The sequence below is a fragment of the Aliivibrio friggae genome (assembly GCF_057368515.1).
The window spans coordinates 57,672-115,342 of sequence record NZ_CM170648.1; the positions used below are offsets into that span (position 1 = coordinate 57,672).

The window sequence follows — 57,671 nt, forward strand, 5'->3', positions numbered from 1 at the left end:
TTGCATCAACGTTTGATGAGCCAGCGTCTCGTCACGTACAAGTTGCAGAGATGGTTATTGAGAAGGCAAAACGTCTTGTTGAACATAAGAAAGACGTGGTTATCCTATTGGATTCAATTACTCGTCTTGCTCGTGCATACAACACCGTGATCCCATCGTCTGGTAAAGTTCTTACTGGTGGTGTTGATGCTAACGCACTTCATCGTCCTAAGCGCTTCTTCGGTGCTGCACGTAACGTTGAAGAAGGTGGTAGCTTAACTATCATCGCAACAGCCTTAGTTGATACTGGCTCTAAAATGGATGAAGTAATCTACGAAGAGTTTAAAGGTACAGGTAACATGGAATTACACCTAAACCGTAAAATTGCGGAAAAACGTGTATTCCCAGCTATCGATTTCAACCGTTCTGGTACTCGTCGTGAAGAGCTTCTAACTAAGTCTGATGAGCTACAGAAAATGTGGATCTTGCGTAAGATTGTTCACCCAATGGGCGAGACTGATGCAATGGAATTCTTAATTGATAAACTATCAATGACGAAGACTAACGATGAATTTTTTGATGCAATGCGTCGTCAGTAATTGATAACTAACTCAATTATTGGTACCAAGCTCAATAAATAATGAAACGCTGCCTAATAAGGTGGCGTTTTTTGTTGATTGTTTGTTAATTTGACGGCATCATCATTTGTACTAAGCTTGGTATAAGGAATATCCACTTAGTCCATTGAAGGAATAACATATGCAACAAGGACTGTTAGCATCGATCCTCCTTTCTGCAAGTTTGCTGACTGGTCATGTATCAGCGTCTGAAGTTCAACCAAGCTTTGTGAATAGTTTATTGGTTGATCAGCAACTCAATAAGAAGGTCGATGAACTGCATCAATATTTGATTGATGGCGATATCATCACACTCAACTTTTCTCTTAATCGTCTATCTATGCCACAGCAAGAAGCCGTTCGCTTCATGTTGGTTCAGCAGATAGAGCAGCAGCAATTGATCCTCGATCCAAAAGGAACCATCTGGCTTAAAGAGCAATTGACTATCCACCCAACCTACACCATTAAAGAGCAAGGTAATGGGTATGTGGTGACGAAACTCGCTTTTGATTATTCAAGTATTGCTTCGCGTGTTTTAAGTCAAATGTCGAAAGATCAACAAGTATTGGATTTTATACTCGCAGCAGAAGAGCACCGCTTAGTGTTATCTGAATGGCTAGTGGGTGAACCTCATGAAGTGCGTGTTCGTCAATCGATAGTATTAGCTGAATTAGACAGCTTAACCCCTGAAGCGTTAGATTATCTTGTTGCTCAGATAACTGATGACCCTTTGTCAGTTTGGTTACCAACGACCGAAGTCATGGTGCGTTTAGCGCAGTTATCTCGAAACAGTGAAGTGTATAAAATCCTATGGAAAATGCGCACTGATCAGCACAGTATTGCAGAGCTTGAGCGCCTATCTAACGTCGCACCAGATCCATTCGCAACTCAACAATTAATGTTAGCCACTAATAATCCTTCACTAAAACAGAATGCTTTTGCTTCGTTAGCACAACTTCATCCTCTTCCTAAAGATGTTCAGCAATTCTTATTGGCTAAAATTGATCACATTCAAGATGGTGGTGCGGTTGCTATACATTTGGCTAATTATGGCCATACATCTTGGTTAGAAAGCTTACCGACAACGCGAAACAAAGTCCGCAAACAGCACGTAAGATTAGCGTTATCACAACGTTAACAGCTAGGACGGTAGGTAAAGATAAATAGAGAGTGTGAGTTTGAATTGGGTTGGGTATAATCTATTCAAACTTCACGACAGTAGATAGCGATGAAATATAAGGATTTACGTGATTTTCTCGATCACTTGGAACAGATCGGACAGTTAAAACGCATTTTACACCCCATTGACCCGCATTATGAAATGACAGAGATCAGCGATCGTACTTTACGAGCGGGTGGTCCTGCATTGCTATTTGAAAATCCTATCGGTTACGATATTCCTGTATTAACGAATCTATTTGGTACTGCTGAACGTGTTGCGATTGGTATGGGGCGTAAAGATGTTCTTGAACTGCGTGAAGTAGGTAAATTATTAGCGTATCTAAAAGAGCCAGAGCCACCAAAGGGCTTTAAAGATGCTTTAGATAAACTGCCAGTATTCAAACAAGTATTGAATATGCCAACCAAGAATATTCGGAAAGCAAATTGCCAACAGATTGTTTGGCAAGGTGATGAGGTTGATTTAGATAAAATTCCAGTAATGAGTTGTTGGGCTGATGATGTCGCACCGCTATTAACTTGGGGTTTAACAATCACTAAAGGCCCAAATAAGAAACGTCAGAATCTGGGTATTTATCGTCAACAGAAACTCAGTAAAAACAAAGTTATCATGCGTTGGCTTGCTCACCGTGGTGGTGCGCTTGATTTACGTGACTGGATGGAAACAAATCCAGGTGAACCTTTCCCTGTCTCTGTCGCATTTGGTGCCGATCCTGCTACTATTCTTGGAGCAGTAACGCCTGTTCCTGACACATTATCAGAATACGCATTTGCAGGTCTTCTGCGTGGTAGTCGAACTGAGATCACCAAATCTATTAGTAATGACTTAGAAGTCCCAGCCAGTGCTGAAATTGTACTTGAAGGCTATATAGATCCAACAGAATTTGCCGATGAAGGTCCTTATGGCGATCACACCGGTTACTATAACGAAGTTGAAAAGCATCACGTATTTACCGTAACGCATATCACCATGCGTAAAGATCCTATCTATCACAGTACGTACACAGGCCGTCCGCCAGATGAGCCAGCTGTGCTTGGTGTGGCTTTAAACGAAGTGTTTGTGCCGATTTTACAAAAGCAGTTTCCTGAAATTATTGATTTCTATTTACCGCCAGAAGGCTGCTCGTATCGCATGGCGGTAGTGACGATGAAGAAACAATACCCAGGACACGCAAAACGCGTGATGATGGGTGTGTGGTCATTCTTGCGTCAGTTTATGTACACCAAATTTGTATTAGTGTGTGATGAAGAGGTGAATGCACGAGATTGGTCACAAGTGACAGCAGCAATGTCTCAGCATATGGACCCATCACGTGATAGTTTGATGATAGAGAACACGCCTATAGATTCATTAGATTTTGCTTCGCCAGTTGTTGGTTTAGGCTCAAAAATGGGCTTAGATATCACTAAAAAATGGGACGCCGAATTAGCATTATCACCTAATGTAGAATATTCACTGACAGACAGTGAGCAGATTGAAGGCTGCCTAGCTGAAATAACCAAAGCGTGCCCTGAGATTCTCGATATTCATTTGCAAAACAACAATGCCAGTATGGTCGTCGTTTCTATCAATAAGCAAGCGGTCGGTAATGGTAAGAAAATCATGCAAGAGGTTTGGTCTCAATTTAGTGAGAACAAGTTTGTTATCGTGTGTGATGACGATGTCGATGTGAGTGATTGGAACGACATTATTTGGGCGGTAACCACTCGAATGGACCCTGCAAGAGATACGTTATTTTTGCAAGATGGTGACGGACACTCAAAAATGGGATTAGATGCGACCAATAAATTGGGCTCTGAATGTCTTCGTGAGTGGGGAACTCCAATCAAGAAAGACCCTGAAGTCGTCGCTAAAATTGATAGTATCTGGGATGAATTAGGGATTTTCAAATAAGTATTGGTTTACTACATATTTTAGTGAAGTGTAATGTCTTGTAGCAAAACAGCTGTTGTTATCGATAAGCTATCAACACCAATTAAATCCATTCTGCTTTTGCGGAAAGACATTTCATTTCACTGGATAAAGTAAACGAAAAGGTATTTCATTAAGCTCTGAAAAAGATAAAGAAAGGTGTGATGAAAAAAATAACCTTACTCCCACAACAAAAAGAATTCAGCATCGAAGAAGGGCAAACCATCTTAGATGCGGCATTGGAAGCGGGGATAAACTACCCAAATCGATGCCAAGTAGGTGCATGTGCCATGTGCTTATGTAAAAAGTTAGAAGGGGAAATTGAATACGATTTAGAACCACTTCTAACCGACAAAGAACAACAAGAAGGGTGGGTATTTGCGTGTCAGGCAACAGCAAAAAGTGATTTAGTGCTGTTGTTAGAATAAATCCTCCCCGTATAATTAGAGCTTAATGCTCAATACACATAATAATTACAGCGTATAAATACCATTTTAAATAGGTATCAGCTGAAAAAGGAAAGTCATGCCAATCAATTGCAAAGTAAAGTCTATCGAGCCATTGGCTTGTAATACTTTTCAAATATTACTTCACCCAGAACAGCCAGTAGAATTCAAAGCAGGCCAATACCTAATGGTTGTGATGGGAGAGAAAGACAAGCGTCCATTCTCAATCGCTAGCAGCCCTTGTCGTCATGAAGGCGAAATTGAACTACACATCGGTGCTGCAGAGCACAATGCCTATGCTGGCGAAGTGGTTGAGTCAATGAAAGCGGCACTAGAAAACGGCGGAGATATCCAAATTGATGCCCCTCATGGTGAAGCGTGGATCCGTGAAGACAGCGAGCGTTCAATGCTGTTAATCGCTGGTGGTACTGGTTTTAGCTACGTACGTTCAATTTTAGACCATACCATTAGTCAAAAAATTCAAAAGCCAATCTTCTTATACTGGGGTGGCCGTGATGAGTGTCAACTGTATGCAAAAGCAGAGATAGAAGCGATTGCAGCAGTACATGAACACATTACCTTTGTACCAGTAGTCGAGCAAACTGAAGGTTGGACAGGTAAAACGGGTAATGTACTTGAAGCGGTAAAAGCCGACTTTAACTCATTAGCAGAAGTGGATATTTACATTGCGGGTCGCTTTGAAATGGCAGGCGCGGCTCGTGAGCAATTCATCACTGAAAAACAAGCAAAGAAAGAGCAGTTATTTGGTGATGCATTCGCATTTATCTAATCTAGAGCTTTAGTTACACTAGAATTAATACCAATAAAAATGCCACTTCAAAAGAGTGGCATTTTTTATGATATTTAATAGCTCAGGGTTAAGCTTGGCTATCAACCATAGTCAACGCTTTACGAGACAGATCCGCCGCCGCTTGTTTACGGTTTTGTTTCTCTAAAACGCGCGCAAGATAAGCGTAATCAGACATATTCTCACGAATGGCTAAGGCCGCTTCAAAATGGTCACGTGCAGGCTGCCATTTCTCAGTTCGCATATACAGCTGAGCTAGCGTACTTTGAATAACAGGGTTGCGAACATCGTAATTTGCCATGCCTTCAAGCAGTACTGTTGCCGGGTGATAATCGGCCAGGTTTAAGGTGGGTAGTAGCTCTACCAAGCGATCATCGCTGCGCTTTTTCAAGTTATCACGTAGGATAATATAAGCTTCAGAATCCGCTTTACGTGCGTGTAGTTGCTTGATTAAACACACCAATACAGGAACGTGTTTTTGCAGCTTCTTAGGTAAAGAGTTCCAGTGATCTAATAACCCTGCAGTCCCCTTATTTGTCGCAATAAAGGCCATTAATCCACATTCTGCTTTCTCTTCTAATTCCAGCGCTTGTTGCTCTGAAATAAGATTCGCTTTAGTTAGAGGATGAATGATGTTCTTCAGAGCTTGCCATTCATTTAGCGCCAAATAACATTCTTTAAGTAACTCAAGCAAAACAGGATTACGTGGATAATCAACTTTTACCGACTGTAGCGTAGCAAGAGCAAGTTCATACTGTTGCTCACGCATTTGTAATTTCGCGCTCGTTAATGCAACCGCCAGTCTGCTGTCTGACTGTTCAGAAGCTAGCTTTAAGTAATGATCGCGTTGTTCAATTTGCTGACGACCTTGAGCTGCTTCTGCTGCTGCAAGATAGTTCAATAATGGGAAGTCATTATGGCGGCCACCTTTAGTGATAAGGCGCTCTGCATCTTTCCACTCACCCTCATGAAGCTTTATCATACCTTTGAACGTGTTATAGCGAGCTTTACGTAAGTGACGAGCACTGAACCAACCGCGAGTGAAGTTGCCCACTGATAGGATACGCTTTACCAAGATCTCTAATAGGAACAATCCAGCAATTAATGCCCCAATAAAGATAACCAGTGTGGTTAGGCTCATCTCAATCGTAGTATCAGCAACAGAAATGAGAACATAACCTTGTTGATCGGCAAACGTCGTTCCTACGATTAATCCGCCGACTAAAACAATGGCCAGAAGAAGTAATCGGATCATGAGTTACCTCCTTCTGTTGCTTCAGCTTGTTTTACTGGAGCCGTTTTTTCTTTCACAGGATCTGCTTTTGCAGGAGTCTCACCAATCGCTTGCACATTTCGACGTAAACGTTCAGAAATGAAATCAGACAGTAGGGCTTGCGTCTTCATTTTTTGAGGGTAACGAACATCAACTTTAAATTTCGCTAATGAATCTAATTGAGCCATAAAGCTCATCACCGCAGGATCATCTTGTTGGAAGTATTGAGAAGACCATAACTTCGCGCTCTCTAGTGATGAGGTATACACTTCACTTTGTTCACGATATAGCGCTTTAGAAGCCAATAGTAATTTACCTTTGATGTTCTCTTTTAGGTAAAAGTGCTGCTCAGGGCTAAGTAACGGGATCACATTACCTTCACGCACTCGGTACGTAATAAAGTGACCCGCAAAATCATTAACAGATTGCATTAGGTTTGATTGCCAATCATTAATATTGCTTGATACTTCTTTCTTTTCTATGGCTTCTGCTTCAGGAAGAATAGCACTCGCTAAAGGCAGAGTATTTACTTGTTGTTCAAGGCTATTTAGTTTGAGAACTAAGCCATCGCGGTCAATAAGAGGAATCGCTTTTAGGGTTGAAATGTCACTTGCCATTGCTCGACGTAGTGGCATTAGGCTTGGATCATTTAACGCTGAAATACGCTGATCGGCATTTTCCATTAGACGTGTAGCGCTAACCACGTCATGCTCGAGCCATAATTTACGCCCCGCCATTTTTACTAAGTAATCGGCTTCAGCAAGTAGCCAATCATTTGGACGGCGACCTTTAACATCTGCGATCGCCAATTGAAGGCTCGCAATGCTTTTATCTTGTTGTTGCATCAGAACCGTCGCTTTACGAACGATTTCATCTGCTTTACCCGTAATACGTTGCTCAGCGGTTACCAGTTTTGCATCAAAGGTACTGTCAGCGCTGATCAGCTTTTGTTCTAACTGAGCAATTTGTATTTGTTGTTGAGTTACTTGCTGCTGTGATGCTAAGAAAGCACCCCCGCTGAATAAAATTGAGATAATGATTGCAACGGTACCTAAACGGCGGCCTTTTTTATCAACCAATTCTTCTGATTTTTTAGTCGTTGAAGAACCTGTTGGTGTCATTGTCTGCTCTGGCTCTTTTTTATCTTTATTTGTTGTAGAAGAAGCCGAAACCAATGCTGCATTTTCTTCTGCAGGCTGTGGTTTATTGTTGTTTTCTGTCATTTGAAAGTCCCATCATTATGATGCTCACTGAAATAGTGCAGCAAGTCGGAATTAGAGGCTCCGCCAACCGTTTCAATATGTTGATAACCAAGTTGTTGGCCAAGTTGGTTAATTCGTTCGCTAGGTACTAATAATCGACAACCTAGTACCCAATCTAAATCGGTATTAGTAAATTGAGAGGTGAAAAAAGAGAGCTGTTCACCACTGGTTATTACTAGGGTGTTTACGTTGTTCTCTTGCCACTCTTTAGCTTTAGTGGCGCCATTAAACGTGGTGGATTGACGTTGATAGGTTTCACAATAGGTGACTTCTGCACCAAGCTCTTCAAGTGCTTGATAAATGAGATCGCGTCCACCGTTGCCACGTAAAATAAGTACTTTTTTCCCTGCCACATTATCTAAGACTGGAAGTGCCAATAAATGTTCACTGTCGCTTGGCGTTGGGAAGTGTACTGGATCTGAAATATAGGATCTGAGGTATTGAGCGCTCTTTTGACCAACGGCAATGTAATTTACCCCTTTTTTCCACTCTTTTTGCTGCAATTGCAAATAATCTTGCGCGTGTTGCACTGCATGTTGACTCACAGCAATAAGAAAATCCCCATCAGAAAGTGATGAGAAATAGTTAGGGAGTAGAGAAAGTTCTTTACCTGGGTGAATGGTTAAAAGAGGATGAGAAATAGCATGATGCCCTAATGCTTGCAGGGCATCACACAATGCTTGGCTCTCTTGCTCAGGGCGAGTCACCAATATGGTCATATTAAGCGTCTGCGTATAGGCGATCTAAAATATCTTTCGCGCCATCGTTAAGTAGTTGCTCAGCCAATTGGGTACCTAATGCTTCTGCATCTGATACTGGTCCAGTAATTTCGCCACGAACCATGATAGTGCCATCGGGTTCACCAACTAAAGCACGTAACCAGATTTGGTCACCATCAATTAATGAATAACTACCGATAGGAACCTGACAGCCACCTTCAAGGCGGTTGTTCATTGCTCGTTCACACAGAACTCGATGTGCGGTTTCTGGATGATTAAGTGGTTCAAGTAGAGCACGAATACGAGTGTCATCTAGACGAGTTTCTATACCAACAGCACCTTGGCCAACGGCAGGTAAAGATTGTTCTGGTTCAATTGAGCTTTTGATTCGATCTTCTAGACCAAGACGGATAAGACCTGCACAGGCAAGAATGATCGCGTCATAATTACCATCGTCTAATTTCTGTAGACGAGTACCCACATTGCCGCGAAGCTCTTTAATAATTAAATCTGGACGAGCTTCTTGTAATTGGCACTGGCGACGTAAGCTACAAGTACCCACAACCGAACCTAGTGGTAAGTCTTCAATACAAGTATAAGTATTAGATACAAATGCATCACGTGGGTCTTCACGCTCACAAATCGTCACTAAGCCTAACCCTTCAGGGAACTCAACAGGCACATCTTTCATTGAGTGAACCGCAAGATCAGCACGACCTTCTAACATAGCCACTTCAAGTTCTTTTACGAATAATCCTTTTCCGCCAACTTTTGCTAATGGTGTATCAAGAATGATGTCACCTTTAGTTACCATGGTAACTAGTTCTACTTCCAAACCTGGGTGAAGCGTTTGCAGTGCATCTTTAACAAAGTGAGCTTGCCATAGAGCCAGAGGGCTTTTTCGAGTGGCAATTCGAACTGGTAATTGCTGTGACATAGTAGTATCCGATCAAAATAATTGCCTTATCCTACCACTACTTGAGGGTGAGGTGAAAATACAGGATGACAACAGTGTGATTATAGGTTAAAAACGACACCGAAATAGTATGGACACCCATATTGTTGTAAGCGTGTAAACTTTACGAGCATTATTAAAAGTGTTATCTTGATCACGTTTTACCGTCGGTATTGAGTAAATGGTATTCAATATTAACCGTCATCACTGATGACAAAGATAAACTAGGCTTTCTATTTGCAAACCTATATTGAAACTTTAATTGCTCGACAACAACGCCTTACTGAACAACGTATAGAGCGTGCGTTAGCATTAATGAAACCACTTGGGCAGGAGATCTTCCATCAATTGCCGTTGCTATTGCATTTCAATCACTCGGAACTTCCGGGCTTTGTTGAAGGTGCACCTAGTGGTATTAAACAGTTTCATGCAAATAAGAAGCAGCGTGAGTGGATGGCTCAACTGACGCTTCGTTACCCTCTATCTACCTCTAACCAAGGCAATATTCTTGGTTTGTATTCTATGGGTAGTACCTCTTCTATTGGCCAAACCATTGGCAGTGATCTTGATATTTGGGTCTGCATTCCAGAAAATCTTCCCGCAGATAAAAAAGCGTTATTGCAGAAAAAGTGTGATGCTTTAACTGAGTGGGCAGAGCAGTTTTACATTGAAGCGAACTTTTTCTTAATGGAACAGAATCGTTTTCGTGAAGCTTATTCTGAAGAGATGACGGGCGATAACTGTGGTTCTTCGCAGCATTTATTATTATTAGATGAGTTCTACCGTACTGCTGTATGTCTTGGTGGGCAGCAACTGTTATGGCAAATTATTCCTCCAGAAATGGAAGAAAGCTATGATGAATATGTCGATCAGCTGTGCTCTCAAGGTGTAATAAAAAGAGATCAGTGGATTGATTTTGGACGCCTTAATCATATCCCAGCAGAAGAGTACTTTGGTTCTAGCCTATGGCAACTCTATAAGAGTATCGATTCACCGTTTAAGTCGGTGCTAAAAGCGATCTTGTTAGAAGCTTATTCGTGGGAATACCCACACACTCAATTATTAAGTATTGATAGTAAACGTCGATTCTTTGCCGATGAGCCTGATCTCTACGGTATGGATGCGTATTACCTGATGCTAGAAAAAGTCACGCGTTATCTTGAGCGTACCAATGACGCATCTCGTCTAGAATTAGTACGTCGCAGTTTCTATCTTAAAACACATGAGAAATTGTCACGTCGACAAGGACAAGGCTCTGTAGAGTGGCGTCGCAAAGCGCTAACTGAATTAACCTCACAATGGGGTTGGTCTCAAGCAACGATTGTTGAGCTTGATTCTCGTCGTACGTGGAAAGTGGAACAAGTTAAAAAATCGCATAACGATCTACTAGAAGCGTTAATGCAAAGTTATCGTAACTTGATCCGTTTTGCTCGTAATAATGACATAACGTCGTCGATAAGCCCTGAAGATATCAGTATTCTTGCTCGTAAACTTTACGCCGCATTTGAAGAGCTCCCAGGCAAAGTAACGTTACTCAATCCGCAAATTTCGCCAGACTTGCATGAAGCTGATTTAAGTTTTATAGAAGTACAAGATAACGGCATTAATAAAGCAGGTTGGTATGTATACAAACAACCATTAATTGCAAAAGAGTTGATGGGTGCAAAATATCTCGAGCACAATAGATATTTAAGTAAATTAGTTGCGTGGGCATTCTTTAATGGTTTGCTAACGGAATCTACACGATTAGATGCGGTTGTTCGTCAGGCTGATTTGAACATTGATAAGTTCTATCAAATGGTGAGTGATCTAAGAAATACCTTCTCAGTACATATGCCACAACCAACCAAAGAAGAGTTAGGTAGCCCATGTGAGGTTCGCCAACTTTCTATTTTTATTAATTTGGAAAATGACCCAACTGAAACATTGAAGATGAAGCCTGAGCGTATGAATCAGACGGATGCTGATATCTTTAGTTGTGGTAGCGACCAGAATAATTTGATCGGCAGTGTCGACTTGGTATATCGCAATTCATGGCATGAAGTAAGAACACTTAACTTCAGTGGTGAAACGGCAATTTTAGATGCGCTTAAAACCGTGCTATGTAAAATGCACCAAGATGCTACTCGCCCTGAGTCGGTAGATGTCTTCTGCTACAGTAAACAAATGCGCGGTATTATTCGTAATAATATCTATCAATTGTTGGCTGAGTGTATCGAACTTCGTCTAAAACCGGTTGAAAATAACGAAAAACGCCGTCGCTTTAAAGGCATTAAAATTGGCTCGACCATGTATGGTTTATTCTTTGAACGCCGTGGTGTATCGATTCAGAAATTGGAAGATTCAGTTCAATTCTATTCAAGTATTTCAACCAATAAAGCGATTGGTTCAACGACGATTCCTCTTGGCGATAGTAGTGGTGTTGCGATTCCTGAAGCGGTAGATTCGTTTGCCAGTGAAGGCTTAATTCAGTTCTTTTTTGATGACAGTCAGGATGAAGGTTTTAATATTTACGTCTTAGATGAAGAGAATAAGGTTGAGATTTACCACCAATGTTATGGCAGTAAAGATGACATGGTAAACAGCATTAATCATTATTACACCTCAAGTCGTAACAATGTGGACTTAGCGAATCCAGATAAAGTGAACTTCAATTTACCTCAGTTTTATGAGGTGGTTTCTAATGGTGAGCAAGAAGCTTGTATTCTTCCTTATCGTAGCGGACAGCAACAATGTAAGGCAAAACAAGCCTAAGCTTTCTTATAAACTAAAGCGAAGGCATATTAAGTATAAGCTAAGTCGAAGTCAGTCTTAGCTTTGCTCAATTAAAGGTAAATCCCCCCTCGGCGTTTGGGTCTCACTTCATTTCAGTATATACTTCACGCACATGTATAAATAACCAGTGTGATGTGATGGACGTTTCTTTTCTTCTTGATGGTCTTAATGACAAACAACGCGAAGCCGTAGCCGCTCCGTTAGAAAACATGCTTGTACTTGCGGGTGCCGGTAGTGGTAAAACTCGAGTACTTGTTCATCGTATCGCATGGTTAATGCAAATCGAACAAGCGTCTCCTTTCTCTATTATGTCAGTGACATTTACCAATAAAGCGGCGGCAGAAATGCGTGGTCGTATTGAAGAGTTAATGCATGGCAGTGCTGGCGGGATGTGGAACGGTACCTTTCATGGTATTTGTCATCGTATTCTTCGTGCACATTATCTGGATGCGAAATTACCAGAAGGTTTCCAAATTATTGATTCAGATGATCAGCAGCGTTTATTAAAACGTTTGATCAAAGCTCAGAATTTGGATGATAAAAACTGGCCTGCACGTCAAGCAGCTTGGTTTATTAATGGTAAGAAAGACGAAGGTCTACGTCCTCATCAAATCAATACATTTAATGATCCTATCGCTCAGACTTGGCTAAAAGTTTATACCGCTTATCAAGAAGCGTGTGATCGTTCAGGCTTGGTTGATTTTGCTGAAATCCTACTTAGAGCGCATGAATTACTGCGTGATCACAAACACGTACGTGAACATTATCAAGCGCGTTTCAAGCATATTTTGGTCGACGAATTCCAAGATACCAACAACATCCAATACGCATGGTTACGCATGATGGCTGGCTCTGATTGTAAAGTGATGATCGTGGGTGATGATGATCAGTCTATTTACGGTTGGCGTGGTGCTCAGATCGAAAATATTCAAAAATTCTTAGATGAGTTTGTGGGTGCTAAGACCATTCGTTTAGAGCAAAACTACCGTTCAACTGCGAATATTCTAAACGCTGCCAATGAACTGATTAGTAATAATACTGAGCGCATGGGTAAGAAGTTATGGACTGAAGACGCGGATGGCGATCTGATTTCTATTTATTCTGCTTATAACGAAATGGATGAAGCCCGTTTTGCTGTAGGTAAAATTAAAGAGTGGCGTGATAACGGTGGAGCACTGCAAGATTCAGCGTTCTTGTACCGTAATAACGCCCAATCTCGTGTATTAGAAGAAGCCTTAATTCAAGCAGGATTACCGTATCGAATTTATGGTGGTATGCGATTCTTCGAACGACAAGAGATCAAAGATGCTTTATCTTACCTTCGTTTAATGAACAATCGTCATGATGATGCGGCTTTTGAGCGTGTTGTAAATACACCAACGCGTGGCTTGGGTGATAAAACATTAGAAACAGTACGTTTTGCAGCGCGTGAACGTGGAGCGACCATGTGGCAAGCCAGTCTTGCTTTGATTGAAGAGCAAGTATTACCGGGTCGTGCTGCCGGTGCATTAAGCCGTTTTATCGAGCTAATTAATGCATTAGAAGATGATACTCGTGACTGTCGTTTACATGAACAAACGGACCAAGTGATTAAAAGCTCTGGTCTATTTACGATGTATGAGCAAGAGAAAGGCGAAAAATCAAAAGCCCGTATTGAGAACTTGGAAGAATTGGTAACGGCAACTCGTCAGTTTGATAAGCCAGAAGAAGCAGAAGAGATGACAGACTTAACTGCTTTCTTAACTCATGCTGCATTAGAGGCAGGTGAAGGCCAAGCAGATGAGTTTGAAGATGCGGTTCAACTGATGACATTACACAGTGCTAAAGGGTTGGAATTCCCATTAGTATTTATGGTGGGTGTTGAAGAAGGGATGTTCCCAAGCCAAATGTCAGCAGAAGAAGCAGGGCGTTTAGAAGAAGAACGTCGTCTTTGTTATGTTGGTATGACGCGTGCGATGGAAAAGCTGTATATTATTTATGCAGAAACGCGCCGGGTGTATGGCCAAGAGAAATACCACAAACCGTCACGCTTCATTAAAGAGCTCCCGACTAATTGTGTTGAAGAAGTTCGTATGAAGGCTAAAGTAAGCCGAACGGGGTCTTATGGTGGTTATGGTTCTCAAGAGGGTTCATCTGACAGTCGATTTGGCCAGAAAGCGATTAATAATAACTTTAATGAAACTGGCTATGCATTAGGGCAACGAGTTAAGCACCCTAAATTTGGTGAAGGTACAATCATTAACTTTGAAGGTGCTGGTGCACAAGGCCGAGTACAAGTAGCCTTTAACGGTGAAGGTATTAAGTGGCTTGTCACTCAATATGCAAAATTAGAATCAATGTAAATTTAAGTGATTCGAAAATAAAAAAAGAGAGCAAATATGCTCTCTTTTTTTATTTCTATGCGGCATCTACTTTTCTTGACGTAAATGGGCTTATGAATTGTAATTCATTGCAGCCATGGCATTTGAATTTTTTCGTATCGCGTTTAGTTATGTGTTTTTCCACAAAACTTCTTTTTGTTGGTAAGAGCGGTAGCTCCGTATTACATTTCGTACACCTAGCCATAATAGATACCTAATTACAATATTATCAATAGTTTATTTTATTTTTATTAAACTAGTGTCACATAATAAGTAATAGATTTCATGGTTTTTTTACGATTCTCACATAATATATTTATATATTATAAACTAGCTCTATTATTTATAATATTTTTGTGGCTATAGTGTAAGTAATTGTTTAATACTTTAGAGTTATGATGCAATTTTCTTCTTTTTGAATAATAATGCATCCGTAGTAAATATAATCAACGCACCCCAAATAAAGACAAAAGTAATCGCTTTATCTGTACTAAATGCTTCACCGTAAAGACCCACCGCAAGAACAAACATCAAGCTTGGCCCTATGTATTGAAAGAAACCTAACGTTGATAGCTTTAATCGTGTTGCTGCGCCAGTAAAGCAAAGCAGAGGAACCGTAGTGATAATCCCTGCGGCAATTAGGAGTAAATTTAGATTGGTTGAGTTCTCTGCAAAATTTGAGGTTGGAGAGTTGGCAATAAATAGCAAATAGGTTGCTGCGATTGGCAATAAAACCAAGGTTTCAATAAATAAGCCTGATTGCGCATCCATCGCTACTTTCTTACGTAATAGTCCATAAAACCCAAAACTACAGGCTAGGGCTAACGCAACGATAGGTATCGATCCAAATGTGATTAATTGGATAAGAACGCCGATAGCCGCAAAAACAACTGCAAGCCACTGTAATTTTCGTAATCGTTCCCCTAAAAAGATCATACCGAGCATGACATTAAAAATGGGGTTGATGAAATAGCCGAGACTGGCATCCAACATGTGATCAGCAGTGACAGCCCAAATGAAAATTAACCAATTAGCGCCTATCAACACACTGCTTGTCATTAGATAACCCATTTTTCGTTTATCTTTTAATGTATTGGCAACGGTTTTCCATCCTTTAGATAGAAACAGCAATCCAGCTAGAAAAAAGAAAGACCAAATAATACGGTGACTTAAAATCTCAAAAGGCGACACTTCACTGATGGTTTTAAAATAAATAGGTGCAATACCCCACATGGTGTAAGCACTAAGAGCAAAAAAGACACCCTGACGAGTGCGCTGTTGTTCGATTTCAGTGGTTGGCATAAGTCGATTCTTAACGAAGTAATGTAACGGGAAAGGTGGTTTTATGATCACACCTTGTATGAGTTGTTATGCGACGAAGTATAGAGGGGAGTGTCGAATGTGCCTAGTATTTTCCTATTGCTCTTTTCCTCACCAATAACCATAGGTAGAATGAGCCTCCCATAGTATTGATGAGTTTTTTATGTCCAGCATTATCGCAGAGCAGCCAGCAGAACAGGTTTCACAGAGTTACACTGTTTTAAAAGACGTGTTTGGCTACCAAGAATATCGTGTTGGACAAGAAGAAGTCATCAATGCCGTCCTTGATGGTAAAGACAGCCTCGTTATCATGCCTACGGGCGGGGGTAAATCTCTCTGTTATCAGATACCCGCATTGGTTTTTGACGGGTTAACCTTGGTTATTTCTCCTTTAATTTCATTAATGAAGGACCAGGTTGATCAACTTAAAGCTAATGGAGTAAAGGCGGAATGCTTAAACTCAACCATTGATCGTGAAGAGCAAATTTCGATTTGGAATCGTATTAACTCTGGCGTGGTAAAAATGCTGTATGTTTCTCCTGAACGCGTGATGATGCGTGATTTTATGGATCGTTTAGAGTCCTTAAATCTTTGCATGATAGCAGTAGATGAAGCGCACTGTATTTCACAATGGGGTCACGATTTCCGTCCAGAATACGCATCACTTGGACAAATTAAACAACGTTTTCCAGCTGTTCCGATTATGGCTCTAACTGCGACGGCGGATGAAGCAACACGTAAAGACATTTTAAGCCGCCTCTCCTTACCAAATCCTCATGAATATTTGGGCAGTTTTGATCGCCCTAATATCCGCTATACCGTATTAGAGAAACACAAACCCGTAAGCCAAATTGTGCGCTATCTTGCCACGCAGAAAAACCAGTGTGGCGTGATCTATTGTGGTAGTCGTAAGAAAGTAGAAATGCTGACGGAAAAGCTCTGCAATAACCATATTCGAGCAGCGGCTTATCATGCTGGTTTGGATTTGGATGAGCGCAACTATGTCCAAGAAGCGTTTCAACGTGATGATATTCAGATCGTTGTCGCTACGGTGGCGTTTGGTATGGGGATCAACAAATCAAACGTTCGTTTTGTCGCACACTTTGATATTCCTAAGAACATTGAATCTTACTATCAAGAAACGGGTAGAGCAGGGCGCGATGGCCTACCTGCTGAAGCGGTAATGCTATACGATCCTGCCGATATTGTATGGCTAAGAAAGTTGGTAGAAGAGAAGCCTGAAGGTCCTCAAAAATTGGTAGAAAGCCATAAACTGAATGCCATGACCGCTTTTGCTGAAGCCCAAACTTGTCGTCGCCAAGTACTATTAAACTACTTTGGAGAATACAGCGCTAAGCCTTGCGGTAACTGCGATGTCTGTTTAGACCCACCAAAACAGTTTGATGGTACAGAAGCTGCACAAAAAGCACTATCGTGTGTATATCGAGTAAACCAAGGTTTTGGTGTTGGCTATGTAGTGGAAGTACTCAGAGGGCTGAAGATTGCCCGTATTCGAGAGCACGGACATGATAAGTTATCGACTTATGGTATTGGTAAAGAACACAGCCATGAGTATTGGGTGAGTATTATTCGCCAGCTGATCCATAAAGGATTATTAGCGCAGAATATTACGCGAAACTCGACCTTACAATTAACAGAAGAAGCCCGTCCTATCTTAAAAGGACAAGAAGCCTTAGAGCTTGCTGTTCCGCGTTTAGATATTGCGGCGAAAACAGCAAAATCAGAGAAACTCAATAACCGTAATTACGATAAGCAGTTGTTCGCCAAGTTACGTAAATTGAGAAAGTCGATTGCAGATCGCGATGACTTACCGCCTTATGTTGTCTTCAGTGACGCGACCTTAATGGACATGGCTGATATCACGCCGACCTCGTATGGTGAAATGTTGGCGGTTAATGGAGTAGGGCAAAAGAAACTAGAAAAATACGCTGATCCATTCTTGGATTTGATTGAAATGCACATAACCGGACAAGGATAAGTCATGAGTCTATTTTCAGTAATTGAGTTTGATAAAGACGCGGGACGGATCATCTTTTCTATTCCAGAGTTTGATTTTGATTCTTTTGAAACGATAGGTAAGCAGTTAGTGAGCGCTATGGATGCCAAGATCACTGAGCAGCAAATGGATGCGGATTTACACTCGTGGTTAATCGACTTTGAAGGCGCGCAATTTATGTTACGCGCTGAGCATTATTCGAATTCGGTATGGCTTGAAGCCTTAGCTCGCACCGAACATCAAGAAGAGTTGGCGTTTATTGCAGGTTTGTTTTAAGCGGCTCTTGTGATCAAAAGCGGTTAATGTATAATCACCGCCCTGAAAATTGGCTAGAGTCATTACGTAAATAAACGGTGATTTTAGCTTTGTGTTTAATTTGGGTTCCCTCGCCCCCAATGACAAAAAGGTACTTATATGAGTACATTTACGCCCGCGCAACAGCGCAATGCTTTATCTTTCCTTGTCGTATTCCACCTTGTAATTATTGCATCTAGTAACTATTTGGTTCAGATCCCATTCACTTTGTTTGGGTTTCACACCACATGGGGTGCATTTACTTTTCCCTTCATTTTCTTAGCAACAGACTTAACAGTTCGTATTTTTGGGGCAAAAATGGCAAGAAGTATCATCTTCTTTGTTATGTTGCCTGCATTAGCGGTCTCTTATTTCTTATCGGTTATTTTCTTTGAAGGTCAATATCAAGGTTTTTCACAACTGGGTGAATTTAACTTGTTTGTTGCTCGTATTGCGATCGCAAGCTTTATGGCTTATTTACTGGGACAGATATTAGATGTTCATGTGTTTAACCGTCTTCGTCAGCTAAAACAGTGGTGGGTTGCTCCAACATGTTCAACATTGTTTGGTAATGCGATAGATACCTTAGCATTCTTTGCTATTGCTTTTTATCACAGCCCTGATGCTTTCATGGCGGAACATTGGACTGAAATTGCGTTGGTTGATTACGGTGTAAAATTAGTGATTAGCTTAGGCTTATTTGTCCCAATGTATGGTGTGCTACTGAATTACTTAATTCGTAAGTTAACCTCAGAAGGGCATCAATTGGCGACATCAGCTTCTCAGTCGTAGTGTTAAAGAAAAATACAAGAGTAAGGTCAGCAATGTGCTGGCCTTTTTTATATCATAACAACATGAAAACAAACGTTTTTATAAATTAGTTGAGATCTTTTCTCATTAACCTATTGCAATCTAAATGAGAATGGTTATTATTACATTGTCTTCAGGGAGTTACGCACTACGGTTTACCCCGCACAACTTCAAGAAGGCACGACATTGCTCACATTGCTTCCAGTATAAATCAGCTCTATGAGTGGTGGTGGCGTTTCTAAGTTAACGACACCATTATTCTTTTTTTGCTGAGCGGCGCTTCTTATCGAAGACGCCGCTTTTTTTTGTCTGTTTTTTGAGTTTCTAGTGACTATTTTATAAATAATGAGCTTTTAAAGCGGTCTTTTTTCATACATAAATAAGGAGGTTAATATTATTGTCCACAAAGCATGATCAAGTAAGGATCTCTTTGTTGATCGTTTTTTTAGATCTAACTATTTGATTTTTTAGTTTTTAATTGTATTTTTTTGAATTGATAAATTAGTTATTAATTAACCAAAAAATAATTACAAACAGAGTTATCCACAGAAGATGCCTAAGAAAAGAGTTCTATTTCTATTAATTAAAGTAAAGAAAAGCAAGAACCCACGATATTGAGCAGTTTGAAGCCTAAAAACCAAGCAATTCGTACTGAAACTGGCATCTTTAAGTTACTTGGGTATAAAATGAAACTCATTGATCATAATAACCTCTGGATAATACCGACTATGGCAAGAATTCCTGATAATCCATTCATCTTAGTGGATGGCTCTTCGTATCTTTTCCGTGCGTATCACGCAGCGCCTAATTTTACTAATGGCGACGGCCAACCAACGGGTGCGGTGTATGGCGTTATCAATATGCTACGTAGTCTTCTAAAACAATTTGAAACGGATCGTGTTGCGGTTATTTTTGATGCGAAAGGAAAAACCTTCCGTAATGACATGTATCCAGAGTATAAAGCGAATCGTCCACCTATGCCGGATGATTTACGTTGTCAAATTGAACCTCTACATAAACTGATCAAAGCAATGGGCTTACCACTGATCTCTATCTCAGGGGTAGAGGCCGATGATGTGATTGGTACGTTAGCATCGCAGGCATCAAAAGCGGGTATTCCAGTACTGATCAGTACTGGCGATAAAGATATGGCGCAATTGGTTGATGAAAACGTAACTCTGATCAATACCATGACAAATGTGATCATGGGACCTGAAGGTGTTGAAGAGAAATTTGGCGTGCCACCAGAGCTGATTATTGATTATCTCGCACTGATGGGTGATACCTCAGATAACATTCCGGGTGTTCCTGGCATTGGTGATAAAACAGCAAGAGCACTATTACAAGGTGTGGGTGGCTTAGATGCCCTTTATGCCAATCTTGATGATATTGCACCATTAGGTTTCCGTGGCTCAAAAGGCATGGCGAAAAAGTTAGAAGAGAATAAAGAAGGGGCTTACCTTTCTTATGAACTAGCGACCATTAAGCTTGATGTTGAATTAGAGCAGCGACCTGAAGAGCTTGTAAAACAAGCCCCAGATGTTGATGAATTAATTCAGATGTTTGGTCAAATGAACTTTAAGCGCTGGCTAACTGAAATGTTAGACGGCAGTGACGGTAAGATCGTTTCACATGAAACATCAGTAAATCGAGCAACGAGCTCATCAGACAGTGCTAATGAAGCTGAAGAAGAAACAATTGTTGCTGCTCAAATAGATCGTTTAAAGTACGAGACTATTTTAACCAAAGAAGCATTTCTATCTTGGTTAGAAAAATTAAATAATGCAGAAGTCGCTGCATTTGATACAGAAACAGACAGTTTAGATTACATGGTGGCTAACCTGATTGGTTTGTCATTTGCTATCGAAGAAGGCGAAGCTGCGTATGTTCCTGTTGCTCATGACTATCTTGATGCCCCTGAGCAACTTGATCGTGATTGGGTTCTTGAGCAATTAAAACCGTATTTAGAAGACGACAACAAAGCAAAAGTGGGTCAAAACTTAAAATACGATGCAAGTGTATTAGCGCGTTACGATATCGAGATGAAAGGCATTAAATTCGATACTATGTTGGAGTCATACGTTTATAACAGTGTGGCAGGCAAGCACAACATGGACAGCCTAGCTCTACGTTATCTGCAACATAACACCATATCTTTTGAAGAGATCGCAGGTAAAGGTAAGAAACAACTTACGTTTAACCAAATCGCATTAGATGAAGCGGCACCTTATGCCGCTGAAGATGCTGACATCACGCTGCGTTTACATAACGTATTACACGCAAAACTCGTGGCGGATGAGAAGTTAAACACAGTATTTACTGATATTGAACTTCCTTTGATCTCTGTACTTTCTCGTATGGAAAGAAAAGGGGTTTATATTGATGACATGCTGCTTTCTGCACAATCACTTGAAATTGGGCAGCGCTTAGATGAGCTAGAAAAAGCAGCGTATGAAGTCGCAGGCCAAGAGTTCAACATGAATTCACCAAAGCAGCTGCAAGCGATTCTATTTGAGAAAATGGAACTGCCAGTCATTAAGAAGACACCATCAGGCGCAGCTTCAACTAATGAAGAAGTACTGCAAGAATTGGCTTTAGAGTATGAACTTCCTAAGCTGATTTTAGAATACCGTGGCTTAGCAAAATTAAAGTCGACTTATACCGATAAACTTCCAAAGATGATTAATCCAACGACGGGTCGTGTGCATACCTCTTATCATCAAGCGGTCACAGCGACGGGTCGTTTATCATCGACCGATCCAAACCTACAGAATATCCCTATTCGTAATGAAGAAGGTCGTCGTATTCGCCAAGCGTTTGTTGCTCCTCATGGTTGGAAAATCCTAGCAGTCGATTACTCTCAAATTGAATTGCGTATCATGGCGCACTTATCTCAAGATAAAGCGTTATTAGAAGCGTTCTCGGCAGGTAAAGACATTCACTCAGCAACCGCTGCAGAAGTGAAGGGCGTATCAATAGAAGAAGTGACCTCTGAAGATCGTCGCCGTGCTAAGGCCATCAACTTTGGTTTGATCTATGGCATGAGTGCATTTGGTCTTGCTAAACAAATTGGGATTTCTCGTGGTGAAGCTCAAGATTACATGAATGTGTATTTCGAGCGTTACCCAGGTGTAATGCAATACATGGAAGAAACTCGTTTGTTAGCAACAGAACAAGGTTATGTAGAAACCTTATATGGCCGTCGCCTACATTTGCCTGAAATCAATGCTCGCAATGCGATGCGTCGTAAAGCAGCTGAACGTGCTGCAATCAATGCACCAATGCAAGGTACTGCGGCTGATATCATTAAGAAAGCAATGATCTTAGTGGATAACTGGATTGAAGCAGAAGGGAATGGTCAAGTTCACTTACTAATGCAAGTACACGATGAATTGGTCTTTGAAGTGAAAGAAGACGCATTAGAAGACGTGACTAAGCAAGTAACGGCATTAATGGAAAGTGCAGTAGAGTTAGATGTGCCATTAATTGCTGAGAGTGATTTTGGTAACAACTGGGATGAAGCCCACTAAGCTAACGATATTGTTATAAAAATGATAAAACTTATTACTGACTGAATTGTAACTAAGTTACATCTAAAACTAAAACTATGAGCCAGCGCACGCGTTGGCTTTTTTTTACCTAAAATAAAGTGACCTCCATCAGATGAATGTTGTGTTTTTATGAACGAAACTGAAAAAAAATTACAAAAAAAGGTTTTCAAAACTGTTCGTTTGTTGTACATTTATCTGCGTAGGGTACAGAGGTAAAGATGTTCTATCTTTCAGACCTTTTGTTTCACGTTATTGGATTTGGCTAAATTCAGCCGCCTCAGTCAACCTTTTTGACTGGGGCGTTTTTTCTTTCTGGCCTTCTAAAAATTCATCTTTCGGTTTTATCTCCACTTTTTCCTTTCTTCTTCTCTTTCAATATATGTAATTTTACTACAAGTTATTTTATTGATAATTAATTTACATAATTATCTTAACTAATTGTTTTTAAATGGATAGGTGTGTTTCTTGATGGTTTTCAAGACAGATTTGTTGTTTTTAAGCGTATTATTAATTCTTAAAGAGATTTGGCTTTTTCGGGGATTTGTTTCGAAGAGAAGATTGTAGCATTATGCGCGACAGAAAAATAAAAACACCTCTTTATCTCTCCCATTTCCCCACCACTTAAGGTGGGGTTATTTTTTGTCACAGGCTGTATCTATATGTGCTGTTTATTCAGTATCTAGACCTTCAATGAACTCATCATCGATCTCAAAAGCCGGTGCAAACCATGTATCTAGCTTGGCACGAAGAATATCAACACCAATGCCCTTTAATGAAGAAAATGCATCAACCACCACTTCACCACCAAAATCTACTGCAGCTTCACGCACTTTTAGCACTTGAGCTTTACGCGCACCACTTTTCAGCTTGTCAGCTTTAGTTAATAAGATTTGTACTGGAATATTTTGATCAACAGCCCAAAACACAAGTTGTTGGTCAATATCTTTAAGCGGGTGACGGATATCCATCAATACCACTAAGCCTTTTAAGCACTGACGCTTCTGTAGGTATTCACCTAAAGATTTCTGCCACTTCTTTTTCATCTCAATTGGTACTTGAGCAAAGCCGTATCCTGGTAAATCCACGATATGGCAGTTTTCATCAACTTTGAATAAGTTAATTAATTGCGTACGACCAGGAGTCTTAGATGTTTTAGCTAAGCCTCTTTGGTTTGTTAAGCGGTTTAATGCGCTTGATTTACCCGCATTCGAACGGCCAGCGAAGGCAACTTCAATACCTTCATCTTCAGGTAGATGGCGAATATCTGGTGCACTGGTAATGAAGTGCGTCTTTTGGTAGTGAATGATTTTGCTCACTGTTAACTCCGTCTCGAAGGAAACCAAGCTGTAGATAATGATCCAAGTAGGATTATTGTAGTCAGCTGATTACTTTTTTGTGAAAATGTGTAAAATAACCGCATTAAGGATGTCACTATTAACGTTATGGTGACAAACTTAGAACAAAAACGGTAAAGGTCGCTCATTGTACCATGCTGTAGCCAATTTAGAGCGGTACTGGAAGCTTAATATCCAACACAATGTAAATAAATCCTATTAAAAAGGATAACTCATTGTGAGGGAACGATAATAATAAATGGAATGTCATGAAAAAATTAGCGCTGATATTAACTCTCCTAGCTAGTTGCTCAATATGGGCTCAAGGAGATATCGAAGCTGGAAAGCAAAAATCTGCAACATGTACGGCGTGTCATGGTCAAGAAGGTAATAGTGCTTTGACCCAATACCCAAACCTAGCAGGTCAACACGCAGGTTATCTTGAAAAGCAAATTAATGAATTTAAATTAGGTATGCAAACTCAAGGTAAACAAGGTCGTATGGACCCAGTAATGGGTGCAATGGCGATGGGCGTTGATGAGCAAGGAGCTAAGGATATTGCCGCGTATTATGCCTCTTTACCGATGGCTGATAATACAACACCAGAAGAGTCGATTCCTGTTGGTAAAGCCTTGTACTTAGCGGGTGATATGGAACGTGGAATTACGGCGTGTGTTGCATGTCATGGTCCTCGTGGTAATGGTACATCATTGTCTGGTTTTCCTAAGATTTCAGGTCAACACTCTGATTACATTAAAGCGCAGTTAGAAAAATTCCGCTCAGGTGATCGTTCTAATGATATGAACGCGATGATGCGAGATATTTCGAAGAAACTGACGGATGAAGACATTTCAACATTGTCTAAATACGTTGGTGGTTTACATTAATTATTAATGTAAACTCTTCAATAAGAGTCCAAATTTTAAAAAGCAGCTCTTGTAGCTGCTTTTTTTATGAAAAAAAACGTTAAAACGATTATCTTTGCACCAGTATCGGGTATACTTCCGCCCCTAGAATTTTCAGGGAGCAGTAGTGAGCTTATGATGCAGCCTTGCCCTTTGTGTCAGCATTTACATGCTGATAAATTCCACCAAGATAAGCACCGACGCTATTATCGCTGTCAGCACTGCTATCTTATTTATGTGGATGAGGCAGATCGTTTCGACGCAAAAGCAGAAAAAGCGCACTATGATTGCCATAAAAATAATCTTGAAGATGAAGGGTACCGAACCTTCTTATCTCGATTTTCTGAGCCGCTGTTGCAACGTGTTGGTGAGACACCGCAACAAGGACTAGATTTTGGATGTGGCCCTGGACCATTGCTTGCTCATATGATGAGAGAGGCCGGTCACCATATCGAACTCTATGATATTTATTACACACCAGATAAGTCCGTGTTCAATAAGCAGTATGACTTCGTCAGTTGTACAGAAGCCATTGAGCATTTTTATCAACCTCAAAACGAATTGGAATTGTTATTGAGCTTGATAAAACCTGGAGGTTGGTTAGGTATCATGACGAAACTAGCCAGGGACGAAAGCGCGTTTGCCACTTGGCATTACAAGAGTGATTTAACCCATGTCAGCTTCTTCTGCAGGGAAACGTTTGAGTTTGTAGCAAAACGCTACCGACTTGAGCTAGAATTTGTTGGAGATGATGTCATCTTACTGAGGAAAACCCAGTAATGAGCCGTATTAAAAAAGCCCGTACTCCGGGAATGGCGAGTGAGCCAGTAGTTGTAACACGTAACCGTACTGATCGTGACGTAGACAGCCGCGAAATCAAGCGTAAAAGAAAGCGTAAAGGCCTAAAAGCCGGTGCTCGTAATGCTGAAAGTAACGCAGAACAAAATCGTCGTTTCGCTCAGAAAAAAGATCCTCGTATTGGTAGTAAAAAACCAATTCAACTTGTTGTTGAAGAGAAGAAGAAAACAAGTAAGCAAGAGCGTCGTCTAACGAATGAGCAAGAGCTTGCGATGTTAGAAAATGATGCACAGCTAATGGTTCTTCTAGACCGTCTCGATAATGGTGAGAACCTAGGTACTGGTCTTCAGAAATACGTGGATGAGAAATTGGCACGTATCGAGCACTTAATGGGTCGTTTAGGCTTATTAGATGACGAAGAAACAGAATCAGAAGAAGAGATTGCAGAATTCCCTGAGTTTGCAGAGCGCAAAGCGAAAAGCGATGACGATCTACTAGCGGAATTTGATGACTTCAACATGGATGACTTTAAGTAATTATGTCTACAGTAACCCTGTTAGCACTGCTTGGCGGTGCAATTATTCTTGCACTAGCCGGTTATGCTGGCAGTTTACTGATGAAGTTAAAAAAGCAGAAGGAACTGCAAGAACAACACAGAAAATTGGCGATACAAAAACGTAACGCCAATATTTTTGAGAATGTGGTGCTGCTTTGTCAGGCTGGTATGCAAGAGCAATGTGATCACTCTGAGTTGGCGATTCGTTTGTACAGCATTATGGATTATCTACAAGAAGATGACCGTATTGATGTTGAACAAGATTACCCAGCGTTATCTGAGTTATTTCATGTAGTCAAAGACATGCCACGCGGTGATGCAAGACAAGAACTCGCAAAACAAGATCGAATGAAAGACAATTTAGTTCGAACTAAAGCAGAAGCTCGTCTGCAAGATATGATTAAGATTGAAATTCAACAATTGCATGATCGTATTAAGCCACTGAATCAAAAAATTGATATTAAAATGATCTGATCGACACTTCTATTTACCACTGCATTGAAGTCATCGGCTTTGTGAAGCAAATGCTTTATGATGCAGGAATAGTGTCAATGCAGATATAAAGAGATGGAAGTTAGTCATGTCAAATCAACAAATAGTATGGGACCAAGAGATCATTGAGAAGTATAACTACTCAGGTCCACGTTACACCTCTTACCCAACCGCTTTAGAGTTTCACGAAGCTTATACTCCTGCTGAATTCGATATGGCGTGTACTCAGTACCCTGAACGCCCATTGTCTCTTTATATTCATATCCCATTCTGTCACAAGCTATGTTACTTCTGTGGCTGTAATAAAGTGATCACTCGTCATCACCATAAAGCGGATATTTATTTAGATTCACTAGAACTAGAAATCCGTCAGCGTGCAGCACTGTTTACTGAACGTAAAGTAACGCAATTGCATTTTGGTGGTGGTACTCCAACCTTCCTAACTAAAATTCAGTTTACTCGCTTAATGAATTTATTACGTGGTGAGTTTAACTTTGAAGAAGGCGCAGAGATCAGCATTGAAGTTGACCCGCGTGAAATTGAATTGGATATGCTTGATCATCTACGTGATGAAGGCTTCAACCGTCTAAGCATTGGTGTACAAGACTTCAATAAAGAAGTTCAGCACTTGGTTAACCGCGATCAAGATGAAGATTTTATTATCTCTATGGTACAACGAGCAAAAGACTTAGGTTTCCGCTCAACCAATCTTGATTTGATTTACGGTTTACCAAAGCAATCAGCAGAATCTTTAGCATTAACGATCAAGCGTGTACTAGAAATGGAACCGGGTCGTTTGTCTGTATTTAACTATGCACACATGCCAACGCTGTTTGCTGCGCAACGTAAAATCAAAGATGCTGACTTACCAGCACCTGCTGAAAAATTAGTGATGCTGCAAGAAACCATCGAAAACCTAACTGGTGCAGGCTACCAGTTTATCGGTATGGATCACTTTGCACTGCCTGATGATGAACTAGCAGTTGCACAGCGTGAAGGCATTCTTCACCGTAACTTCCAAGGTTACACCACTCAAGGTGAGTGTGATTTATTGGGGATGGGCGTATCAGCTATCTCAATGATTGGCGACAGCTACGCGCAGAACAAAAAAGACTTAAAAGAATATTACGCTCAGGTTGACGAAAAACGTCACGCTCTGTGGCGTGGTGTTGCGCTAGACCAAGATGATTTAATTCGTCGTGAAGTGATTAAACAGCTTATCTGTAATTTCACACTGGATACTAAAGCGATTGAAGCGGAGTTTAATTTAGACTTTGATAAGTACTTCGCGGAAGACATTAAGCTTCTACAAACGTTTATTAATGATGAGTTAGTAACGATGCACGAAGGGCGTATTGATGTTGAACTGCGTGGTCGTTTATTGATCCGTAATATCTGTATGTGTTTTGATAAGTACTTACGAGATCGTGCGCGTCAGCAGCAGTTTTCTAGAGTGATCTAGGGACGAGTAAGAGCGTTGTTGTTTGTCTAAAAATTTGAAGCCGTAGGTGTTGATGCACCTGCGGTTTTTTTTGGAAGCTAGAAACGATACGCTGTGCTAACTAGAGGCTATAAAAGCCAGTACGGTTGATGTGAATCGCATTTATTACATCGTTAGGGCTTTTGTTTTTATAGTTTCTAGAGCGAAGCGTTTTAGTCAGCGCAGTGTATAGTCTTTACGGCTTCACATTCCTACTGATCGGATTCTGCAACGAGATCAGCGTCTCAGTCGACTGCACTTCCTCAATCGCTTGCAGCTTATCAATCAACACATGCTGTAGCTCTTGAATACTCTTACACATCAATTTTACAAAGATATTGTAAGCGCCAGTGGTGTAATAGGCCTCAACTACTTCTTCTAATGCATCTAATTTAGCAAGTGCTGAGTGGTAATCACGAGCGGCGTATAAATTAATCCCAATAAAACAGCAGACGTCATAACCTAATGTTTTTGGGTTAACGATCACCTCAGTCCCTTCAATGATATTAGCCGCTTTCATTTTCTCGATGCGTACATGGATGGTTGCAGGGCTGACATCAAAGCGCTTCGCTAATTCAGCATAAGGGGTGCGGGCATCATTCATCAGCGCTTGTAAAATATCACGGTCGAGATCATCGATTTTGTTGGTTTGATTCATGAAGCGTCCTTAGCTGATGGGAATTTATATCGTCCAGTCTTTAAATTACCTCAAGATCCCCAGGACAGCGAGCACTTTATCTAGTCGTTTTTATTAATATCTATTACCATAGGCGCTTGCTGTTCCTAATTGATTAAGCCGATGGAGTGCCCTGTGCAAATAGCGTTATTGTGTGAAGACCCAAATCGTCAACCTGAGTTAGAGGCTATTGCCACTCGCTGGGGATTAACGCATGACCAAGATAATGTTTTTGCTTTGGTATTAACCACAGAGCAGCTGGAACTTCATAAGCGTGATGAACCTAAACTAGGCGCAATCTTTGTTGACTTGGTTTCAGGTGCTGTTGCTCATCGCCGTAAATTTGGTGGTGGTAAAGGACAATCTATTGCTAAAGCGGTTGGTTTAAACAAAGGGGCAACGCCAGTTGTGCTTGATGGTACGGCAGGGCTTGGACGTGATGCGTTTGTATTAGCATCGTTAGGTTGTAAAGTTCAAATGGTAGAGCGTCATCCAGTGGTTGCAGCCTTACTTGATGATGGCTTAGCGCGTGCCAAACAAGATACAGAAATCGGTACGTGGGTTTCAGAGCGAATGTCTTTACTTCACGCTTCAAGTCATGATGCGTTAGAGCAATTAATGGCGCAAGAAAGCTTTCAACAGCCTGATGTGGTTTATCTCGACCCTATGTACCCACACCCAGAGAATAAAAAGAAAAGCGCATTAGTGAAAAAAGAGATGCGTGTTTTTCAATCTTTAGTTGGCGCAGATAACGATGCCGATGCATTGTTAGCACCGGCATTAATCATGGCAAAGAAACGTGTTGTGGTAAAACGTCCAGATTACGCAGAGTGGCTGGATAACCAAAAACCATCAATGGCGATTGAGACGAAAAAGAACCGCTTTGATGTCTATGTGAATGCGGCCATGTAATGTAGCCGCACCGTGCTTGTTAAATATGTCTGCTTATAAATATATCAGCTCATAACTAGCTAAGCTTTATTCGTCTTTAAATGGCACCACTAGTACATCAATAGGACAGGTGTTGATCACTTGTCTGGTTGATGACAGCAATTTACTCCAGAAATCTTGATGATGGCCACAAACCACAAGGTCGACATCAAGGTTTTCTATCGCCTCACACAGCTCATTACTCAAATCACCACTACTTACTAATGTTTTATGGATTGGGTACTCTGCAAACTCCACCAAGTGCTTCATGGCTTCTTTTGAGGCTTCCATCGCCTGATGTTGTGTTTCTGCAAGATTGATATCAATTAAGCCCGTGTAAAGCTCAGCGTAGCTTACATCGATATGAATAAAAGAAACCTTAGCATCCAGAGCCTTTGCTAGCCCTGCGGCTTTGGTAACCAAAGATTTACTCTCTTCTGTTAAATCGACAGCGACAAGAATATGTTGGTAACTCATGATGTTTCTCCTATAAATTCAATATTGAATCTCTTTATAAAGATAGATTATCACCAGTACTTTTATTTTTTTGTTGCCTAGATCTCGTTCTTGTTGCAGATGATTGAATAAGTATTTGTAGAACGAGATATGATAGAATTGTTGTAATTTCTAATGATAATTGCTCATAAAGGAACATAAATATGTTAGCTAAAACGATGGTTGATCATCTAAATGCACAAATTAACCTAGAATTTTTCTCATCTAATCTATACTTACAGATGAGTGCTTGGTGTGAAGACAAAGGTTTTGATGGCGCAGCGTCATTTTTCCGAGCTCACGCAACCGAAGAAATGGAGCATATGCAGCGTTTATTTACTTATGTAAGTGAAACTGGCGCGATGCCAATCTTAGGTGCGATTGAAGCCCCACAATCAGAGTTTTCTGGCTTAGGCGATGTATTTCGTACCACATTGGAACATGAGCAAATGATCACGCAAGAGATCAATAAACTGGCTCATGTGGCGTTTACTGCACAAGACTACTCAACGTTTAATTTCCTTCAGTGGTATGTGGCTGAGCAGCATGAAGAAGAGAAATTATTCAAAGGTATTTTAGATAAAATTGACCTAGTAGGTGAAGACGGTAAAGCATTGTTCTTTATCGATAAAGATTTAGCAGTATTAGCAAAATCTGGTTCTACATCTATTATGGATAGCACTGCTGGATAAGTATCAATCTTTGCAATGTAGACGTCTACAGATAATGTAAGTACATCAAGGGTCGTTACTTATTAAGCACATAGACAAGTATGTCGAGGTGATTATGATAAGTGGCGACCTTATATTATTAGCGTTATTTTCAGTAACGGGTATCAACATTATTCGTTATTTGAGCACATTAAAAACCCTTCTTTTTGTGATGAAAGAAGCGCACCCTTTACTTTATCAGCAAGTAGATGGTCGTGGATTCTTCACTACCCACGGTAACATTGGTAAGCAAACCAAACTGTTTCAATATCTATGGCAAGAAGAGTATCTAGATCATTACGACACACTCTTTGTCTTTAAATGCGAAAAAGCCCGTTATTTATTTATGCTCTCTAGTGCGTTATTACTAGTGAGTGTGGCTGTGTTTTTCTTAGTAATTAGTTTGGGCATCTAGCGCTGATAATAGTACACTCCCTGCCAATTGAATTTGGGTGAGAGTGTCATGAAAAAAGTAGACGTAGTAGTTATCGGTGCAGGTGCTGCCGGATTAATGTGTGCAGCAGAAGCCGGTAAACGAGGCCGTAGTGTATTAGTGGTTGATCATGCTAAGAAGCCAGGAAGAAAAATCCTGATCTCTGGTGGTGGTCGCTGTAATTTCACCAACTACGATGTTACTGCCCATAACTATGTGTGTAAAAACCCTCACTTCGTAAAATCAGCATTATCCCAATACACCAATTGGGATTTCATTTCATTGATTTCCAAATATGGAATTGAGTTTGAAGAGCGAGATCATGGTCAACTGTTCTGTGTTGATTCTGCCAAAGAGATCGTCGATATGCTGCTTAAAGAATGTGAATTAGCAGGGGTTAATTACCGTTATCGTTGTGCTATCTCAGATATTGCCAAGCAAGAATCTGGTTTTTCTCTTAAGTTAGATACAGACACTATTGAGTGTGAATCCCTAGTTGTCGCAACGGGGGGCTTGTCTATGCCTAAATTAGGCGCGACGCCATTTGGCTACCAGTTAGCTGAGCAATTTGACCTCTCTATGGTTCCAACATCAGCTGGTCTTGTGCCTTTCACCTTGCATAAAGAAGATAAAGAAGCGTTTTCTGAGCTTTCAGGTATTGCGATCCCTGTGGTTGTTGAATCAGAAAGTGGTGATAACTTTAAAGAGAATTTATTGTTCACACATCGCGGTTTATCAGGCCCTTCTATCCTACAAATTTCATCATATTGGAACGCAGGTCAAAAAGTAATGATAGATCTATTACCTAATGACGACTTATCTGAAGAATTAGATAAGATGCGTGAATGCCATCCAAATCAAAGTGTTAAGAACTCACTTGCGAAGTTTTTACCTAAGAGAGTGGTAGAGACCTTATTAAATAATACGATTTTTCATGATCGGTCTCTAAAACAAGTCAACCATAAAGAGCAAGAACAATTATGCTCTTTGATTCACCAATGGAAAATATTACCTAATGGTACGGAAGGCTACCGTACGGCAGAAGTAACTTTGGGTGGGGTTCATACTGATGAACTTTCTTCTAAAACGATGGAATGCAAGAAAGTATCAGGGTTATATTTTGTCGGCGAAGTCATGGATGTTAGTGGTTGGTTAGGTGGATATAACTTCCAGTGGGCATGGTCAAGCGGCTATGTAGCAGGAATAAATGTGTAAATATTATAATTAATAAAGGCTAAATAGATAATGAAAACTCTTTCGTTAAGTGTACAAGATGTTGTTCAATTACAAGAAGAGTGTGATTCATTAATCGTCCAACAAAGCCCCTCGTGTTTGATACAGATTTTCTCATCTCAATCAAAAGAGTGCGTTCGTAGTTACTATTCATTACTAAAAAAACGTTTTCCAAATGCTGAGATCATTGGTCTCAGCGTTATTCATGCTAGTGTTAATTCTTCTATTTATACCCAATCTACAGTTATCTCCATCTCGACATTTGAATCGACAGGTATTACTTCAGCAGCGGTATTTCATTCAAGAAATGAAAAAGACGTCGGTCATCAGTTACTCAGAAAACTCTCGATGAATCAAACGTCAAAAAGTGTTATCGCATTTGGTTGCTATGGTTCAGCCAGTAATTACCCTCTCTTTGAAGCATTTTCTGAATACTCTAATGCGGTTCCGGTCTCTGGTGGTGTTGCTGCAGATGCAGGCAATGGACGATGGGTTTTTCTGGATGGTGAGTTTTATCAGGATCATCTTGTTGCTATTGCCTTACATAGTGAAGTGCTACAAGTATGGTATGAAGCCTTTGTTGAGTGGAACCCAGTAGGTAAACACTTTCGAATCACCTCATCTGAAGGGCGAATGGTTCAAACTATTGATCACATTCCGGCTTATGAGTTTTATTGTAAATACTTAGCGGACAATAAAAAACTCTCACTGAGTCAGATCCAAGCCTTTCCTTTGATGATTGAAGAGGAAACGGCGCGACTGATTAATACGGTTGAATCGATAACCAAAGAAGGATACTTACAGTTTGCCTCTGAGGTTGCTATTGGTGATGAGGTTCGTTTTTCTTACAGTCATCCATCGTTGACGCAAGAAAAAGTAAATCAAGGTGTGGTGGCACTAGCAGAGAAACACCCTGAGTCTATTTTTATTTATAATTGTGAGTCTCGGATTGAGAATAGCTCTGAATCAACAGAACTTCACAGCTTTTCTGATATCGGTATATGCCAAGGTATGTATGGTATGGGAGAGTTTTTCCGTGCGAATAAACAACAAATTCTGCATCATAGCTTAACGTATTTGGCTCTAAGAGAATCAGAGGAGATCTTTGTTGAGCCTTCTATTTCGCATACACCAAGAACGCACAACTTAACGCCGTTATTTTCATTAATTAAAAACTCATTGTGTGAGCTCGATAAAATGACTTCTCAAATGGAGCAAAAGATCAGTGAGCAGTCGATGAGATTGATTCAAACTTATCGTACAGATAGGCGCACAGGATTACTTAATCGTACTGTGCTAAAAGAACGTCTTTCTCATATATCGCATACTGATCATTTATTATCATTTAAGCTTACCAATTTAAGCCAAGTAAATGAAAAATATGGTTATCAGGTTGGAGATAAACTGCTTCAAGATATTAGTGTTTATATCGAGACTCATTTGAGTGACAAGCTCTCTACTGAAACAGAGTTATATAGTATTGGCGTTGCAGAGTGGGGCATTCTTTTTAACAGCGAAAAGAACAGTGAATATCTGCGTAAACATATCACCGATTTTATTGAAGACTTAGAGCACGAAAATTTTGAACCTTACGGGTTGAGTGATGTTGACTATCTGAGTGTCGCTGTCTCTGGTGGAATTATCAGTCGTCGAGATTTTACTCACGTCGCAGTAGAAGATTTAATTTTAAAAACGGTTGAAGCTCGTCGAATTGCTATGCGTCGAAATCGTCATCTGTGTAATGCGCGTGATTTATTAAATGAGGAGCGCTTACGTCAAAGCCAACTGGATTGGCTAACTTGTGTTAATCGAGCTATTTCTCAGAAAGGCGTATTGGTATATGGCCAACCTATTTATGAAGCAAAGACTCATAAAATGGTTTCAACTGAATGTTTAATGCGTATTCGAGAAGATGGTCAGATTTTTTCCCCAGGACAGTTTTTACCTGCGGTGGAAGGGACTCATCTTTATACTCGATTAAGCCGTGAAATGATCTCTCGCTCGTTTGAAATAATGCAAACTAATGATCTAAAGTTCTCTATTAACCTCTCACCGCAAGACTTAATGAGTGATAGGACGCTAGATCTATTGGAGACATCGATTTTACGTCTTGATAATCCATTTAGGGTTGGGTTTGAAGTGCTTGAAACAGAGCAGATCCAAGATTATGGGCATATGATTGAAATATGTAACCACTTTAGACGTCTTGGGGCACGTATCATTATTGATGATTTTGGGTCTGGTTACTCGAATATTGATGAAATTATGAAGTTAGAACCTCAAGTCATTAAACTTGATGGGTCGATCATCAAAAATGTTCATCAAGACAGACGTCAACGCCTCATATCACAACAAATGGTACAGCTTTGCCATGCTCTTGATGCCAAAGTGGTTGCTGAGTTTGTACACAATCAAGAGGTGTGCTCAATTGTTGAAGACATGGGCGTTGATTACCTACAAGGTTATTTCTTAGGGGCACCTAAAGCGCTAGAGCCATAAGTATGACCACTACGTTCTGCCTGAAATACCGTTAAAAAGTGATCATAATAGTCCGAAAGAGCCTGGGCATTCCTCAGCTCTTTTGTCATTTCTAATACCTCAATTCCCGCTTCACAAGTACACAGATTTCCTTGGCTTTGATTCCGACGTAAATGATAGCGAGACGCTTCTGTTGGGGTTAATTCAAGACAAGGAAGCGCTTTTAACCAAGGACTTTTGTTAACCATTTTCTTTGCTTCTTGCCATGTCGAATCCAACAAAATAAAGAGCTGCTTTTTGTTTGGATCCTTACATTCAAGATATTCTGAACTCAGGGTTGGCGAATCACTTGGAAACAGCAACCATGTTTCAGTGTCTTCTTGATTTATGTGGTTAATTAGATCTTCTGGCGGTACTTTTCTTTGCCATAAATAGCTTTTGGTTTTAGGTAGGCCATTTAGTAATAACTTACCGGTGTTGGTTAACTTATCTAGTTCGTTTTCATGATAAAGCAAAGCAAATTCAATATTGGAGTCTAAGTGTGGCTGATGATCGCAAATACAGTTATGTACAAAACCACAGGTAGAGCATGAGTTGGTGACAGCCATTATTATTGACCTTGTATCGTGCTGGTTGAATTTACGTTGTCGATTGAATAAAGGGTTAACCCAGATTTAATTGGGAAAACCACACCATTTACTCGTTCTTTATCGGCAGATATTTGGGTACCATTTTTGGTAAAGACACGTTCAGAAATCATGTATTGGCGCTGATGACGGCTTATGAGGACATGAAGTTTATTGTCCTTAGTTGCTTGCCATACACCGGTTTCAACTAATTGAGGTTCATCTGTATTGTAGTCATAAGTAGTGACTGCTGAATGGTCAGGATTTAAGGTTAAACCAATGGTTAATCCTGAATCCCCAATCGTGCTTGTTCCCTGATAAGCTTCTACCCAATTGAGTGTTGTATCTTTTGCGGCTAGCGTAGCGCAACCTTGGTATTTCTTACCGTCAATATCGACTTCTGAATTCCACCCGTAAATGGACTCTACCATGCTGTCTTTGCAGATCCCTTTAGTCATGGTTAAAGAGAAGTCACGACTTTGATAAACACGCTTATTTATCTCAAGTTTTTGTTCTGTAATGGCTTGTTGTTGCTTTGGTTTTCCCATTACAGAGAAAACGAGTTCACCGTTAACTACCTGTAAATTCCAAAATGGTTCAGTACCAAAAGCCTTAGTAGGTTGAACATTTCGTTGACAAGATGCCCCTTCGCCAGCGACTAGGGTATTTATTTGAGAGACAACAAATCGGGCAGGGTAATCATTGGCAAAACCGCCTTTTGGTGGCGCCTCAAAATGGCCGATTAATTCACCATACATAGGCTGATAAGGGGATGATTGTATATCAGTACCCGCTTGCCATTGCGTAGGAGATAGGTTTATCCAATATTGTTGATCGCTATTACAAGGCTGAATGCTTTGAGATTCATGCCCAATAATGACAGTGCCACGCAGCATGAAAGTATGCGGTGTTTTTACATCATGTAATTGGTTAGCCTCAGAAGAGTTCCCTGATGTTTTTATTGATGATTGTTGGCTACACCCAGCGATAAATAATAAAGCGCCTAAAGCCAGTAGTGATCTTTTCATCCTATTTCTCTGCATGGTCAGTGTGAATACTAGTATGCCATAGGACAGTAAAAATGAGTGGGAATTCACCTTTGTCAGAGCTATTGGGTGTAATTTAGCGTAAAATAGTAGGGTTATTTAAATGAATAAAGAGAGCTAAGAGAAATATGAGTTGGAACCTTTCGCCTTCAGACGTATTTAGTGCATCACCTGTTGTCCCTGTTATGGTTATTGAACAGTTGGAAGATGCAGTACCAATGGCTCAAGCATTAGCAGCTGGTGGGATTAATGTATTTGAAATAACGCTACGAACAGCGGTTGCTTTAGAAGCAATTACGGCGATTCGTAAAGCGATGCCAAAAGCATTAGTTGGTGCAGGCACCGTGATCAGTACTCAACAGTACGATCAAGCGGTTGAAGCTGGTGCTCAATTTATTATTTCACCAGGATTTACACCAAGCTTATTAGCCCATGCAAAAACGGCGGATGTTCCATTGATCCCAGGTGTTGCAACCCCATCAGAAGTTATTCGTGCGATTGAGCTTGGTTATGCACACTTAAAATTCTTCCCAGCAAGTGCGTTTGGTGGCCCATCGGTATTAAAAGCAATGGCGGCGCCGTTACCACAAGTTCAATTTTGCCCAACGGGTGGCATTAATCCACAGAATGTAAATGACTACACAGCATTAGATTGTGTGGCGACTGTAGGTGGTTCTTGGATGTTACCGAAAGACGCTATTGCTGCAAAAGATTGGGCTAAAGTGACAAGACTTGCGAAAGAAGCGGTTGAGTTGATTAAGTAAGAATTGAAAGACTAGAAGCTATACGCTTCGCTAGCTAGAGACTATAAGAGCAAAAGCAAAAGCAAAAGATAGGATTCAGGGCTCAGGCTTCAGGAAGAGCAAAAGCAAGTACTCCTGAAACCTGTAAGCGTAGCGCCCTGAAACCTGCTTTAATTAGCGCTTAGCTGCCACATCACGCAATGCTTGTTTCTCTGCATCACTTAGGAAAGCCAGATCCAAACCATTAATTTGAATTTGACGAAGTTGTTCCTGAGTTAGGCCAACTTTTGGTGCAGCAACTTCATATTCATGAGGAAGCTCAATCCCTTCAACTGCAGGATCATCTGTATTTAGACAAACCTTAACACCGTGATCAAGGAAAGTTTTGATAGGGTGAGATTCGAACGAAGCAACCGTACTTGTTTGAATGTTAGACGTTAAACATGACTCAATACCAATGTTGTTTTTCGCTAAAAACTCCATCAGTTTAGGATCTTCAACAGCCTTAACACCGTGACCAATACGTACCGCACCAAGCTCATTAATTGCTTGCCACATGCTTTCTGCACCAGCTGCTTCACCTGCGTGTACTGTCACTCGAAGGCCTGCATCACGAACTTGGTTAAAGTGGCTCACAAAACGATCGCCAGGTTGCCCTAGTTCATCACCCGCTAAGTCGATTGCAACCAGTTTATTCTTTTGAGTTAGAAGGCCATCTAGTTCTTGCTGACAAGCGTCTTGACCAAAAGTACGACTCATAATACCAATTAGATTGGCTTTCACACCAAAATCTTTACAGCCTGCTTCAACGCCATCCACTACCGCTTCAACAACGCCAGCAATTGGTAAATTATGCTTCATTGCCATGTAGTATGGAGAGAAACGTAATTCTGCGTAATCAATTTGTGCGTTCATTGCATCTTGTACGTTTTCATAAGCAACACGACGACATGCGTCTAGATCACCAAGAACCGCCACACCCCAATCAAGCTTAGATAGAAAGGCAACAAGACTTGGCTCTGCTTCTACGATTTGGACATGAGGGCGCAGTGCTTCAAGATCATAAGCAGGTAATTTAAGACCAAATTTTTGACCTAAATCTAAGATTGTTTCAATTCGAATGTTGCCATCAAGGTGACGATGTAAATCCGTAAGAGGGAGTGTTTTAGTTATCATTATTAACTGTTCCTACAAAAAAGACGTGAATGCGTGTATATATTAAGACTGAGTATAGAGAGTCATGCTTATTATGTCAGTAGCCGATCGGCCAAAAACAGCGCAATATTGGTGATTGCGCTGTGATGTTAACTTATTCTGTTGGCCAGTCAGATAATGGTAGTGGACGACTATAAAGGAATCCTTGTGCATGGTCGTAATTTAATCGGGTTAATAGCTCTGCTTGTTCTTGAGTCTCAATGCCCTCAGCAACAAGAGTTATTTTAAAGCCTTTTGTCATGTTATAAACTGCCGCCGCTATTGAGGAATCAAGATTATCTTCTGTGAGGTCTTTGATAAATGAGCGATCTACTTTTAGTACGTCAAAAGGTAATTTATGAATGTACGCCAGTGAAGAATAGCCAGTACCAAAATCATCAATGGCAATTTGAATGCCTAAATCACGAATACGTTGCATCGTATCTGTGGTGTTCGTATCGTGATTAACGAGACGAGACTCTGTGATTTCTAACGTTAAGTTTTGTGGTGGCATTGCTGTTTGTTGCAGTATTAATTCCAGATCTTCTAAGAAGTTATCTTGCGTTAATTGACAGACAGATAGATTGACGTGCATATGGAAATCGTGTGGCCACAAGCCTTGATTAATACGTTCTACTGTATCAAGACATGCTTGAGTGAGGATCTGAGCTCCAATAGGAACAATCATGCCATTATCTTCAGCAAGAGGGATGAACTCTAACGGTGATACCATTCCTCTACGTGGATTGAACCAACGAATAAGTGCTTCAGCACCAATTATATTCCCTGTTTTTACATCAATGATGGGTTGGTAAAATGGCACCATTTCATTGTTTTCAATCGCTGAGGCCAACTCGGCGGTTATAGTGGCTTTATGTAGTGAAGCTTCCGCCATCTCAGGGGTGTATAAAGAAATGTTAATGTTATTCTTTTTAGCCTGACCAAGTGCAATGCTGGCGTTTCTAAGCCATAACGTCATAGAGTCACAATGTAAATCACCGTGTACTAAACCAATAGAGATCGAAATCAAGGTCGGGTTAGTGCTTATTTGAAATGGAGTCATAAAGCAGGAATGAACATCTAGAGCATACTGTTGCAGTTGGTTAATACCTTTTATATCAGCAAAGAAAAGCCCAAATTCATCCCCACCTACACGGCCAATCGCAATATTCTTGTTAGTAAAGCTGGCTTGTAAGCGTTCAGTGATACGTTTTAATAGCTGGTCGCCTTCTAAGATGCCCAAGCTGTCGTTAATATCTCGAAAGTTATTAATACCAATAAGGATAAGCCCTTGCTCATTGTCTTGCTGTTTATCTAGCATAGTTCGGCTATGCTCAATGAGGCCTTGTCGGCTTAATACCTGAGTTAATGAATCAAAGGTGATTTGTTGGCGCATGGCTTCAAACGAAGATTGCAGCTTTTGAGTCATGTCATTAAAGGCGTTCATTAACATCGTGGTTTCATAGATGCTGCCTTTGGCTTCAACATTATTATCCCAATTACCACTGGCAATGTTACGAGCAGCATTGGCGGTAGTAAAAATAGGTTTAGTGACTTGAGTGATTGAGTACACACCGACAATTAGCCCCACTAACGCCAGTAAAATACCAAAGAAAAGCCCTTTACGTTGCTCTTGTTGTAATTGACCAAGTAAATCACTTTCTGAAATTGCAATGACGATATACCAATCAAGGCCATTACTGTCTCGATAAGGTGTAATTTGGCTGAAGTAGCGTTCGCCGTTATGAGGGAAACAAAACACTTCTGCCTTGTTACGATTCATTAGCTGATTTTCTTTAATGTATTCGGCACTTTTCTGAATCGCAATATCAGAGCTTTCAATTGCTAATAACCGAGATCCTACTGGACTACTTGGTGAGCCAAGAGAGATTATGCTACCGATATTAGAATGAGCAATTAAGCGCTGCTCATTATCGATAAGATAAATCGAGCCTTTTGTCAGTTGAGTCTCTTTATTTAAAAAGGCATTAAATGAGTCTAACTTTACATCTGCGGCAAAGACGCCAATAAAATCATCATCATAAAAAACAGGATGCATGGTGGAGATTGTGATCTCTTTGCGTTCATCAGCATTGGTGTAAATTTTTGACCATGAGGGCGTTAAGGTGTCAGCCGCAGGGATATACCAAGGCCTTTGTCGAGGATCATAATTATATACAGTGGTTCGAATATCATCAGAGATTTTATTACCACGATAGATAATGAGATCATCTCCTGTGCGCTTATCTTGAAGCATAAGAGAGAGCGCGCGATTACTTTCTCGACGAAAACCAACATACTCTTTTTGTTCACCACCGAAAGATAAAACATCCATCTGTTCTAAATCTTTATATAACCCTAAAAAACTGTGTTCTAAGTAGGATTGCATTTCTTTGGTATCGTTTGGTTGATACATTTGGTAGCGCTGAATTTGGTCAACGATATTCTGAACGGCGATAAAAGGGGCTTTTAAGAAAATATTTAGATCGGCGTGCGTGTTTTGCGTATAAGAGGTAAGTATTTTACCACTGACATCATCAACTAATTTCTCATAGCTATTATTTTGGGTATAGAAAACCACGCTTAGTGTTAACAGCAATACCGTAATGAAAGGCAACATCACAGCGGATCTTAAAGAAAACTGCTTTTTGGTGGTCGTATTATTCATAAAGCTCTTTTTATACAATATCGTTCTGTTTAGCATTATAGCGGATTAATCTGCCTAAAATGCAGTTATTTTATCTGTATACTGTTTAAGCTATACAGATAAGATAGCGACGATATTGGTAAAAACTGAAGCTTTATTGTCTTTTAAATGATGAAAGTAGTTTGTTAGATTGTATATTTTCTTCTTAACTTACTGTTTAAAAAGTGCTATTCAAATTCTTTTAATTTTCGAGTTAATGTATTTCTGCCCCAGCCTAATAGCTTAGCGGCATCCTGTTTATGGCCATGAGTATGGTTAAGTGCTTTCTCTAATAAAATACGTTCAACATTAGGGATGACTTTATTTAGGATATTAGCTTCCCCTTGATGCAGTTGTTGTTCTACCCAATCGCTCAGTTGAGATTGCCAGTCTGTATTATCATGAGTGCTAATGCTGATCGGTGAGTTAAATAACTCTTGAGGTAAATCAGAAACGAGAACTTCTTGGCTGCTTGCCATGACGGTTAGCCAACGACAGGTATTTTCTAACTGCCTTACATTTCCGGGCCATGCACATTGGCTTAATGCTTTACTCGCTTCATTACTCAGTGTTTTACACTCTATTCCTAATTCTTTAGAGGCCAAGTGTAAAAAATGCTCTGTTAATTTTTGAATGTCTTCTCGGCGCTCTCGAAGTGCTGGGATATGAACACGAATGACATTGAGGCGGTGAAATAAATCTTCACGAAATCCACCATCTGCGACCAATTTTTCCAAGTCTTGATGAGTTGCGGCGATGATTCGAACATCGACTTGTACTGGTGAGTGCCCGCCAACGCGATAAAACTGACCATCAGCCAATACTCTTAATAGGCGTGTTTGGATATCGAGTGGCATATCACCGATTTCATCTAAAAATAAGGTTCCACCATTGGCTTGTTCAAAGCGACCTTTACGAACTGCATTTGCACCAGTAAATGCGCCTTTTTCGTGGCCAAACAATTCAGACTCAATCAGATCTTTTGGGATCGCCGCCATGTTTAAAGCAATGAACTCATTGTTAGCGCGCGGGCTATGACGATGAAGCGCGTGAGCAACGAGTTCTTTACCCGTTCCTGATTCACCATTGATTAAGACTGAAATTGAAGAGCGAGAAAGGCGTCCAATGGCTCGAAATACCTCCTGCATTGCAGGAGCTTCACCGATAATTTCTGGAACATGATGCTCTTTGACTGGCTTGTTACTGTTTTGCTTTTTCTGTTCTTGACTGTGAGCAAGTGCGCGTTCAACCAAAGTAAGAGCTTCATCAATATCAAAAGGTTTTGGTAAATACTCAAAAGCCCCTTTTTTATAAGCACTAACAGCGGCGTCTAAATCTGAATGGGCAGTCATGATAATAACGGGCAGGTCAGGGTAGTTTTCCTGCACGTGATTAAGTAGTGATAAGCCATCCATTCCCGGCATACGAATATCAGATATAATCACATCTGGTACGTTTCGCTCTAGTGCTTGGAGTACACTTTCAGCATCGCCGAAGCTTTCACACATCATGTTGGTGCTGGTGAGTGTCTTTTCTAATACCCAGCGAATAGAGCTGTCATCATCAACAACCCAAATAAATCCTTTACTCATGATTTGTCTCCGTTATCCACTGATACATTTGTATTTGTTGTGGTCATTATTTTTATTATTTAAGTGGAAGGTAAATGGTAAATACGGTTTTTCCAGGCCAACTTGTCACATCGATTTTTCCATGATGTTGGTCGATGAGGTTTTGGGAAATTGAGAGTCCAAGCCCTGTTCCTCCTTCTCGAGCACTCACCATTGGATAAAATAGTGTGTCTTGAATATGACTGGGGATGCCAGGACCATTATCAATAATGTTTATTTTGGCGGCAAGTCGGTGGCGTTGGCCATAAATATTGGTTTGATAGTCAGTACGAGTTCGTAGGGTAATCACACCATCAGGCTGATCTTTTAAAATTTCAGCGGCATTACTGACGATATTTAAAATTGATTGTTCTATCTGTTCGGCATCCATATCAAAGTCAGGCAGACTAGGATCGTAATCACGAACAATACGCACTGGGTAACTTGAATTTAATTCAATGAGTTGGCGTACTTTTTCGATTACAGCATGTAGGTTTTCAGGCTTCTTTTGGCCTAGCTTTTGCGGGCCTAATAAACGGTCGACTAAGTTACGAAGTCGGTCAGCTTGCTCAATGATAATTTGAGTGTATTCATGTAATTCTGGGTTGGGCAGCATTCGCTCTAGTAACTGAGCTGCGCCACGTAGACCACCTAATGGATTTTTAATTTCATGCGCCAAGCTTCGAACTAAGACTTTGGCTGCTTGTTGTTGGGCATGTTGGTTGATTTCTTGTGATAAACGACGTTGCTGTTCTATTTGGCGGATCTCAATCAATAAATAGAGGCTTTTCTTTATCTCAATTGGACTTGATGTCACTTCAATGTACAGCGGACGATCTTCAATCATGATACGAACATCACTGTCAGTCACGCTCTGGCCTGTATTCAAAGGCTGCATTAATGTGGATAGGTCTAATTGAGAATGATGAAATAACTCATCGAAGCTGTGTTGGGCCATGCGTTGAGCGCTTTGAGAGAAAAGCTGTTCAGCCGCGGGATTGGCATAATGAATATTACGCTGATCATCAAGCAGTAAAATTGCAGTGACTTGGTGTTCGAGTAGTTGGGTTGAAAAATCCATAGTGAGCGCCATTATCCTTATAACAAAAATCCTTTGCACCATTGTAGTGCATCATACCTTGCTTTTCATACGGGAACTATGTCAATTCCTTTACCGCTTTTTTCTAATATAAAAAAGGCCCGCTTAATTAAAGCGAGCCTGAAATAGTGCAATCTACAGTGTAATCAAAGTAGGTTACGTGAAATTATACTGAGTAGTACATTTCAAACTCAAGTGGGTGAACTGCTGTGTTGAGAGCAGCAACATCTTGAGCTTTAAGGTTGATGTAAGAATCAATGAAGTCATTAGAGAATACGCCACCCGCAGTCAAGAATTCGCGATCTGAATCTAGAGCTTGTAATGCGATATCTAGAGACTCAGCTACTTTAGGGATCTCTGCTGCTTCTTCTGCTGGTAAGTCATATAGATCTTTATCCATTGCTTCACCTGGATTGATCTTGTTCTTAATGCCATCAAGACCGGCCATTAGCATTGCAGAATAGCTTAAGTATGGGTTTGCTGCTGGGTCACCAAAACGAACTTCGATACGACGTGCTTTCGGGCTTGGTACCACAGGGATACGGATAGAAGCAGAACGGTTACGTGCAGAATATGCAAGCATAACAGGCGCTTCAAAACCAGGTACAAGACGCTTGTATGAGTTAGTTGTTGGGTTAGCAAATGCATTGATTGCACGAGCATGTTTAATGATGCCGCCAATAAAGAAGATAGCCATTTCAGATAGGCCGCCGTATTTATCGCCAGCAAATAGGTTTTGCCCATCTTTGTTTAATGACATATGAACATGCATACCTGAACCGTTGTCACCAACAAGAGGTTTTGGCATGAAAGTCGCTGTTTTACCGTAAGCGTGAGCTACGTTATGAACAACATACTTATAGATTTGAGTTTCATCTGCTTTGTTTGTTAGCGTATTGAAGCGTGTTGCGATCTCATTTTGACCTGCTGTTGCTACTTCATGGTGGTGTGCTTCAACAACAAGGCCCATTTCTTCCATGATTAAACACATAGCAGAACGGATATCTTGAGATGAATCAACAGGAGCTACTGGGAAGTAACCACCTTTAACGCCAGGACGGTGGCCTTTGTTGCCGCCTTCGTATTCCGTACCTGAGTTCCATGCTGCTTCAATATCATCAATCTTAAAGAAAGAACCTGACATATCAGTATTGAAACGAACGTCATCAAATAGGAAGAATTCTGGTTCTGGACCAACTAAAACTGTATCAGCAAGACCTGTTGAACGTAGGTAATCTTCTGAACGTTTTGCGATTGAGCGTGGATCACGATCGTAACCTTGCATTGTTGTTGGTTCAAGAATGTCACAACGAATGTTTAGTGTTGGATCTGCCGTGAATGGGTCAAGTACAGCACTTGCTGCATCTGGCATCATTACCATGTCAGATTCGTTAATGCCTTTCCAGCCAGCAACTGAAGAACCATCAAACATTTTACCGTCTTCGAAGAAGTCTGCGTCAACTTGATGAGAAGGGATTGAGATATGTTGCTCTTTGCCTTTTGTATCGGTAAAGCGTAAATCAATAAATTTTACTTCGTTCTCTTGAATTAGAGCTAATACGTTTTCTACTGACATGTAGGATAACCTCCGGTGTTATAATTTAATATTGGCCAGCTAAGCTGTTATTTACTACATAGCTAGAACTGTGCCAAAAGTAATAATCCTTTAATATTAGTGGGTTACGTTATTTATCCTTGAGTGCCACTCATTAATTGCACCAATTTGATCTTTAGTTGCACCAGTTTAGTGCAAATGAGGTTTGGGCTAATTAAAAAAATAAATCATCACTAATTACTTCTGACTGCTATTCAGCAGGGAAATAGCATATTTGTCAATCAAATTTCCGTATGAAATGGACTAAATTAAAATATGTTCATTCTTAACGTATTGATAAAGAAATGTTTTTGTTTTTTGTTTTTTTTAATAAAGTTGAAGTTCAAATTGGTTTTTTTTTAAACGTAGCGGTCGTTTTTTCGTCGTTTTTGTGGGCTCGATTAAATTAATTGAAAAAAAATTGTGTCTTCAATCACATATTTCGTGGGTTTTGCTCTAAAATCTGTTAAATTATTGACCGTTTTTAAACCAAAGTAGCGCCAATGGTGGCTCTACCCGCTCTGAGTGAATTTGAATCCATGTCTACTCCACAGATTGATAAACTAAGAAATATCGCAATTATTGCGCACGTTGACCACGGTAAAACAACACTGGTTGATAAGCTATTACAACAATCAGGCACACTAGAATCATCTCGTGGTGAGACTGAAGAACGCGTAATGGACTCGAACGACATCGAGAAAGAGCGTGGTATTACGATCCTTGCTAAAAATACAGCAATTAACTGGAACGATTACCGCATCAACATCGTAGATACTCCTGGACACGCCGATTTCGGTGGTGAAGTTGAGCGTATTATGTCTATGGTTGATTCTGTTCTTCTTATCGTAGATGCAGTTGACGGCCCAATGCCTCAAACGCGTTTCGTTACACAAAAAGCATTCTCACACGGCCTTAAGCCAATCGTTGTTATCAACAAGATTGACCGCCCTGGCGCTCGTCCTGATTGGGTTATGGACCAAATCTTTGACCTATTCGACAACCTAGGCGCAACAGATGAGCAACTAGACTTCACAGTTGTATACGCTTCAGCTCTAAACGGTTGGGCTACAATGGAAGAAGGCGAAATCGGCGAGAACATGGAACCATTGTTCCAAGCTGTAGTTGATAACGTTGAAGCTCCAAATGTTGATATCGACGGTTCTCTACAAATGCAAGTTTCTCAACTAGATTACAACTCTTACGTTGGTGTAATCGGTGTTTGTCGTGTTACTCGTGGTTCTGTAAGAGCAAACCAACAAGTAACTATCGTTGGTGCTGATGGCAAACAACGTAACGGTAAAGTAGGTACAGTTCTTGGTTACCTAGGTCTTGACCGTCACGAAGTTGAAGTTGCAAATGCTGGTGACATCATTGCAATCACAGGTCTTGGTGAGCTGAAAATTTCAGACACAATCTGTGACGTAAACAACGTTGAAGCGATGAAGCCACTGTCTGTTGACGAACCAACAGTAACAATGACTTTCCAAGTAAACAACTCACCTTTCGCTGGTAAAGAAGGTAAGTTCGTTACTTCACGTAACATCCTTGAGCGTCTAGAAAAAGAATTAGTTCACAACGTAGCATTACGTGTTGAACAAGCATCAGATCCAGATAAATTCCGCGTATCAGGCCGTGGTGAACTTCACCTATCTATCCTGATCGAAAACATGCGTCGTGAAGGTTTCGAGCTAGCAGTATCTCGTCCTGAAGTTATCATCAAAAATGATGAAAACGGTGTTCTAACAGAACCGTTTGAAACAGTAACTATCGATGTTATGGAAGAGCACCAAGGTGCAATCATGGAAAGCATTGGTATCCGTAAGGGTGAGCTAACAGATATGGCTCCAGATGGTAAAGGCCGTGTTCGCATGGACTTCATGATGCCTTCTCGTGGTCTTATCGGTTTCCAAACTGAATTCCTAACAATGACTTCAGGCTCTGGTCTAATCTACCACTCATTTGATCACTACGGTCCACACAAAGGCGGCGAAATCGGCCAACGTGCTAACGGCGTATTAATCTCGAACGGTATGGGTAAAGCAGTAACTTACTCTCTATTCAACCTTCAAGAGCGTGGTCGTCTATTTGCTGAACACGGTGACGAAGTATACGAAGGTCAAATCATCGGTATTCATAACCGTGCTAACGATCTGACTATCAACTGTCTACGTGGTAAGCAACTGACTAACGTACGTGCATCTGGTACTGATGAAGCACAAACGCTTTCTCCTGCTATCAAGTACACACTTGAGCAAGCTCTAGAATTCATCGATGATGATGAGCTAGTAGAAGTAACACCAGCAAGCATCCGTATCCGTAAGCGTCATCTTACAGAGAACGATCGTAAGCGTGCAGGTCGTGCTCCTAAGTAATTATTGATTCGGATTTAGCTTTAGTTAAATCACAAATCGAATAAAATTTAAAATCCCTTTGTAGGCAACTACGAAGGGATTTTTTTTATCTGTTATGATAATACCAACCCAAATAAGTAGGTGACCATTCTTGCTTGTTAAAATAGATTATAACTGCGTTATAAACCTTATAATTAGGCCCACTAGTTATTGCAATTTATGCCTTGTTTTAATCTATTTTTCCTACGCAATTATCTGGACACCTACTTACTTGAATTGGTATATGTAAAAATTGATTTTTTAAAGAGTGGATAAATGGAAGGCAAGATTAAACATAAGCTAAGGATTGGCTGGTCATATTTTTTATTTTTAAAACAACGAATTATTCACGATAGACTTACAGTAAGTGCCGGCTACATGGCCTACATTACGTTATTGTCTTTGGTGCCATTAGTGACGGTTCTATTATCTGTACTGTCTCAATTTCCTATATTTTCTGGTGCAGGGGATATAATTCAGGCCTTCGTAATCCAAAACTTTGTTCCTGCTGCCAGTGATGCCGTTGAAGGAAGTTTAAAAGAATTTATCTCTAATACCGGAAAGATGACTGCGGTTGGTTCTGGCTTTTTATTTGTCGCGTCAGTGATGCTGATCTCAGCGATAGATCGTAGCTTGAATTATATTTGGCGAGTGAAAGAAAAGCGTCGTCAGATGTATTCATTTTCTCTTTATTGGATGATATTGACGTTAGGGCCTCTATTGGTCGGGGCAAGTATTGCTGCTACTTCGTATGTGACCTCACTAAAGATCATGGACGATGAAATTGTTTCCAGTTTTTATCGGACTTTATTAGGTTGGTTACCTATCATATTGTCTTTCTCAGCATTTGTTGGCTTGTATTTATTGGTACCCAATAAGAAAGTACGAGTGAGGCATGCCTTGGTTGGCGCGATGTCGGCAGGGTGTTTATTTGAAATCAGCAAAGTTGGTTTTGCTCAATACATCACGCAATTTCCTTCTTATCAAGTGATTTACGGTGCATTGGCTGCGGTTCCTATTTTGTTCGTCTGGGTTTATTTATGTTGGATAATCGTACTTATAGGTGCTGAAATTACCGCAAGCCTAGGTGAGTTTGATGAATGGTTAGCGGGTAAAGTAGGTACCAATGTATTGGAATCTGATATTAAAGCATTAACAAAACAGCAAGGATTTATTGAAAGTGATAGCACTGATCCAGAGAGTAAGTGAAGCCGCAGTAAAAGTGGATGGCGAAGTAACCGGTGAGATTAATCAAGGGTTATTGATCTTACTTGGTGTAGAAAGAGAAGATGATGAAGCCAAAGCAAAACGTTTAATGGAACGCGTTCTGACTTATCGAATTTTTGAAGATGATGACGGTAAGATGAACTTAAATGTGCAACAAATTAACGGTAGTGTATTAGTTGTTTCGCAATTTACTTTACCTGCAGATACTAAAAAAGGCACACGTCCCGGCTTTTCTAAAGGAGCGCATCCTATTGATGCCGAGCGTTTGTATGATCACTTTTCAGATTTATGCGAAGAGAAGATAAATACGCAAAGAGGGCGATTTGCCGCGGACATGAAAGTGTCGCTAGTGAATGATGGGCCAGTGACGTTCTGGTTGCAGGTATAGAGCAGGGACGAGAGTCGAGGACGCTTCTCTCGAGGGGCGAGGAAAAGCAGAAGACTATACGCTTCGCTGACTAGAAACTAGAGACTATAAGAGAGAGAGTGTCGATGTGGTGAGTTTCTTAGGTTTCAGGAAAAGAACTAGAAACTATACGTTTTACTAACTAGACCGCTTCGCTTCTATAAGAGCAAAAACGAAAGAGCAGCATTTAGTTTGCTTTGCTTGCAGAGTGATTGCTTTTGCTCCTCCTGAAGTCTGAAACCTTAACTCTCGCTTTTTGCTCTTATAGTCTCTAGCTAGCGCAGCGTATAGTCTCTAGTCTCACAACGATCACGCTTGAACTCTGCAAGGGAGCTTGCGACCGATCTGAAGTCTCGCCCCTAACAACAATAAAAGGATTTATATGTTTCGATTGATCACCCCAACTACAAAGGCTGAACTAAAAGCTTACTATCATTTCCGTTGGCAAGTATTGCGTGAGCCTTGGCGTCAACCTGAAGGTTCAGAGCGTGATGCGTATGATGATATGAGCCAGCATCGAATGATTTTGGATGGGCGAGGTCAACCTATTGCCGTCGGACGTTTATATTTAACCCCCGATAATGATGGTCAAATCCGCTATATGGCCGTTTCTTCTCATTATAGAGGGAAAGGCATAGGTGCATTGATCATGGTCGCTCTAGAGTCTTACGCGCGACAAGAGGGTGCAAAGCGTTTAGTTTGTAACGCACGAGAAGAGGCGATTCCCTTTTATATTCGTAATGGATTTGAAAACCAAGGAGAGCTCAGTGATGAGCGGGGTCCGATCCGTCACCAGCAAATGCTTAAGCAACTCGATCCTCTTGCAGATGTATTACGTCGCCCAGATTGGTGCGCAGAATTACAAGACCGTTGGGAGAAAGAGATCCCAATCAGCGATAAAATGGGGATTAAAATCACCCAATACACAGGATATCGATTTGAAGTTGGAGCGGTATTAAATGCCAACTTGAATCCACACAACAGCATGTTTGCGGGCAGCATCTTTACGATGGGAACTCTCACCGCATGGGGGATGGTGTGGTTGCTCTTAAAAGAGCGTGGCTTAGATACAACCAGTATTATGTTGGTTGATAGTCATATCCGTTATCGTCAACCGATCACCGAAAGCCCGAAAGGCATAACATCATTAAATTGTTTACAAGGGGATTTTGATCGCTTGAAATCAGGTAAGCGAGCTCGAGTTAAAGTGAAGGTTGATTTGTGTAATGGGGATCAGCCAGCCGCTGAGTTTTCAGGAACGTTTATGTTGCTCAGAAACTAGAAACGATACGCTTTGCTAACTAGAAACTATAAGAGCGAGTGTGTTGATGTTGTGAGTTTTTAGGTTTCAGGAGAAGAACTAGAAACTATACGTTTTACTAACTAGACCGCTTCGCTTCTATAAGAGCAATAGCAAGAGCAGAGTTCAGATCGCTACGCTTGCAGAGTTCAGAGGGACTTCTCTTGCTCTTATAGTCTCTAGCTTTACTAAGATCTCGCCCTAATCCGCTGCCTGCATTCTTGCCCACCACGCCTCATCCGCCACGATCTGCCCAGTTTCATCTAACTCTGGAAGTGGTAAACCTTTACGCTTCGCTACTTTAGCAAGTACAGGGTGTCCGCGCTCAAACAAGACTTTATTAATGTATTCTTTAGGTAAGGTACTCTCTTCACGGTCATACATGCCCGCTAAATCGCGCTGTCGCTGCGCTTCATACAAAACCAATGCGCTAGCTACTGAAACATTCAGAGACTGCACCATGCCGACCATAGGAATAATAATATCCTGATCTGCGAGGGCTAATGCTTCTTTGCTGATGCCGGTTTTCTCACTGCCTAAAATGATAGCCGTTGGCTTGGTGTAATCAACTTCACGAAAATCAACCGCAGTATCAGACAGGTTAGTCGCTAAGATCTGCATACCTTGCTCTTTTAAAACAGCAACGGCATCTTCTATGCTTTTATGAGTTTCAACATCAACCCAGTTACGAGCCCCAGCTGAAGTATGCCCTAACATTTGCATTTGCTCTGTTGGCCATACCGCATGAATCTTATGGATGCCGGTTGCGTCAGCGGTACGAACAATGGCTGATACGTTATTGGATTTATGGGTTTCTTCTAAACAAAGAGTGAGGTCAGTTTGACGAGATTTTAATACAGAAGTAATTCGTTGATAGCGTTCTAAGTTCATGATTTTTATTTCTTGAAATAGGTTAGAGGGACTAGGGACGAGTAAGGGCAGTAAAATTGGAACTAGAAACTATACGCGGTGCTAACTAGAGACTAGACCGCTTCGCTCCTATAAGAACAAAAGCAAAGGGTTCAGGTCTCAGGTTTCAGGAGGTTCAAAAACGAGTACACCTGAAACCTGCAAGCGTAGCGTCTTGAAACCTAAGAACTTACCACGCTAACCATACGGCACTTATAGCCTCTAGTTAGCGTAGCGTATAGTTTCTAGTTCTTATGTCTACGAACTTTAAGTGCGTGTGGCATAACACGAATACGACGCATGATTTCCGCTAAGTGCGTGCGATCTTTTGTCGTTAATTCAACCGTTACCGTATATAAGCGACCGTCTTTTTCTTCGGTTGTGATACCACGGATATTAGACCCAGTACCAGCAATGACATTGGCTAAATCTGCTAATGCCCCTTGGTGGTTTTGAATGTCAATATCTAGAGCCGTTGCAAATTCTTGATCGAATTCATCAGCCCATTCAACGCCCATGTACTTATCTAATTCTTTTTGATAACCACGAACGTTGGCACAATCTTCCATATGAACCACAAGACCACGGCCAGGACTTACGTGAGCAATAATGTGATCACCTGGAATAGGGCGACAACAGTTTGCAAAGGTCAGTAAGATACCATCAGCACCACGGATAGGTAATTTCTTACCCGTCGATGTCTCAATGTTCGATGAGTTTTGTTCTGTCAGTTCATCGGCATCACCAAGTAATCGGCGCGCAACGACAATACTCATTAATTCGCCTAAACCAATCGCCGCTAACAAATCGTCTTGTGTCACTAATTTTAGATCTGATAAAACGTGAGTCATGTTCTCTTCAGTAATATCATCTAAAGAAACATTATGACCCAATGCGTGATTAAGTAGACGGCGACCTAAAATTACAGAATCTTCTTTACGCATGGTTTTTAGTACTTGGCGGATCTTAGTTCGTGCTTTTGAGGTCACAACATAGTTTAGCCAAGCCGCATTTGGACGAGCACCAGGAGCACTGATGATCTCAACCGTTTGACCGCTCTTCAGTGGTTTACTTAGAGGGTAAGGCTGACGGTTAACACGAGAGCCAACACAGCTATTGCCAACATCGGAGTGAACCGCGTAAGCAAAATCAACCGCTGTTGCGCCAACAGGCAATTCAAAAATACGGCCTTTTGGTGTGAAGACGTAAATTTCGTTCGGGAATAAATCTGATTTTACGTTTTCAATAAATTCAAATGAGCTACCTGCACTCTGTTGCAGTTCAAGTAAGCTTTGCATCCAACGCTGAGCGCGGATCTGTGCCGTAGTACTAGAGTTATCACCCTCTTTGTACGACCAGTGTGCTGCCACACCTTTATTCGCCATTTGCTCCATGTCTTCAGTACGGATCTGCACTTCAACAGGGACACCGTGAGGGCCAACCATTGAGGTATGAAGAGATTGGTAACCATTGGCTTTTGGTACAGCAATGTAATCTTTAATACGACCAGGACGAGGTTTATAGATACTATGAACCTGACCTAATGCACGATAACAAGTATCGACATTGTCCGTAACGACTCGGAACGCATAGATATCCATAATGGTATGAAAGCGCTGTTCTTTGTTTTTCATTTTATGATAAATAGAGAACAGGTTTTTCTCTCGTCCCAACACTCGTCCTTTAATGCCAGCTTCTGCAAGGCGGCCTTCAATTTCGGAATGGATTTTTTGGATCATCTCTTTACGGTTACCACGAGCCGATTTTACTACTTTCTTCAATACGCGATAGCGATTTGGGTAAAGGGCTTCAAAACCTAACTCTTCAAGTTCAGTTTTAATATTGTGGATACCAAGGCGATGTGCCAAAGGAGAGAAAATTTCTAAGGTTTCACGAGCAATACGACGGCGTTTATCAGGGCGTAATGCACCTAATGTGCGCATGTTGTGGGTACGGTCAGCAAGTTTGATCAAAATAACGCGGATGTCTTGCACCATCGCCATGACCATTTTTCGGAAGTTTTCAGCCTGTGCTTCTTTTTTATCGCGGAACTTAAGTTTGTCCAGCTTAGAAACGCCATCCACTAATTCAGCAACAGTTTCGCCAAATTGTTCTGCTAGCTCTTCCTTGCTAACTTCAGTGTCTTCAATAACATCATGAAGCAGTGCAGCCATTAGCGTTTTATGGTCGAGTCGCATTTCTGCAAGGATACGAGCCACAGCTACTGGATGAATGATATAAGGTTCGCCACTTGAGCGAGTCTGCCCTTCATGGGCTTCTTTTGCTACCAGATAAGATCGACGAAGAGCCTCAATGTGAGGCTCTGGCAGGTAATCTTTGGCAACATCTTTCAGGCTATCGAATAAATCCAAATTTCGCCCCGTCAGGTATGCTGTAATTTATAATCTATAAAAGATTATAGAGATTAACGATTGTGAGTGATTGAGCTTACTGCTGCTAATTCAGCGGCATCTTGCTCTTGTTGCTCTTGACGTTCACGAGCATCAAGTAGATCTTTTGTGATCAGGCCTTCTTCAATTTCACGAAGAGCGATAACAGTAGTCTTATCGTTCTCTTCAGGCACTAGCGCATCTTTACCACCAGTTTGTAGTTGACGTGCGCGACGAGATGAAATTAAAACAAGGTCGAAACGGTTGCCGATTTTTTCAACTGCGTCTTGAACGGTTACACGTGCCATGAGGACTCCAATTTATTAACAAAAATAGTTATATGTTGAGAAAGTATACAAGTAACCGGTATAAGTTTCTAGCTAGGGTTACGAGATACTAATAGAAATACTAAGAAATTAGTCAGCTAATAGTGCGTCTAACATGCCTTTGTATTTCATAGTTTGTTTGTCTTGCTTTAAGCGCTCTGCACGAATAATGGCACGGAAGTCCATTTGTGCAGTATCAAAGTCATCATTAATGATCACATAATCATATTCATCATAGTGAGATATTTCTGACTTTGCTTCACTCATGCGCTTAGCAATAACAGCATCGCTGTCTTGACCACGTGCATTTAGGCGTCGTTCAAGTTCTCCATTTGATGGAGGTAAAATGAACACACTTTTTGCTAAAGGCATCTGTTCACGGATTTGACGAGCGCCCTGCCAGTCAATGTCCAAGAATACATCAATGCCTTTATCAAGAGTTTCTTCGATCCAAACACGAGAAGTTCCGTAATAATTACCAAATACTTCTGCGTATTCTAGAAATTCATTTTTTTCAATCAGCTCTTCAAAATGCTCTTTCTGCATAAAATGGTAATGAACACCATCTGTTTCTCCTGGGCGCATACCACGAGTAGTATGAGACACAGAGACTTTCATAGCATAAGTTGGGTTGCTTTCTAACAGTGCCGAGATCAAACTCGACTTACCAGCACCACTTGGCGCTGACACAATATAAAGTGTGCCTTTACTCATGATAGATTCTCTTGGGAGTTATGGCATTTCTCTTTTAAATCACCTTTAAAAGGTAAAAAAAAGATGAATGCGAAGCATAGAAAATTGGGTGGCGAAGAATAGCACAATCAACAATTAATTTGAATGAAATAAATACGCTAATTGAAATAATAATTTTGTGTTAACTTGTCTTAGCACTATCATTAGAGCGTAACCAATTAATTATCATATTTATTATAGCAATAACGGTGGATAACTCCTTATGCCTTCACATTTACCTAAGTCGTTTAGTAAACCTTTCTTAAAGGTGTTTCACATTCTAGAAGCGGTACTCTTGGTTGCAATAACGCTCGCTACTTTATTTGCCATGGTGAACGAATTTGTTCATGTGTTTTCTGTAAGGCAGATCCAGTTAACTGATATCTTATTGATGTTTATTTATCTCGAAGTGCTCGCTATGGTGCAGCAATTTGTGATGAACGGTAAGATCCCAGTGCGTTATCCTATCTATATTGCGATGATGGCCATTGCTCGTTACATCACGCTAGGAATGAAAGAGTTAGATGCGGTATTAGTAGTATGGTTAGCATTGGCGGCCTTTATTTTAGCTGCAGCTACTTTATTGATCCGAGCAGGGCATCATTACTGGCCATATGAAGCGCCTGAGAATAATAAAAAATATGATGAGTAACAGTTAACGCATAATCAGATAAATAAAAAGCCTCGCAGGTATTCACCACGAGGCTTTTTTAATGGTTCACAATCAGAACTGATTACTCAATGTTCTGAATTTGCTCACGCATTTGTTCGATAAGCACTTTAAGCTCAACGCCAGATGCCGTTACATCGGTACTGATAGATTTAGACGCCAGCGTGTTCGCTTCACGGTTAAATTCTTGCATCATGAAATCAAGTTTACGGCCACAAGCGCCGCCTTTCTTCATCACATTAGTGGTTTCTTTTACGTGTGAATCTAAACGATCTAGCTCTTCAGCTACGTCAGACTTTTGAGCAAGAAGGATAAGTTCTTGTTCAACACGAGAAGAATCTAATTCAATTTTCGCATCTTCAAATTTAGTTAGCAGACGGTTACGTTGCCATTCTAGAATTTCAGGCATACGAGCACGAACTTTCGCTGCTTCTTCAGTGATTGCATCTAAACGCTGAACGATCAGTGCCTTCATGTTTTCGCCTTCGCTTGCACGCGCTTCAACAAAATCATTCACAGCCAGTTCAAATTCAGCCAATAGTTCTTTATTGATTGAATCGAAATCTTGCTCTGGCGCTTCCATCACACCTTGCCATTGCAGAACTTGGAAAGGGTTAATACCGCCTTCGCCAGATTCAGTTTTTACCCACTGTGCTGCTTTAATTACTTGGCGAGCTAGGTCTTCATTGATTCTTAATTCACTGCTTGCTGCGTTGTTTGCTTCAAAGCGTAAGTGACATTCCACTTTACCGCGAGCAAGACGCTTACGAAAACGCTCACGTAATACAGGTTCTAAACCGCGGAATTGTTCTGGCATGCGGAAATACGTTTCTAAATAGCGTTGGTTTACTGAGCGGATTTCCCACACAGCTGTTCCCCAATCGCCTTTTACTTCGCGGCGTGCGTAAGCTGTCATACTGTAGATCATGTAAGCGTCCTCAAATCATCAATAGGAAAGATGATGAATAAAAATATTGGACATACTATAGCAGATAAGCGCTTTAGGAAGTAAGTGGCGCTTATCAAAGAAACCGACGCTATGCTTTATTCTTGTACTTGGGTATAATCGCCGACAATTTGTCATAATCAAGGTATCTGCCATGCGTCCTAGCGGAAGAACAGCTCAGCAAGTCCGTCCAATTACTCTTACTCGTAACTTTACTGCACACGCAGAAGGGTCTGTATTAGTTGAATTTGGTAATACAAAAGTAATTTGTACTGCAAGTGTTGAAGAAAATGTTCCTCGCTGGTTAAAAGGCAAAGGTAAAGGTTGGGTAACGGCTGAATACGGCATGCTACCTCGCGCAACACACACACGTAACCGTCGTGAAGCGGCAAGTGGTAAGCAAGGTGGTCGTACGATGGAAATCCAACGTCTGATCGCTCGTAGCCTTCGTGCTGCTGTTGACCTAGAAGCGTTAGGTGAGCAAATGATCACGGTCGATTGTGATGTTATCCAAGCGGATGGCGGTACACGTACTGCTTCAATCACTGGCGCAAGTGTTGCATTAGCAGACGCTATCAATCACATGATTGCATCGGGCAAGTTAAAGACGAACCCAATGAAAGGCCATGTTGCTGCGGTTTCTGTTGGTATCTACAATGGTGAAGCGATTTGTGACCTTGAGTATTTAGAGGACTCGGCAGCCGATACCGACATGAACGTCGTAATGATGGAAGACGGCAAGATGATTGAAGTGCAGGGCACGGCAGAAGAAGCACCGTTCTCTCACCAAGAGTTGTTAGACATGCTGGCGCTGGCGCAACAGGGCATCAATGATATCATTGAGAAGCAGAAAGCGGCGTTGGCCGAATAATTGATTTTGATAGCTCCTGATTCAGGGGCTATTTTTTTATGTGTTTTAAGAGCAGAGTTCAGATCGGTCGCAAGCTCCCTTACAGAGTTCAGGGGCGATCGTTGTT

General features: G+C 40.8%; 49 protein-coding genes (1 of these 49 only partly in view). 29 read left to right on the top strand and 20 right to left on the bottom strand.

Annotated features, from left to right (window positions below):
- The 5 genes from rho to fre all read left to right on the top strand — a co-directional run.
- Window positions 1-578, top strand: the end of a protein-coding gene (gene rho, locus AC2INI_RS00245) for a transcription termination factor Rho (protein WP_122033393.1). Its footprint begins 682 nt before the window's first position; the window shows 578 of its 1,260 coding nt (coding positions 683-1,260); its start codon lies off the left edge, out of view; the stop codon is at window positions 576-578.
- A gap of 160 nt (window positions 579-738) precedes the next feature.
- Window positions 739-1,734 (top strand): hypothetical protein, encoded by a 996-nt coding sequence (locus tag AC2INI_RS00250; protein WP_122033392.1) that lies wholly within the window; start codon window positions 739-741, stop codon window positions 1,732-1,734.
- Window positions 1,735-1,824: 90 nt separating this feature from the next.
- Window positions 1,825-3,669: a 4-hydroxy-3-polyprenylbenzoate decarboxylase gene (gene ubiD / locus AC2INI_RS00255; protein ID WP_486305059.1), complete on the top strand. Its 1,845-nt coding sequence runs from the start codon at window positions 1,825-1,827 to the stop codon at window positions 3,667-3,669.
- Between the two features lie 182 nt (window positions 3,670-3,851).
- Complete coding sequence (locus tag AC2INI_RS00260) at window positions 3,852-4,115, top strand: 2Fe-2S iron-sulfur cluster-binding protein (protein WP_005416876.1); 264 nt, start codon at window positions 3,852-3,854, stop codon at window positions 4,113-4,115.
- Between the two features lie 97 nt (window positions 4,116-4,212).
- Window positions 4,213-4,923, top strand: a complete 711-nt coding sequence (fre, locus tag AC2INI_RS00265; protein WP_486305060.1) for an NAD(P)H-flavin reductase — start codon at window positions 4,213-4,215, stop codon at window positions 4,921-4,923.
- 88 nt (window positions 4,924-5,011) lie between these two features.
- On the opposite strand, the gene AC2INI_RS00270 is transcribed toward fre, so the two are convergent.
- The 4 genes from AC2INI_RS00270 to hemC are packed head-to-tail and all read right to left on the bottom strand — an operon-like array spanning window position 5,012 to window position 9,132.
- Window positions 5,012-6,196, bottom strand: coding sequence for a heme biosynthesis HemY N-terminal domain-containing protein (locus AC2INI_RS00270; protein ID WP_486305061.1), 1,185 nt, complete (start codon window positions 6,194-6,196; stop codon window positions 5,012-5,014).
- Window positions 6,193-7,437: a uroporphyrinogen-III C-methyltransferase gene (locus AC2INI_RS00275; RefSeq protein ID WP_122033388.1), complete on the bottom strand. Its 1,245-nt coding sequence runs from the start codon at window positions 7,435-7,437 to the stop codon at window positions 6,193-6,195. Before AC2INI_RS00275 ends, AC2INI_RS00270 begins: the two co-directional genes overlap by 4 nt.
- Window positions 7,434-8,195: a uroporphyrinogen-III synthase gene (locus AC2INI_RS00280; protein WP_122033387.1), complete on the bottom strand. Its 762-nt coding sequence runs from the start codon at window positions 8,193-8,195 to the stop codon at window positions 7,434-7,436. Before AC2INI_RS00280 ends, AC2INI_RS00275 begins: the two co-directional genes overlap by 4 nt.
- A gap of 1 nt (window position 8,196) precedes the next feature.
- Window positions 8,197-9,132, bottom strand: coding sequence for a hydroxymethylbilane synthase (hemC, locus tag AC2INI_RS00285; protein ID WP_486305062.1), 936 nt, complete (start codon window positions 9,130-9,132; stop codon window positions 8,197-8,199).
- A gap of 255 nt (window positions 9,133-9,387) precedes the next feature.
- On the opposite strand from hemC, the gene AC2INI_RS00290 reads away from it, so the two are divergent.
- Together AC2INI_RS00290 and uvrD are read left to right on the top strand one after the other, a co-directional pair.
- Complete coding sequence (locus tag AC2INI_RS00290) at window positions 9,388-11,904, top strand: class I adenylate cyclase (RefSeq protein ID WP_486305063.1); 2,517 nt, start codon at window positions 9,388-9,390, stop codon at window positions 11,902-11,904.
- A gap of 158 nt (window positions 11,905-12,062) precedes the next feature.
- Window positions 12,063-14,267: a DNA helicase II gene (uvrD, locus tag AC2INI_RS00295; RefSeq protein ID WP_486305064.1), complete on the top strand. Its 2,205-nt coding sequence runs from the start codon at window positions 12,063-12,065 to the stop codon at window positions 14,265-14,267.
- 411 nt (window positions 14,268-14,678) lie between these two features.
- Here uvrD and rarD read toward each other — a convergent pair whose 3' ends face one another.
- Complete coding sequence (gene rarD / locus AC2INI_RS00300) at window positions 14,679-15,587, bottom strand: EamA family transporter RarD (protein WP_122033383.1); 909 nt, start codon at window positions 15,585-15,587, stop codon at window positions 14,679-14,681.
- 181 nt (window positions 15,588-15,768) lie between these two features.
- Between rarD and recQ the strand changes: the two genes are divergently transcribed.
- From recQ to spfP, 5 genes are all read left to right on the top strand, one after another.
- A complete protein-coding gene (gene recQ / locus AC2INI_RS00305) occupies window positions 15,769-17,604 on the top strand; it encodes an ATP-dependent DNA helicase RecQ (RefSeq protein ID WP_486305065.1) in 1,836 nt (611 codons plus the stop codon).
- Between the two features lie 3 nt (window positions 17,605-17,607).
- A complete protein-coding gene (locus tag AC2INI_RS00310; RefSeq protein WP_122033381.1) occupies window positions 17,608-17,898 on the top strand; it encodes a DUF3630 family protein in 291 nt (96 codons plus the stop codon).
- Window positions 17,899-18,036: 138 nt separating this feature from the next.
- The gene (locus AC2INI_RS00315; protein WP_122033380.1) at window positions 18,037-18,708 is read left to right on the top strand and encodes a 7-cyano-7-deazaguanine/7-aminomethyl-7-deazaguanine transporter; all 672 of its coding nucleotides are present in this window, start codon (window positions 18,037-18,039) and stop codon (window positions 18,706-18,708) included.
- 746 nt (window positions 18,709-19,454) lie between these two features.
- On the top strand, window positions 19,455-22,256 hold the full coding sequence (gene polA, locus AC2INI_RS00320) for a DNA polymerase I (RefSeq protein WP_486305066.1): 2,802 nt from the start codon (window positions 19,455-19,457) through the stop codon (window positions 22,254-22,256).
- 239 nt (window positions 22,257-22,495) lie between these two features.
- Window positions 22,496-22,543, top strand: a complete 48-nt coding sequence (spfP, locus tag AC2INI_RS00325; RefSeq protein WP_438616993.1) for a small protein SpfP — start codon at window positions 22,496-22,498, stop codon at window positions 22,541-22,543.
- Between the two features lie 402 nt (window positions 22,544-22,945).
- Here the strand turns inward: spfP and yihA are convergent, their stop codons facing one another.
- Entirely contained in the window at window positions 22,946-23,593 is a 648-nt protein-coding gene (gene yihA / locus AC2INI_RS00330; RefSeq protein WP_486305067.1) for a ribosome biogenesis GTP-binding protein YihA/YsxC, read from the bottom strand.
- A 287-nt stretch (window positions 23,594-23,880) separates the two neighbouring features.
- On the opposite strand from yihA, the gene AC2INI_RS00335 reads away from it, so the two are divergent.
- The 5 genes from AC2INI_RS00335 to hemN all read left to right on the top strand — a co-directional run bounded on the left by AC2INI_RS00335 (window position 23,881) and on the right by hemN (window position 27,824).
- Window positions 23,881-24,498: a c-type cytochrome gene (locus AC2INI_RS00335; RefSeq protein ID WP_486305068.1), complete on the top strand. Its 618-nt coding sequence runs from the start codon at window positions 23,881-23,883 to the stop codon at window positions 24,496-24,498.
- Window positions 24,499-24,654: 156 nt separating this feature from the next.
- A complete protein-coding gene (locus AC2INI_RS00340; RefSeq protein WP_486305676.1) occupies window positions 24,655-25,296 on the top strand; it encodes a class I SAM-dependent methyltransferase in 642 nt (213 codons plus the stop codon).
- The gene (gene yihI, locus AC2INI_RS00345; RefSeq protein ID WP_122033377.1) at window positions 25,296-25,850 is read left to right on the top strand and encodes a Der GTPase-activating protein YihI; all 555 of its coding nucleotides are present in this window, start codon (window positions 25,296-25,298) and stop codon (window positions 25,848-25,850) included. The genes AC2INI_RS00340 and yihI overlap by 1 nt, the downstream gene beginning before the upstream one ends.
- Window positions 25,851-25,852: 2 nt before the next feature.
- Window positions 25,853-26,344, top strand: a complete 492-nt coding sequence (locus tag AC2INI_RS00350) for a DUF2489 domain-containing protein (RefSeq protein ID WP_122033376.1) — start codon at window positions 25,853-25,855, stop codon at window positions 26,342-26,344.
- Between the two features lie 106 nt (window positions 26,345-26,450).
- Complete coding sequence (gene hemN / locus AC2INI_RS00355) at window positions 26,451-27,824, top strand: oxygen-independent coproporphyrinogen III oxidase (RefSeq protein ID WP_122033375.1); 1,374 nt, start codon at window positions 26,451-26,453, stop codon at window positions 27,822-27,824.
- 214 nt (window positions 27,825-28,038) lie between these two features.
- On the opposite strand, the gene asnC is transcribed toward hemN, so the two are convergent.
- Entirely contained in the window at window positions 28,039-28,500 is a 462-nt protein-coding gene (asnC, locus tag AC2INI_RS00360) for a transcriptional regulator AsnC (RefSeq protein WP_122033374.1), read from the bottom strand.
- Between the two features lie 153 nt (window positions 28,501-28,653).
- Between asnC and AC2INI_RS00365 the strand changes: the two genes are divergently transcribed.
- Window positions 28,654-29,430: a class I SAM-dependent methyltransferase gene (locus AC2INI_RS00365; RefSeq protein WP_486305069.1), complete on the top strand. Its 777-nt coding sequence runs from the start codon at window positions 28,654-28,656 to the stop codon at window positions 29,428-29,430.
- A 66-nt stretch (window positions 29,431-29,496) separates the two neighbouring features.
- On the opposite strand, the gene AC2INI_RS00370 is transcribed toward AC2INI_RS00365, so the two are convergent.
- A complete protein-coding gene (locus tag AC2INI_RS00370; protein WP_122033372.1) occupies window positions 29,497-29,925 on the bottom strand; it encodes a universal stress protein in 429 nt (142 codons plus the stop codon).
- Between the two features lie 182 nt (window positions 29,926-30,107).
- Here AC2INI_RS00370 and ftnA point away from each other — a divergent pair, with 182 nt between their 5' ends.
- The 4 genes from ftnA (at window position 30,108) to AC2INI_RS00390 (ending at window position 34,818) form a co-directional block, all read left to right on the top strand.
- Window positions 30,108-30,635, top strand: a complete 528-nt coding sequence (ftnA, locus tag AC2INI_RS00375) for a non-heme ferritin (protein ID WP_122033371.1) — start codon at window positions 30,108-30,110, stop codon at window positions 30,633-30,635.
- Between the two features lie 94 nt (window positions 30,636-30,729).
- A complete protein-coding gene (gene uspB / locus AC2INI_RS00380; protein WP_122033370.1) occupies window positions 30,730-31,068 on the top strand; it encodes a universal stress protein UspB in 339 nt (112 codons plus the stop codon).
- Between the two features lie 48 nt (window positions 31,069-31,116).
- On the top strand, window positions 31,117-32,301 hold the full coding sequence (locus AC2INI_RS00385; RefSeq protein ID WP_486305070.1) for a BaiN/RdsA family NAD(P)/FAD-dependent oxidoreductase: 1,185 nt from the start codon (window positions 31,117-31,119) through the stop codon (window positions 32,299-32,301).
- A gap of 30 nt (window positions 32,302-32,331) precedes the next feature.
- A complete protein-coding gene (locus AC2INI_RS00390; protein WP_122033368.1) occupies window positions 32,332-34,818 on the top strand; it encodes a bifunctional diguanylate cyclase/phosphodiesterase in 2,487 nt (828 codons plus the stop codon).
- Here AC2INI_RS00390 and AC2INI_RS00395 read toward each other — a convergent pair.
- Window positions 34,782-35,405: a tRNA-uridine aminocarboxypropyltransferase gene (locus AC2INI_RS00395; RefSeq protein WP_486305071.1), complete on the bottom strand. Its 624-nt coding sequence runs from the start codon at window positions 35,403-35,405 to the stop codon at window positions 34,782-34,784. The genes AC2INI_RS00390 and AC2INI_RS00395 overlap by 37 nt on opposite strands.
- Window positions 35,406-35,407: 2 nt before the next feature.
- Entirely contained in the window at window positions 35,408-36,451 is a 1,044-nt protein-coding gene (locus tag AC2INI_RS00400; RefSeq protein ID WP_486305072.1) for a COG3650 family protein, read from the bottom strand.
- Window positions 36,452-36,597: 146 nt separating this feature from the next.
- On the opposite strand from AC2INI_RS00400, the gene AC2INI_RS00405 reads away from it, so the two are divergent.
- On the top strand, window positions 36,598-37,233 hold the full coding sequence (locus tag AC2INI_RS00405; RefSeq protein ID WP_486305073.1) for a bifunctional 4-hydroxy-2-oxoglutarate aldolase/2-dehydro-3-deoxy-phosphogluconate aldolase: 636 nt from the start codon (window positions 36,598-36,600) through the stop codon (window positions 37,231-37,233).
- 153 nt (window positions 37,234-37,386) lie between these two features.
- Here the strand turns inward: AC2INI_RS00405 and add are convergent, their stop codons facing one another.
- The 5 genes from add to glnA form a co-directional block, all read right to left on the bottom strand.
- The gene (gene add / locus AC2INI_RS00410; protein WP_122033364.1) at window positions 37,387-38,388 is read right to left on the bottom strand and encodes an adenosine deaminase; all 1,002 of its coding nucleotides are present in this window, start codon (window positions 38,386-38,388) and stop codon (window positions 37,387-37,389) included.
- Between the two features lie 133 nt (window positions 38,389-38,521).
- Window positions 38,522-41,074 carry a phosphodiesterase GepA gene (gene gepA, locus AC2INI_RS00415; protein ID WP_486305074.1) on the bottom strand — a complete coding sequence of 851 codons (2,553 nt, stop codon included), beginning with the start codon at window positions 41,072-41,074 and terminating at the stop codon, window positions 38,522-38,524.
- A gap of 206 nt (window positions 41,075-41,280) precedes the next feature.
- Window positions 41,281-42,684, bottom strand: coding sequence for a nitrogen regulation protein NR(I) (gene glnG, locus AC2INI_RS00420; RefSeq protein ID WP_122033362.1), 1,404 nt, complete (start codon window positions 42,682-42,684; stop codon window positions 41,281-41,283).
- A gap of 55 nt (window positions 42,685-42,739) precedes the next feature.
- Window positions 42,740-43,783 (bottom strand): nitrogen regulation protein NR(II), encoded by a 1,044-nt coding sequence (gene glnL / locus AC2INI_RS00425; RefSeq protein ID WP_486305075.1) that lies wholly within the window; start codon window positions 43,781-43,783, stop codon window positions 42,740-42,742.
- A 184-nt stretch (window positions 43,784-43,967) separates the two neighbouring features.
- On the bottom strand, window positions 43,968-45,377 hold the full coding sequence (gene glnA / locus AC2INI_RS00430; RefSeq protein WP_122033361.1) for a glutamate--ammonia ligase: 1,410 nt from the start codon (window positions 45,375-45,377) through the stop codon (window positions 43,968-43,970).
- A gap of 557 nt (window positions 45,378-45,934) precedes the next feature.
- Here glnA and typA point away from each other — a divergent pair.
- From typA to AC2INI_RS00450, 4 genes are all read left to right on the top strand, one after another.
- Window positions 45,935-47,770, top strand: coding sequence for a translational GTPase TypA (gene typA, locus AC2INI_RS00435; RefSeq protein ID WP_122033487.1), 1,836 nt, complete (start codon window positions 45,935-45,937; stop codon window positions 47,768-47,770).
- Between the two features lie 294 nt (window positions 47,771-48,064).
- On the top strand, window positions 48,065-48,997 hold the full coding sequence (locus tag AC2INI_RS00440) for a virulence factor BrkB family protein (RefSeq protein ID WP_486305076.1): 933 nt from the start codon (window positions 48,065-48,067) through the stop codon (window positions 48,995-48,997).
- Window positions 48,969-49,403, top strand: a complete 435-nt coding sequence (gene dtd, locus AC2INI_RS00445) for a D-aminoacyl-tRNA deacylase (RefSeq protein WP_122033359.1) — start codon at window positions 48,969-48,971, stop codon at window positions 49,401-49,403. The genes AC2INI_RS00440 and dtd overlap by 29 nt, the downstream gene beginning before the upstream one ends.
- A gap of 400 nt (window positions 49,404-49,803) precedes the next feature.
- On the top strand, window positions 49,804-50,703 hold the full coding sequence (locus tag AC2INI_RS00450; RefSeq protein ID WP_486305077.1) for a bifunctional GNAT family N-acetyltransferase/hotdog fold thioesterase: 900 nt from the start codon (window positions 49,804-49,806) through the stop codon (window positions 50,701-50,703).
- Between the two features lie 219 nt (window positions 50,704-50,922).
- Here AC2INI_RS00450 and trmH read toward each other — a convergent pair whose 3' ends face one another.
- The 4 genes from trmH to gmk all read right to left on the bottom strand — a co-directional run bounded on the left by trmH (window position 50,923) and on the right by gmk (window position 55,060).
- Window positions 50,923-51,612 (bottom strand): tRNA (guanosine(18)-2'-O)-methyltransferase TrmH, encoded by a 690-nt coding sequence (trmH, locus tag AC2INI_RS00455; RefSeq protein ID WP_486305078.1) that lies wholly within the window; start codon window positions 51,610-51,612, stop codon window positions 50,923-50,925.
- A 263-nt stretch (window positions 51,613-51,875) separates the two neighbouring features.
- Window positions 51,876-54,002, bottom strand: a complete 2,127-nt coding sequence (gene spoT, locus AC2INI_RS00460) for a bifunctional GTP diphosphokinase/guanosine-3',5'-bis pyrophosphate 3'-pyrophosphohydrolase (protein WP_486305079.1) — start codon at window positions 54,000-54,002, stop codon at window positions 51,876-51,878.
- Window positions 54,003-54,055: 53 nt separating this feature from the next.
- The gene (gene rpoZ / locus AC2INI_RS00465) at window positions 54,056-54,328 is read right to left on the bottom strand and encodes a DNA-directed RNA polymerase subunit omega (RefSeq protein ID WP_122033355.1); all 273 of its coding nucleotides are present in this window, start codon (window positions 54,326-54,328) and stop codon (window positions 54,056-54,058) included.
- 108 nt (window positions 54,329-54,436) lie between these two features.
- Window positions 54,437-55,060 (bottom strand): guanylate kinase, encoded by a 624-nt coding sequence (gmk, locus tag AC2INI_RS00470; protein ID WP_375321532.1) that lies wholly within the window; start codon window positions 55,058-55,060, stop codon window positions 54,437-54,439.
- Between the two features lie 241 nt (window positions 55,061-55,301).
- Between gmk and AC2INI_RS00475 the strand changes: the two genes are divergently transcribed.
- Window positions 55,302-55,730: a phosphate-starvation-inducible protein PsiE gene (locus tag AC2INI_RS00475; RefSeq protein WP_122033353.1), complete on the top strand. Its 429-nt coding sequence runs from the start codon at window positions 55,302-55,304 to the stop codon at window positions 55,728-55,730.
- Window positions 55,731-55,812: 82 nt separating this feature from the next.
- On the opposite strand, the gene AC2INI_RS00480 is transcribed toward AC2INI_RS00475, so the two are convergent.
- Window positions 55,813-56,676, bottom strand: coding sequence for a YicC/YloC family endoribonuclease (locus AC2INI_RS00480; RefSeq protein ID WP_060993371.1), 864 nt, complete (start codon window positions 56,674-56,676; stop codon window positions 55,813-55,815).
- A gap of 172 nt (window positions 56,677-56,848) precedes the next feature.
- Here AC2INI_RS00480 and rph point away from each other — a divergent pair, with 172 nt between their 5' ends.
- On the top strand, window positions 56,849-57,565 hold the full coding sequence (gene rph, locus AC2INI_RS00485; RefSeq protein WP_061004968.1) for a ribonuclease PH: 717 nt from the start codon (window positions 56,849-56,851) through the stop codon (window positions 57,563-57,565).
- The last annotated feature ends 106 nt before the right edge of the window (window positions 57,566-57,671 follow it).

Excerpts from the sequence above, each read along its gene's own strand:
- glnA (WP_122033361.1), bottom strand. The coding sequence starts at position 45,377 with ATGTCAGTAGAAAACGTATTAGCTCTAATTCAAGAGAACGAAGTAAAA.
- ubiD (WP_486305059.1), top strand. The coding sequence starts at position 1,825 with ATGAAATATAAGGATTTACGTGATTTTCTCGATCACTTGGAACAGATC.
- AC2INI_RS00385 (WP_486305070.1), top strand. The coding sequence starts at position 31,117 with ATGAAAAAAGTAGACGTAGTAGTTATCGGTGCAGGTGCTGCCGGATTA.
- AC2INI_RS00440 (WP_486305076.1), top strand. The coding sequence starts at position 48,065 with ATGGAAGGCAAGATTAAACATAAGCTAAGGATTGGCTGGTCATATTTT.
- AC2INI_RS00315 (WP_122033380.1), top strand. The coding sequence starts at position 18,037 with ATGAGTACATTTACGCCCGCGCAACAGCGCAATGCTTTATCTTTCCTT.
- typA (WP_122033487.1), top strand. The coding sequence starts at position 45,935 with ATGTCTACTCCACAGATTGATAAACTAAGAAATATCGCAATTATTGCG.
- rpoZ (WP_122033355.1), bottom strand. The coding sequence starts at position 54,328 with ATGGCACGTGTAACCGTTCAAGACGCAGTTGAAAAAATCGGCAACCGT.
- AC2INI_RS00260 (WP_005416876.1), top strand. The coding sequence starts at position 3,852 with ATGAAAAAAATAACCTTACTCCCACAACAAAAAGAATTCAGCATCGAA.
- trmH (WP_486305078.1), bottom strand. The coding sequence starts at position 51,612 with ATGAACTTAGAACGCTATCAACGAATTACTTCTGTATTAAAATCTCGT.
- ftnA (WP_122033371.1), top strand. The coding sequence starts at position 30,108 with ATGTTAGCTAAAACGATGGTTGATCATCTAAATGCACAAATTAACCTA.
- AC2INI_RS00310 (WP_122033381.1), top strand. The coding sequence starts at position 17,608 with ATGAGTCTATTTTCAGTAATTGAGTTTGATAAAGACGCGGGACGGATC.
- gepA (WP_486305074.1), bottom strand. The coding sequence starts at position 41,074 with ATGAATAATACGACCACCAAAAAGCAGTTTTCTTTAAGATCCGCTGTG.
- AC2INI_RS00250 (WP_122033392.1), top strand. The coding sequence starts at position 739 with ATGCAACAAGGACTGTTAGCATCGATCCTCCTTTCTGCAAGTTTGCTG.
- AC2INI_RS00370 (WP_122033372.1), bottom strand. The coding sequence starts at position 29,925 with ATGAGTTACCAACATATTCTTGTCGCTGTCGATTTAACAGAAGAGAGT.
- recQ (WP_486305065.1), top strand. The coding sequence starts at position 15,769 with ATGTCCAGCATTATCGCAGAGCAGCCAGCAGAACAGGTTTCACAGAGT.
- polA (WP_486305066.1), top strand. The coding sequence starts at position 19,455 with ATGGCAAGAATTCCTGATAATCCATTCATCTTAGTGGATGGCTCTTCG.
- asnC (WP_122033374.1), bottom strand. The coding sequence starts at position 28,500 with ATGAATCAAACCAACAAAATCGATGATCTCGACCGTGATATTTTACAA.
- AC2INI_RS00395 (WP_486305071.1), bottom strand. The coding sequence starts at position 35,405 with ATGGCTGTCACCAACTCATGCTCTACCTGTGGTTTTGTACATAACTGT.
- yihI (WP_122033377.1), top strand. The coding sequence starts at position 25,296 with ATGAGCCGTATTAAAAAAGCCCGTACTCCGGGAATGGCGAGTGAGCCA.
- AC2INI_RS00350 (WP_122033376.1), top strand. The coding sequence starts at position 25,853 with ATGTCTACAGTAACCCTGTTAGCACTGCTTGGCGGTGCAATTATTCTT.
- AC2INI_RS00405 (WP_486305073.1), top strand. The coding sequence starts at position 36,598 with ATGAGTTGGAACCTTTCGCCTTCAGACGTATTTAGTGCATCACCTGTT.
- AC2INI_RS00400 (WP_486305072.1), bottom strand. The coding sequence starts at position 36,451 with ATGAAAAGATCACTACTGGCTTTAGGCGCTTTATTATTTATCGCTGGG.
- AC2INI_RS00480 (WP_060993371.1), bottom strand. The coding sequence starts at position 56,676 with ATGATCTACAGTATGACAGCTTACGCACGCCGCGAAGTAAAAGGCGAT.
- uvrD (WP_486305064.1), top strand. The coding sequence starts at position 12,063 with ATGGACGTTTCTTTTCTTCTTGATGGTCTTAATGACAAACAACGCGAA.
- AC2INI_RS00340 (WP_486305676.1), top strand. The coding sequence starts at position 24,655 with ATGCAGCCTTGCCCTTTGTGTCAGCATTTACATGCTGATAAATTCCAC.
- hemC (WP_486305062.1), bottom strand. The coding sequence starts at position 9,132 with ATGTCACAGCAATTACCAGTTCGAATTGCCACTCGAAAAAGCCCTCTG.
- rarD (WP_122033383.1), bottom strand. The coding sequence starts at position 15,587 with ATGCCAACCACTGAAATCGAACAACAGCGCACTCGTCAGGGTGTCTTT.
- AC2INI_RS00280 (WP_122033387.1), bottom strand. The coding sequence starts at position 8,195 with ATGACCATATTGGTGACTCGCCCTGAGCAAGAGAGCCAAGCATTGTGT.
- fre (WP_486305060.1), top strand. The coding sequence starts at position 4,213 with ATGCCAATCAATTGCAAAGTAAAGTCTATCGAGCCATTGGCTTGTAAT.
- AC2INI_RS00275 (WP_122033388.1), bottom strand. The coding sequence starts at position 7,437 with ATGACAGAAAACAACAATAAACCACAGCCTGCAGAAGAAAATGCAGCA.
- uspB (WP_122033370.1), top strand. The coding sequence starts at position 30,730 with ATGATAAGTGGCGACCTTATATTATTAGCGTTATTTTCAGTAACGGGT.
- glnL (WP_486305075.1), bottom strand. The coding sequence starts at position 43,783 with ATGGATTTTTCAACCCAACTACTCGAACACCAAGTCACTGCAATTTTA.
- rph (WP_061004968.1), top strand. The coding sequence starts at position 56,849 with ATGCGTCCTAGCGGAAGAACAGCTCAGCAAGTCCGTCCAATTACTCTT.
- AC2INI_RS00450 (WP_486305077.1), top strand. The coding sequence starts at position 49,804 with ATGTTTCGATTGATCACCCCAACTACAAAGGCTGAACTAAAAGCTTAC.
- AC2INI_RS00335 (WP_486305068.1), top strand. The coding sequence starts at position 23,881 with ATGAAAAAATTAGCGCTGATATTAACTCTCCTAGCTAGTTGCTCAATA.
- AC2INI_RS00270 (WP_486305061.1), bottom strand. The coding sequence starts at position 6,196 with ATGATCCGATTACTTCTTCTGGCCATTGTTTTAGTCGGCGGATTAATC.
- AC2INI_RS00475 (WP_122033353.1), top strand. The coding sequence starts at position 55,302 with ATGCCTTCACATTTACCTAAGTCGTTTAGTAAACCTTTCTTAAAGGTG.
- glnG (WP_122033362.1), bottom strand. The coding sequence starts at position 42,684 with ATGAGTAAAGGATTTATTTGGGTTGTTGATGATGACAGCTCTATTCGC.
- hemN (WP_122033375.1), top strand. The coding sequence starts at position 26,451 with ATGTCAAATCAACAAATAGTATGGGACCAAGAGATCATTGAGAAGTAT.
- add (WP_122033364.1), bottom strand. The coding sequence starts at position 38,388 with ATGATAACTAAAACACTCCCTCTTACGGATTTACATCGTCACCTTGAT.
- AC2INI_RS00390 (WP_122033368.1), top strand. The coding sequence starts at position 32,332 with ATGAAAACTCTTTCGTTAAGTGTACAAGATGTTGTTCAATTACAAGAA.
- gmk (WP_375321532.1), bottom strand. The coding sequence starts at position 55,060 with ATGAGTAAAGGCACACTTTATATTGTGTCAGCGCCAAGTGGTGCTGGT.